The organism is Nocardioides deserti, assembly GCF_014266025.1.
GTDB lineage: Bacteria > Actinomycetota > Actinomycetes > Propionibacteriales > Nocardioidaceae > Nocardioides > Nocardioides deserti.
This window is the reverse complement of sequence record NZ_JACMYC010000002.1, coordinates 230,322-286,486: the sequence shown is the minus strand read 5'-3', so window position 1 is coordinate 286,486 and position 56,165 is coordinate 230,322. Positions and strand designations below refer to the sequence as shown.

55 protein-coding genes (2 of these 55 cut by a window edge) are annotated in these 56,165 nt (G+C 73.5%); 26 read left to right on the top strand and 29 right to left on the bottom strand.

Annotation, left to right across the window (positions count from 1 at the left end):
- From H7344_RS04740 to H7344_RS04725, 4 genes are all read right to left on the bottom strand, one after another.
- Nucleotides 1–297 carry the 5' end (the start) of a glutathionylspermidine synthase family protein gene (locus H7344_RS04740; RefSeq protein ID WP_186344851.1) on the bottom strand. Its footprint begins 972 nt before the window's first position, so 297 of the gene's 1,269 nt are visible here — the first part of the coding sequence; it begins with the start codon at nt 295–297; the stop codon falls past the left edge of the window.
- Nucleotides 297–755, bottom strand: a complete 459-nt coding sequence (locus H7344_RS04735) for a DUF350 domain-containing protein (protein WP_222130255.1) — start codon at nt 753–755, stop codon at nt 297–299. The genes H7344_RS04740 and H7344_RS04735 overlap by 1 nt, the downstream gene beginning before the upstream one ends.
- 64 nt (nt 756–819) lie before the next feature.
- Nucleotides 820–1,209, bottom strand: a complete 390-nt coding sequence (locus tag H7344_RS04730; RefSeq protein ID WP_186344850.1) for a hypothetical protein — start codon at nt 1,207–1,209, stop codon at nt 820–822.
- A gap of 91 nt (nt 1,210–1,300) precedes the next feature.
- Nucleotides 1,301–2,320, bottom strand: coding sequence for a DUF2332 domain-containing protein (locus tag H7344_RS04725; protein WP_186344849.1), 1,020 nt, complete (start codon nt 2,318–2,320; stop codon nt 1,301–1,303).
- Nucleotides 2,321–2,426: 106 nt separating this feature from the next.
- Here H7344_RS04725 and H7344_RS04720 point away from each other — a divergent pair, with 106 nt between their 5' ends.
- Nucleotides 2,427–2,765: a hypothetical protein gene (locus tag H7344_RS04720; protein ID WP_186344848.1), complete on the top strand. Its 339-nt coding sequence runs from the start codon at nt 2,427–2,429 to the stop codon at nt 2,763–2,765.
- Nucleotides 2,766–2,772: 7 nt separating this feature from the next.
- Here H7344_RS04720 and H7344_RS04715 read toward each other — a convergent pair whose 3' ends face one another.
- From H7344_RS04715 to H7344_RS04705, 3 genes are all read right to left on the bottom strand, one after another.
- Nucleotides 2,773–4,239 (bottom strand): NAD-dependent succinate-semialdehyde dehydrogenase, encoded by a 1,467-nt coding sequence (locus H7344_RS04715; protein ID WP_186344847.1) that lies wholly within the window; start codon nt 4,237–4,239, stop codon nt 2,773–2,775.
- Nucleotides 4,240–4,501: 262 nt separating this feature from the next.
- Nucleotides 4,502–6,427 carry a penicillin-binding transpeptidase domain-containing protein gene (locus H7344_RS04710; protein ID WP_186344846.1) on the bottom strand — a complete coding sequence of 642 codons (1,926 nt, stop codon included), beginning with the start codon at nt 6,425–6,427 and terminating at the stop codon, nt 4,502–4,504.
- A 36-nt stretch (nt 6,428–6,463) separates the two neighbouring features.
- Complete coding sequence (locus H7344_RS04705; protein WP_229707018.1) at nt 6,464–6,898, bottom strand: MerR family transcriptional regulator; 435 nt, start codon at nt 6,896–6,898, stop codon at nt 6,464–6,466.
- A 46-nt stretch (nt 6,899–6,944) separates the two neighbouring features.
- Here H7344_RS04705 and H7344_RS04700 point away from each other — a divergent pair, with 46 nt between their 5' ends.
- On the top strand, nt 6,945–7,853 hold the full coding sequence (locus tag H7344_RS04700; protein WP_186344844.1) for an NAD(P)/FAD-dependent oxidoreductase: 909 nt from the start codon (nt 6,945–6,947) through the stop codon (nt 7,851–7,853).
- Between the two features lie 82 nt (nt 7,854–7,935).
- On the opposite strand, the gene H7344_RS04695 is transcribed toward H7344_RS04700, so the two are convergent.
- Nucleotides 7,936–9,645, bottom strand: coding sequence for a DEAD/DEAH box helicase (locus tag H7344_RS04695; protein WP_186344843.1), 1,710 nt, complete (start codon nt 9,643–9,645; stop codon nt 7,936–7,938).
- Between the two features lie 252 nt (nt 9,646–9,897).
- Here H7344_RS04695 and H7344_RS04690 point away from each other — a divergent pair, with 252 nt between their 5' ends.
- From H7344_RS04690 to H7344_RS04675, 4 genes are all read left to right on the top strand, one after another.
- Entirely contained in the window at nt 9,898–10,053 is a 156-nt protein-coding gene (locus H7344_RS04690; RefSeq protein WP_186344842.1) for a hypothetical protein, read from the top strand.
- A gap of 254 nt (nt 10,054–10,307) precedes the next feature.
- On the top strand, nt 10,308–10,916 hold the full coding sequence (locus H7344_RS04685; RefSeq protein WP_186344841.1) for a YceI family protein: 609 nt from the start codon (nt 10,308–10,310) through the stop codon (nt 10,914–10,916).
- 97 nt (nt 10,917–11,013) lie between these two features.
- Entirely contained in the window at nt 11,014–11,940 is a 927-nt protein-coding gene (locus H7344_RS04680; RefSeq protein ID WP_186344840.1) for a GNAT family N-acetyltransferase, read from the top strand.
- Nucleotides 11,941–11,943: 3 nt separating this feature from the next.
- Entirely contained in the window at nt 11,944–12,900 is a 957-nt protein-coding gene (locus H7344_RS04675; RefSeq protein WP_186344839.1) for an LLM class flavin-dependent oxidoreductase, read from the top strand.
- Between the two features lie 134 nt (nt 12,901–13,034).
- Here H7344_RS04675 and H7344_RS04670 read toward each other — a convergent pair whose 3' ends face one another.
- Nucleotides 13,035–13,631 carry a hypothetical protein gene (locus tag H7344_RS04670; RefSeq protein WP_186344838.1) on the bottom strand — a complete coding sequence of 199 codons (597 nt, stop codon included), beginning with the start codon at nt 13,629–13,631 and terminating at the stop codon, nt 13,035–13,037.
- Nucleotides 13,628–14,620: an ECF transporter S component gene (locus H7344_RS04665; protein WP_186344837.1), complete on the bottom strand. Its 993-nt coding sequence runs from the start codon at nt 14,618–14,620 to the stop codon at nt 13,628–13,630. Before H7344_RS04665 ends, H7344_RS04670 begins: the two co-directional genes overlap by 4 nt.
- Nucleotides 14,621–14,869: 249 nt before the next feature.
- On the opposite strand from H7344_RS04665, the gene H7344_RS04660 reads away from it, so the two are divergent.
- From H7344_RS04660 to H7344_RS04650, 3 genes are all read left to right on the top strand, one after another.
- Nucleotides 14,870–15,109, top strand: a complete 240-nt coding sequence (locus H7344_RS04660; RefSeq protein WP_186344836.1) for a hypothetical protein — start codon at nt 14,870–14,872, stop codon at nt 15,107–15,109.
- Between the two features lie 88 nt (nt 15,110–15,197).
- The gene (locus H7344_RS04655; RefSeq protein WP_186344835.1) at nt 15,198–15,983 is read left to right on the top strand and encodes a hypothetical protein; all 786 of its coding nucleotides are present in this window, start codon (nt 15,198–15,200) and stop codon (nt 15,981–15,983) included.
- A complete protein-coding gene (locus H7344_RS04650; protein ID WP_186344834.1) occupies nt 15,983–16,747 on the top strand; it encodes an Ig-like domain-containing protein in 765 nt (254 codons plus the stop codon). The genes H7344_RS04655 and H7344_RS04650 overlap by 1 nt, the downstream gene beginning before the upstream one ends.
- Before the next feature lie 7 nt (nt 16,748–16,754).
- On the opposite strand, the gene H7344_RS04645 is transcribed toward H7344_RS04650, so the two are convergent.
- Nucleotides 16,755–17,969 (bottom strand): acyl-CoA dehydrogenase family protein, encoded by a 1,215-nt coding sequence (locus H7344_RS04645; RefSeq protein WP_186344833.1) that lies wholly within the window; start codon nt 17,967–17,969, stop codon nt 16,755–16,757.
- A 137-nt stretch (nt 17,970–18,106) separates the two neighbouring features.
- Between H7344_RS04645 and H7344_RS04640 the strand changes: the two genes are divergently transcribed.
- Genes H7344_RS04640 through H7344_RS04625 form a run of 4 tightly spaced genes read left to right on the top strand, consistent with a single transcriptional unit; the run spans nt 18,107 to nt 21,692 of the window.
- Nucleotides 18,107–19,075, top strand: a complete 969-nt coding sequence (locus H7344_RS04640; RefSeq protein ID WP_186344832.1) for an ABC transporter ATP-binding protein — start codon at nt 18,107–18,109, stop codon at nt 19,073–19,075.
- Nucleotides 19,072–19,848 (top strand): ABC transporter permease, encoded by a 777-nt coding sequence (locus H7344_RS04635; protein WP_186344831.1) that lies wholly within the window; start codon nt 19,072–19,074, stop codon nt 19,846–19,848. The genes H7344_RS04640 and H7344_RS04635 overlap by 4 nt, the downstream gene beginning before the upstream one ends.
- Nucleotides 19,849–19,902: 54 nt before the next feature.
- Nucleotides 19,903–21,054 carry a histidine kinase gene (locus tag H7344_RS21060; RefSeq protein ID WP_186344830.1) on the top strand — a complete coding sequence of 384 codons (1,152 nt, stop codon included), beginning with the start codon at nt 19,903–19,905 and terminating at the stop codon, nt 21,052–21,054.
- Complete coding sequence (locus H7344_RS04625; RefSeq protein WP_268238544.1) at nt 21,051–21,692, top strand: response regulator transcription factor; 642 nt, start codon at nt 21,051–21,053, stop codon at nt 21,690–21,692. The genes H7344_RS21060 and H7344_RS04625 overlap by 4 nt, the downstream gene beginning before the upstream one ends.
- 118 nt (nt 21,693–21,810) lie before the next feature.
- On the opposite strand, the gene H7344_RS04620 is transcribed toward H7344_RS04625, so the two are convergent.
- Nucleotides 21,811–22,404 carry a hypothetical protein gene (locus H7344_RS04620; RefSeq protein WP_186344829.1) on the bottom strand — a complete coding sequence of 198 codons (594 nt, stop codon included), beginning with the start codon at nt 22,402–22,404 and terminating at the stop codon, nt 21,811–21,813.
- Between the two features lie 162 nt (nt 22,405–22,566).
- Nucleotides 22,567–24,519 carry a M3 family metallopeptidase gene (locus tag H7344_RS04615; RefSeq protein WP_229707016.1) on the bottom strand — a complete coding sequence of 651 codons (1,953 nt, stop codon included), beginning with the start codon at nt 24,517–24,519 and terminating at the stop codon, nt 22,567–22,569.
- Between the two features lie 79 nt (nt 24,520–24,598).
- Between H7344_RS04615 and H7344_RS04610 the strand changes: the two genes are divergently transcribed.
- Together H7344_RS04610 and H7344_RS04605 are read left to right on the top strand one after the other, a co-directional pair.
- Nucleotides 24,599–25,654 (top strand): glycoside hydrolase family 6 protein, encoded by a 1,056-nt coding sequence (locus H7344_RS04610; RefSeq protein WP_229707015.1) that lies wholly within the window; start codon nt 24,599–24,601, stop codon nt 25,652–25,654.
- Between the two features lie 122 nt (nt 25,655–25,776).
- A complete protein-coding gene (locus H7344_RS04605; protein WP_229707014.1) occupies nt 25,777–27,072 on the top strand; it encodes an MFS transporter in 1,296 nt (431 codons plus the stop codon).
- Here the strand turns inward: H7344_RS04605 and H7344_RS04600 are convergent.
- Complete coding sequence (locus H7344_RS04600; RefSeq protein ID WP_186344826.1) at nt 27,050–27,553, bottom strand: mycothiol transferase; 504 nt, start codon at nt 27,551–27,553, stop codon at nt 27,050–27,052. The genes H7344_RS04605 and H7344_RS04600 overlap by 23 nt on opposite strands.
- A gap of 41 nt (nt 27,554–27,594) precedes the next feature.
- On the opposite strand from H7344_RS04600, the gene H7344_RS04595 reads away from it, so the two are divergent.
- The gene (locus tag H7344_RS04595) at nt 27,595–28,350 is read left to right on the top strand and encodes a hypothetical protein (protein ID WP_186344825.1); all 756 of its coding nucleotides are present in this window, start codon (nt 27,595–27,597) and stop codon (nt 28,348–28,350) included.
- A 27-nt stretch (nt 28,351–28,377) separates the two neighbouring features.
- Entirely contained in the window at nt 28,378–29,373 is a 996-nt protein-coding gene (locus H7344_RS04590; protein ID WP_186344824.1) for an LLM class F420-dependent oxidoreductase, read from the top strand.
- 142 nt (nt 29,374–29,515) lie between these two features.
- On the opposite strand, the gene H7344_RS04585 is transcribed toward H7344_RS04590, so the two are convergent.
- Genes H7344_RS04585 through H7344_RS04570 form a run of 4 tightly spaced genes read right to left on the bottom strand, consistent with a single transcriptional unit; the run spans nt 29,516 to nt 34,483 of the window.
- Nucleotides 29,516–31,225, bottom strand: coding sequence for a DUF429 domain-containing protein (locus H7344_RS04585; protein WP_186344823.1), 1,710 nt, complete (start codon nt 31,223–31,225; stop codon nt 29,516–29,518).
- Between the two features lie 43 nt (nt 31,226–31,268).
- A complete protein-coding gene (locus H7344_RS04580; RefSeq protein WP_186344822.1) occupies nt 31,269–31,910 on the bottom strand; it encodes a haloacid dehalogenase type II in 642 nt (213 codons plus the stop codon).
- 22 nt (nt 31,911–31,932) lie between these two features.
- A complete protein-coding gene (locus tag H7344_RS04575; RefSeq protein WP_186344821.1) occupies nt 31,933–33,135 on the bottom strand; it encodes a YibE/F family protein in 1,203 nt (400 codons plus the stop codon).
- Nucleotides 33,136–33,148: 13 nt separating this feature from the next.
- Nucleotides 33,149–34,483 carry a lactate 2-monooxygenase gene (locus H7344_RS04570; RefSeq protein WP_229707013.1) on the bottom strand — a complete coding sequence of 445 codons (1,335 nt, stop codon included), beginning with the start codon at nt 34,481–34,483 and terminating at the stop codon, nt 33,149–33,151.
- Nucleotides 34,484–34,532: 49 nt separating this feature from the next.
- Here H7344_RS04570 and H7344_RS04565 point away from each other — a divergent pair, with 49 nt between their 5' ends.
- Nucleotides 34,533–36,815: a DUF6351 family protein gene (locus H7344_RS04565; protein ID WP_186344820.1), complete on the top strand. Its 2,283-nt coding sequence runs from the start codon at nt 34,533–34,535 to the stop codon at nt 36,813–36,815.
- Nucleotides 36,816–36,857: 42 nt separating this feature from the next.
- Nucleotides 36,858–37,262 carry a DoxX family protein gene (locus H7344_RS04560; RefSeq protein ID WP_186344819.1) on the top strand — a complete coding sequence of 135 codons (405 nt, stop codon included), beginning with the start codon at nt 36,858–36,860 and terminating at the stop codon, nt 37,260–37,262.
- 52 nt (nt 37,263–37,314) lie between these two features.
- On the opposite strand, the gene H7344_RS04555 is transcribed toward H7344_RS04560, so the two are convergent.
- The 5 genes from H7344_RS04555 to dnaB all read right to left on the bottom strand — a co-directional run bounded on the left by H7344_RS04555 (nt 37,315) and on the right by dnaB (nt 43,014).
- Nucleotides 37,315–38,448 carry an alpha/beta hydrolase gene (locus H7344_RS04555; RefSeq protein ID WP_186344818.1) on the bottom strand — a complete coding sequence of 378 codons (1,134 nt, stop codon included), beginning with the start codon at nt 38,446–38,448 and terminating at the stop codon, nt 37,315–37,317.
- A gap of 83 nt (nt 38,449–38,531) precedes the next feature.
- Nucleotides 38,532–38,975, bottom strand: a complete 444-nt coding sequence (locus H7344_RS04550) for a hypothetical protein (RefSeq protein WP_186344817.1) — start codon at nt 38,973–38,975, stop codon at nt 38,532–38,534.
- A 40-nt stretch (nt 38,976–39,015) separates the two neighbouring features.
- The gene (locus H7344_RS04545) at nt 39,016–39,375 is read right to left on the bottom strand and encodes a TetR-like C-terminal domain-containing protein (RefSeq protein ID WP_186344816.1); all 360 of its coding nucleotides are present in this window, start codon (nt 39,373–39,375) and stop codon (nt 39,016–39,018) included.
- 432 nt (nt 39,376–39,807) lie between these two features.
- Nucleotides 39,808–39,984 carry a hypothetical protein gene (locus H7344_RS04540; RefSeq protein ID WP_186344815.1) on the bottom strand — a complete coding sequence of 59 codons (177 nt, stop codon included), beginning with the start codon at nt 39,982–39,984 and terminating at the stop codon, nt 39,808–39,810.
- 1,611 nt (nt 39,985–41,595) lie between these two features.
- Entirely contained in the window at nt 41,596–43,014 is a 1,419-nt protein-coding gene (dnaB, locus tag H7344_RS04535; RefSeq protein WP_166189615.1) for a replicative DNA helicase, read from the bottom strand.
- Between the two features lie 482 nt (nt 43,015–43,496).
- On the opposite strand from dnaB, the gene H7344_RS04530 reads away from it, so the two are divergent.
- The 3 genes from H7344_RS04530 to H7344_RS04520 are packed head-to-tail and all read left to right on the top strand — an operon-like array spanning nt 43,497 to nt 46,704.
- Complete coding sequence (locus tag H7344_RS04530) at nt 43,497–44,855, top strand: MATE family efflux transporter (RefSeq protein WP_186344814.1); 1,359 nt, start codon at nt 43,497–43,499, stop codon at nt 44,853–44,855.
- Nucleotides 44,852–45,424, top strand: a complete 573-nt coding sequence (locus H7344_RS04525) for a hypothetical protein (RefSeq protein WP_186344813.1) — start codon at nt 44,852–44,854, stop codon at nt 45,422–45,424. The genes H7344_RS04530 and H7344_RS04525 overlap by 4 nt, the downstream gene beginning before the upstream one ends.
- Nucleotides 45,425–45,471: 47 nt before the next feature.
- On the top strand, nt 45,472–46,704 hold the full coding sequence (locus tag H7344_RS04520; protein ID WP_186344812.1) for a hypothetical protein: 1,233 nt from the start codon (nt 45,472–45,474) through the stop codon (nt 46,702–46,704).
- Between the two features lie 124 nt (nt 46,705–46,828).
- On the opposite strand, the gene rplI is transcribed toward H7344_RS04520, so the two are convergent.
- From rplI to rpsF, 4 genes are all read right to left on the bottom strand, one after another.
- Nucleotides 46,829–47,275: a 50S ribosomal protein L9 gene (rplI, locus tag H7344_RS04515; protein ID WP_186344811.1), complete on the bottom strand. Its 447-nt coding sequence runs from the start codon at nt 47,273–47,275 to the stop codon at nt 46,829–46,831.
- Nucleotides 47,276–47,289: 14 nt separating this feature from the next.
- Complete coding sequence (gene rpsR, locus H7344_RS04510; RefSeq protein WP_154612378.1) at nt 47,290–47,526, bottom strand: 30S ribosomal protein S18; 237 nt, start codon at nt 47,524–47,526, stop codon at nt 47,290–47,292.
- A 131-nt stretch (nt 47,527–47,657) separates the two neighbouring features.
- Nucleotides 47,658–48,272, bottom strand: a complete 615-nt coding sequence (locus H7344_RS04505) for a single-stranded DNA-binding protein (RefSeq protein ID WP_186344810.1) — start codon at nt 48,270–48,272, stop codon at nt 47,658–47,660.
- Nucleotides 48,273–48,406: 134 nt separating this feature from the next.
- The gene (gene rpsF / locus H7344_RS04500; RefSeq protein WP_166189603.1) at nt 48,407–48,697 is read right to left on the bottom strand and encodes a 30S ribosomal protein S6; all 291 of its coding nucleotides are present in this window, start codon (nt 48,695–48,697) and stop codon (nt 48,407–48,409) included.
- A gap of 204 nt (nt 48,698–48,901) precedes the next feature.
- Between rpsF and H7344_RS04495 the strand changes: the two genes are divergently transcribed.
- The 3 genes from H7344_RS04495 to H7344_RS04485 are packed head-to-tail and all read left to right on the top strand — an operon-like array spanning nt 48,902 to nt 51,943.
- The gene (locus H7344_RS04495; protein WP_186344809.1) at nt 48,902–49,714 is read left to right on the top strand and encodes a deoxyribonuclease IV; all 813 of its coding nucleotides are present in this window, start codon (nt 48,902–48,904) and stop codon (nt 49,712–49,714) included.
- A gap of 35 nt (nt 49,715–49,749) precedes the next feature.
- Entirely contained in the window at nt 49,750–50,874 is a 1,125-nt protein-coding gene (locus H7344_RS04490; protein WP_186345046.1) for a lipid II:glycine glycyltransferase FemX, read from the top strand.
- Nucleotides 50,875–50,887: 13 nt separating this feature from the next.
- Entirely contained in the window at nt 50,888–51,943 is a 1,056-nt protein-coding gene (locus tag H7344_RS04485) for an alanine racemase (RefSeq protein ID WP_186344808.1), read from the top strand.
- A 13-nt stretch (nt 51,944–51,956) separates the two neighbouring features.
- Here the strand turns inward: H7344_RS04485 and H7344_RS04480 are convergent, their stop codons facing one another.
- Nucleotides 51,957–53,369 carry a glycosyltransferase family 87 protein gene (locus tag H7344_RS04480; protein WP_229707012.1) on the bottom strand — a complete coding sequence of 471 codons (1,413 nt, stop codon included), beginning with the start codon at nt 53,367–53,369 and terminating at the stop codon, nt 51,957–51,959.
- A gap of 7 nt (nt 53,370–53,376) precedes the next feature.
- A complete protein-coding gene (locus H7344_RS04475) occupies nt 53,377–55,662 on the bottom strand; it encodes a transglycosylase domain-containing protein (RefSeq protein ID WP_229707011.1) in 2,286 nt (761 codons plus the stop codon).
- A gap of 182 nt (nt 55,663–55,844) precedes the next feature.
- Here H7344_RS04475 and H7344_RS04470 point away from each other — a divergent pair, with 182 nt between their 5' ends.
- A protein-coding gene (locus H7344_RS04470; RefSeq protein WP_186344807.1) for a PadR family transcriptional regulator crosses the window boundary here: on the top strand, nt 55,845–56,165 show its 5' portion. It continues 273 nt past the right edge of the window; only the first 321 of its 594 coding nucleotides appear in the window; its start codon is at nt 55,845–55,847; its stop codon lies beyond the right edge, outside the window.

Sequence of the window (56,165 nt, the reverse complement as noted above, 5' to 3'; positions counted from 1 at the left end):
CGGGTCGTTGCGTGCGATCGACTCCCGCACCAGCCCGAGCGTGCCCGGCGGCAGGCCGAGCCGCTCGTCGGTCATCGTCGCGGCCATGTGCCCGGCCGCGTCGACGCACATCGCCCAGAGCTCCTCGGTCGCGGCCTCGAGCATCTCGACCTCGTCCATCGTGAGCTCGTACCACGCGGACTCGTTCCAGTACGGCACCGTCGTGCCGTCCGACGTGGCCGTCGTCGGGTAGACCAGCCCCTGCTCGGTGACGATGCGCTCCCAGTCGGGGCGCGGGCGCGCCCGGTGGCGCCACATCAGGCGATGCTCGCGCAGACGATGAGGCCGACGCTCAGGGCGCTGGACGCGGCGACGTACGCCAGCGGGCGCACCGGGCCGGGTGAGGTGACGATCTTGCGGAGGTCGCCGGGGGTGATCGCCTCGATCACGAAGAACATCACCGCGTTGAGCACGATGCCGAGCGCGCCGAAGGCCAGCGTCCAACCGAGCGCCTCGCCGAGGTCGCGCGCACCGTTCGTCCAGATCGCGGTGAAGAGCACGGCGGCGTTCGAGACCAGCCAGGCCGAGGTGACGACGGCCGCGGACTTGCTCGCCGCGTGCACCGACTCGTCGCCGCGCTCGTCGACGCCGCGCAGGTGGCTGCCGAGGTGGCCCGGCGTGACCAGGTCGAGCACGTAGTAGGCCAGCACGAGCAGCGCGCCCGCGAGGACGGCGTAGACGACGGCGTGGCCGAGGGAGCTGAGCAGGTCCGACATGGGGTTCCTTGTCTGGTGGCGCGGGTGGTGGTGCGGCTGGCGTGGGGATGTGGGTCGGGCGGGGTCAGCCGGAGAAGCCGCGGTTGCTGCCGCCGAAGCCGCCGGTCTTGGTGGTCGACTTGACCGTCGAGCCGCCCGTGGAGGGGAGACCGCCGCGCTGGACCTTCCCGGAGAGCGCCGAGCCGTTCCAGGTGCCGCCGGAGACGGGCGCGCCGAGGGCCGGGACGCGCGAGCTGGCGCCGAGGTAGTACCAGAAGAAGCCGGTCCCGACGCCGGTGTAGTCGCGGTCGTCGTCGCACTGGTCGTCGTCGACGCGCTGCTCGGTCTCGGGGTCGACGCACACGGCCGCGTAGTCGGCCGAGGAGGAGGCGCAGCCGGTGAGGCCCGCGGCGACCACCGCGGTCACGCCGATCGCGACGCTCGTCGAGCGCATGCGGCGTCGGGTCTGGGTCATGCGGTCCTCCGAGAGTGTGGTGGAGCGGGTGCTGGCGGGGGTGCCGGTTCGTCGCGGTCGCGGGGTGCGGGTACCCAGTCTCCCAGCCGCCTCACAGCCAGGTCATCGACCGGCCGTGCCCGTGGGTGCAGGCGACCGCCCGCCCGTCGACGCCGAGCACGAACGTCGGTGTCGCCGGCGGCTCCGGCCCGGTCTCGGTGACCCGGGGCAGCACGTTCGGGCCCTCGTTGCTGATCCACCGGCAGGCGCCGGCCGCGACGAGGTCGGTCATCAGGTCGTGGAACCGAGCCCGGTCCTCCTCGACCAGGTAGGCCACCACCGCGCTGTGGAACACCACCACCGGGCCGTGCGCGGCCACCTCCTCCACCAGCGCCGGCAGGTCGGTCAGCAGGTCGCCCTCGCGCAAGTCGGGCGGATCGGCGCGGGCCACCTCGACCGCGCGCCGGAGCAGCTCCCGGCGGTCGTCGTGCTCGGGCCAGACGAGCGTCTCCAGCCAGCCGGTCGTGTCGGGGTCGCGCACGTCGAGCGGGTGCAGGTCCAGGCCGCCGCGCCAGGCGACGGCGAGCGGCGCGGAGGGGTACGCCGGCGGGCCGGCCGCACCCGGGTGCAGGTCGACGGTGCAGGTCAGCTCGCCGACGCCGGGCCCGACCCCGGCCGGCGGCGCCTCCGCCAGCGTGCGGCCCGTGGGGTCGGTCCACCGGTAGCCCCACCGGTCGGGGTAGAGGCACAGCCCGGCGCTCGCGCCGACCTCGACGAGCGCCACCGGCTCGTCGACAGCCAGGGCGGCGAAGGCCGGGACGAGGGTCGCCAGGCGGCGTACCTCGTTGGTCTGGGTGCGCCGCTCCAGGACCGTCGCCCGGATCGCCTCGGACGAGGGCCCGAGCAGCGCCTCGCGAAGCGCGGCGTACGGACCGGGAGCGGGTACGCCGTGCCACCGGGCCGCGGCCAGCACCAGGTTGGGCTGGGCCTTGCCCGCGGGGAGGGCGGCCAGCCAGGCCAGCACCTCGGGGTCCTCGGCGATCGCGAGCGACCAGTCGCGGAAGCAGGGCGAGTCGTCGGCCTCGCGGGCGAAGCGGAGGTACTGCGCGCGCGGCTCGGCGTACGGCTCCATCCCCGCATCCTGGCACCGCGCGCCCCTCGGCCGCCGGCCGCCCGAACCTCAAGGAACACCCCTGCTTCTCGACGAAGGCGGGACGCCCGGCCCGCGACACCCCACGATGGCGCCATGGCGACCTGGGGGGGGACGGCCGGCGGCGTGCGCTGCCCTGCTGGCGAACGACGACGACGTCCTGCTCGACGTCACCGTCGACCTGCCGGGCGGCCCGGTCCTACCGACCGACCTCGTGCCCGACCGGTACGCCCGGCTGCTCCGGCCGCTGGCGCTCGCGGCCCGCGCCGCCGTCGCGCCGGCGCTGGACCTGCCGGTGACGGTCCGGTTGCGCCAGGCGGGGCCGGTCGCCGACGTCTTCGCCTGGTGGACCACCGACCATCCACCGGTCCCAGGCCGCGACCCCCTCGCCCGCGGCTGGGACCGCTGGCTCGCCGCGCTCCCCTGAGGGTCCCTCAGCCGGCGGGCAGGGCGACGTACGTCGTCTCGAGGTACTCCTCGATGCCCTCGAAGCCGCCCTCGCGCCCGAAGCCACTGGCCTTGACCCCGCCGAACGGCGCGGCGGGGTTGGAGATCAGGCCGGTGTTGACGCCGACCATGCCGAACTCCAGCGACTCCGCCAGCCGGATCGTGCGGGCCAGGTCGCGGGTGTAGACGTAGGAGGCCAGGCCGTACTCGGTGTCGTTGGCCTTCGCCACCGCCTCCTCCTCGGTCTCGAACGTCGTGATCGGTGCGACCGGACCGAAGATCTCCTCGGCGTTGATGGCGGACCCCTGGGGCACGTCGAGCAGCACGGTCGGCGGGTAGAAGTAGCCCGGTCCCTCGTGCGGCTCGCCGCCGACGACCACGCGGGCGCCGTCCTGCACCGCGCCGCCGACCAGCTCGGTCACCGACGCCACGGCCTTCTCGTCGATGAGCGGGCCGACGTCGATGCCTTCGTCCTGGCCGCGGCCCAGGCGCAGCGCGCCCATCCGCTCGCCGAGCCTGCGGCCGAACTCCTCGGCGACGTCCGTGTGGACGAGGAACCGGTTGGCGGCGGTGCACGCCTCGCCCATGTTGCGCATCTTGGCGACCATCGCACCGTCGACCGCGGCATCGAGGTCCGCGTCGGCGAAGACGAGGAACGGCGCGTTGCCGCCGAGCTCCATGCTGACCCGCTGGAGCCGCTCGGCGGACTGGCGCACCATCACCCGGCCGACGGCGGTGGAGCCTGTGAACGACACCTTCCGCAGCCGGTCGTCGGCCTGGAGCGCCTCGCTGATCTCGGCGGCGTGCGTGGATGGCACGACGTTGAGCACGCCGTCGGGCAGCCCGGCCTCGGCGAGCACGGCCGCCAGGGCGAGCATCGTCAGCGGGGTCTGCGCGGCCGGCTTGACCACCATCGTGCAGCCGGCGGCGATGGCCGGGCCGATCTTGCGCGTGCCCATGGCGAGCGGGAAGTTCCACGGCGTCACGAACAGGCACGGCCCGACCGGCTTCTTCAAGGTGAGCAGCCGGCTGCCGCCGGCGGGGTTCGGCATGTAGCGGCCGTGGATGCGCACCGCCTCCTCGGAGAACCAGCGGAAGAACTCGTTGCCGTAGGTCACCTCCCCCTTCGCCTCCGCCACCGGCTTGCCCATCTCCAGGCTCATCAGCAGCGCGAAGTCGTCGGCGCGCCGGGCGACCAGCTCGAAGGCGCGCCGCAGGACCTCGCCGCGCTCGCGGGGCGCCGTCCGGGCCCAGTCGGCCTGCGCGGCGACGGCTGCGTCGAGGGCGGTCCGCGCGTCGGCGACCGAGCCGTCGGCCACGTCGGTGAGCACCGAGCCGTCGGCGGGGTCGAGCACCTCGAACCGGGCGCCGGCCTCCGCCGGTCGCCACCGGCCACCCACGAACAGGTCGCGCTGGGAGTCGTCGAGCAGGGGAAGGCGGTCTGGTCCGGTCATGGCGTGAAGCCTGTCACCTCGGCGTTCTCGACGAAATCGCTGACACCCCTGGGCCTGCGTGGAATGCTGTGCATGTCGACTTCGGAGGGAGCACCTAGAAGGCGGCACTGAACCCCTTGCCGACCCCATGCGGCGAGGGGTTCTCCCTTGTCCGCGCCGCGTTGTCCCCCACGTCGCGGCCGGCCGCACGGCCCGCCGACCCGGTCCTCAACCCCCGGGCCGGCGGGCCGTTCTCACGTCTCGCACGCTTCCGGGAAGCACCTCAGCGCGCCGCCCGCAGGAACGCCTCGAGCAGCGGCCCCGCGGTCCGGGAGCCCGACGCGCCGCGCTCGACGAAGACCGCCACCGCGAGGTCGCCCTGGGCCGCGGCCATCCAGGCGTGGGTGTCGATCCGGCCGTCGTCCTCGAACTCCGCGGTCCCGGTCTTCGCGATCACCGGCGGGCCCGGCACGTCGGCGAGCGCCGACCCGCTGCCCTCGGTCACCACCGCGCGCAGCATGGTCCGCAGCGCGGCAACCTCGGGCTCCCGCAGCGGCTCGACGCCCTCGGGCACGGCCACCTCGACCTGCTCGAGCAGCCGCGGCACGACCGTCCCCCCGGCCTGCACGCTCGCCATGACGGTCGCCACCGCCATCGGCGAGGCCAGCACGGCGCCCTGCCCGATGAGGTCCGCGGCGGCCCGGGTCTCGGAGACGGGCGGCTCGACGCTGCCGAAGTACGCCGGGAAGCCGAGGTCGTGGTCGACCCCGAGGCCGAGGGACGCGGCCGCCGCGGCCAGGTCGTCGGCACCACCCTCGCCCTCGCCCTGCCCGCGCTCCAGCCGGTCGCGCTGCGAGATGAAGGCGGTGTTGCAGCTGTTCGCCACCGCGGTCCGCAGCGGGATCCGGCCGAGCGCGGCGGCGGGGTAGTCGGAGTAGTTGGTGAACGCCCGGCCGTCGACGGTCAGCGTCGGCGTGCAGGGCACGGTGCTCGTCGGGTCGAGGCCGGCACGCAGCAGGGCCAGGCTGGTGACGGTCTTGAACGTCGAGCCCGGCGCGAGCTGGCCGTAGGTCGCGATGTTGTAGCCGCCGGCTCCCGGTCCGTTCGCCGCAGCCAGCAGGGCGCCGTCGCTGGGCCGCACCGCCACCAGGGCGCTGCCCGGCCCGACGTCGGCGAGCACGCGCTCGGCGGCCTGCTGCAGGTCGGCGTCGAGGGTGAGCGCGAGCTCCTCGCCGGGGGTCGCGTCGACGCGGAACACCTCGCGCTCCTCCCCGCCGGGGCCCAGCGCGTCCACCACGACACCCGGCGTGCCGCGCAGCTGGTCCTCGTAGCGGGCCTGCAGCCCCGAGAGGCCCGCCCGATCGCCCGGTTGCAGGGACGGGTCCTCGTCGACCATCTCCGCGGTCACCTCGCCGACCGTGCCGAGGATCGGCGCCGCGAACTCCCGGGTCGGCGCGAGCGGCCGCTCGCCCGGGATGCTGATGACGCTGTCGAGCGCACCGATGCCCCGCGCCACCGCCGGCGGGATCTCGCCACGGCGGTAGGTGATCGCCTCGACGAACGCCTTCTCCCCCGCCTGCCGCACCCGCGCGGCGTACCCCTGCACGTCGAGGCCGGCCAGCCGCGCCAGCCCGCGCGCGTCGGCCACGGCCTCGGCCCGGCTCGCCCGGGCGCGGTCCACGCCCATCGCCACGACCGGGCGCGCGGTCACCAGCGGGGTGCCGCCGGCGCCGGTGACGTCACCGCGGGCGGCCGCGATCGTCGTGCGGTCGAGGACCTCGTCCTCGGCCAGGCTCGGCTCGACCAGGGAACGTTCCCAGGTGACGCGCCAGTCCTCCTCCGCCTCCACCAGGGAGGCCTCGGACTCGTAGGTCCACGCCTCCTCGCCGTCGAGGAGCGGCCAGGTCCAGCCCAGCGTCGCCGTCGCCGAGCCGTCCTCGCCCTCGCGCACCTCGTCGACCTCGACGGTGGGCCGGAGGTCGTCGCCGACGCCGAGGCCCGCGACGACCTCGTCGTACGCCGCCTGCGGCTCCTCCGGCGCGTCGGCGGCGAACGCCACCTCCGTTAGGTCGCCGGCCGCCAGCGCGCCGGCGAGCGCCTCCGCGGCCTCGTCCGGGCCCGGACCGTCGTCGCCGTCCGCGCTGCAGCCGGTCGCGGCCGCACCGAGCACGAGGACGGCCGTCGTGGCGAGGCTCCCGAGACGTCGCATGCGGACCCTTCTACCAGGCCGCGGGGACCACCGGCCTCAACCGAGCATCGCGTGGATCTGCTGGCCGGTGGGGAACGCCTCGAGCCGGCCCTCGAGCAGGTCGGTGACGGCCGCCTTGAACCGCGGGCAGGTCGCGATGTCGTGCGCTCCGCACCGCAGCGCGTGCTCGGTCATCTCCCGCGAGCGCTCCATCTCCCGCATCCGCCGGTCGAGGTCGTCGAGGTGGGCCTGCAGCACCTGGTGGCGGTCGGCCGCCTCGGCGTCGAGCATCACCGCGATCTGCTCCAGGCTCATCCCGGCGGCCTTGCTGCGGAGGATCACCGCGACCCGCACGACCTCGTCCTGGCCGTACCGACGGCGCCCGGACGAGTCCCGCGCCGGGGTCAGCAGTCCCACGTCCTCCCAGTGCCGCAGGACGTGGGTCGCCAGCCCGAACCGGCCCGCCAGGTCACCCACGGAGAACGGCTGCACGCGATCACTTGACTTCATGTCGACATGAACTCACAGACTCGTGGCCGTGGACAAGTCACTCGAGAACCTCTACGACGCGGTCGTCGTCGGCGGCGGACCCGCCGGCCTCCAGGCCGCCCTCACCCTCGGCCGCGTGCACCGGTCGGTGCTGCTGCTCGACAGCGGCAGCTACCGCAACGCGACGGTCGACGCGATGCACAACTTCCTCAGCCACGACGGCACCCCGCCCGCCGACCTGCGGGCGGCCGTCCACGCCGAGCTCGCGGCGTACGACACCGTCACCGTGCGCGACGTCGCCGCCGAGCGGGTCCACGCCGACGGCCCCGACGGTGCGGGTCACGTGGTCCACCTCGCCGACGGCAGCGTCGTCCGGAGCCGCGGGCTGGTGCTCGCCACCGGGCTGCGCGACACGCTGCCCGACAAGCCCGGGCTGGCCGACCTGTGGGGGCGGGAGGCGGCGCACTGCCCGTTCTGCCACGGCCACGAGTACGCCGGCCGCCCGGTCGCCGTGCTCGGCGGCGGGCCGGCCGCGGGTCACCTCACCCGGATCATGGCCCCCGTCGCGTCGCGGCTGACCGTCCTCGCCGACGGCGCGCCCGTCGAGGCGGACCTGCCCGCGGGCGTCGAGGTGCGACCCGAGCCGGTCGTCGGGTTCTGCCGCAGCGCCGGCGGGGCGACCGTGACCTTCGCGGACGGCTCGACCGAGGAGCACGCCGGCGTCTTCGTCGTCCCGACCAGCACCCAGGCCGCACCGTTCGCCGAGCAGCTCGGCCTCGCGGTGCTCCCGTCCGGCTGCGTCGAGGTCGACGTCATGGGCCGCACCAGCCGCCCGCTCGTCCACGCCGCCGGCGACATGGCGCACACCGCGGCGCTGCCCATGCCGCTGGCGTCGGTGCTCATCGCCGCCGCCTCCGGCCAGGTCGCCGCCTCCGCGATGGTCGCGGCGCTGCTCTGAGCGGTCGCGGTCTGCCCGCCGCCCCGCTCGGGCCTGTGGACGACCAGCCCCACAGGACCCGGGCGGGGAGGCTGCGGTTCGGTCAGCCCTTGTGGCGCGGCTTGCGGTCGGCGGTGCGGCCGGGGCCCCGGTCGGGCTGGAGCTCGATGAGCTTGCCGGAGATCCGGGTGTCCTCGAGCTTCTTCAGCACCGTGGGCGACAGGTCGGCCGGCAGCTCGACGAGCGAGAAGTCCGGACGGATCTGGATGTGGCCGAAGTCGGCACGCTGCAGGCCGCCCTCGTTGGCGATCGCGCCGACGATCTGGCGGGGCTCGACCTTGTGCCGCTTGCCGACGTTGATGCGGTAGGTCGCCATCGGCACGTCGGTGCGACCGCGCGGGCGGCGCTCGCCGCGGTCGGGGCGGTCGCCCCGGTCCGGGCGGTCGTCGAGGCGCTGCGGGCGCTTCTCGGCGGCGGGGTCGAGCAGCAACGGGGTGTCGCCCTGGGCCACGACGGCGAGCGCGGCGGCCACGTCGACCTCGGGCACGTCGTACTCCTTGACGTAGTGCCCGATGATGTCGCGGAACTTCTCGATCCGGTCGGCCTGCCCGAGCGCCGCGGTGATCGCGTCGTCGAAGCGGGAGAGCCGCGTGGCGTTGACGTCGTCGACGTTCGGCAGCGGCATCTGGGTGAGCGGCTGCTTGGTGGCCTTCTCGATGTGCTTGAGCAGGTAGCGCTCGCGCGGGGTGACGAACGAGATCGCGTCGCCGGTCCGGCCCGCGCGGCCGGTGCGGCCGATGCGGTGGACGTAGGACTCGGTGTCGGTCGGGATGTCGTAGTTGACGACGTGGCTGATCCGCTCGACGTCGAGGCCGCGGGCGGCGACGTCGGTGGCGACGAGGATGTCGAGCTTGCCCGACTTCAGCTGGTTGACCGTGCGCTCACGCACGGCCTGGGCGACGTCGCCGTTGATCGCGGCGGCGGAGAACCCACGGGCGCGCAGCTTCTCGGCGAGCGTCTCGGTCTCGTGCTTGGTGCGGACGAAGACGATCATCCCCTCGAAGTTCTCGACCTCGAGGATGCGCGTGAGCGCGTCGACCTTTTGCGGGTAGCTCACGAGCAGGTAGCGCTGGGTGATGTTGGCTGCCGTCGTGGTGCTCGCCTTGACGGTGATCTCCTGCGGGTCGCGCAGGTAGGACTTCGAGAGCCGGCGGATCTGCGCGGGCATCGTCGCGGAGAACAGCGCGACGTTCTTGTCCTCGGGCGTGCTGGCGAGGATCGTCTCGACGTCCTCGGCGAAGCCCATGTTGAGCATCTCGTCGGCCTCGTCGAGCACGAGGAACCGCAGCTCGGAGAGGTCGAGGGTGCCCTTGTCGAGGTGGTCCATGATCCGGCCCGGCGTGCCGACGACGACGTGGACGCCGCGGCGCAGGGCGGAGAGCTGTACGCCGTACGCCTGGCCGCCGTAGACCGGCAGGACGTGGACGCCCTTGCGGTGCGCGGCGTACCGCTCGAACGCCTCGCACACCTGGAGCGCGAGCTCACGGGTGGGGGCGAGCACGAGCGCCTGGGGCGTCTTCTGCTTGAGGTCGAGCTTGCTGAGGATCGGCAGCGCGAACGCGGCGGTCTTGCCGGTGCCGGTCTGCGCCAGGCCGACCACGTCGCGGCCCTCGAGGAGCGGCGGGATGGTGGCGGCCTGGATGGGCGAGGGCGTCTCGTAGCCGACGTCCTTCAGCGCGCGCAGCACGGCGTCGTCGAGGCCCAGGTCCGCGAAGGTGGTCGTGGGGGCAGAGGCGTCGTCGGTGGTGCTCACCCTCCCCACCGTAGAGGTTCGGCGTGTCGGGCCGCTCTTCCGCGTCGCGGTGCGCTGGGTCACCGCCGTGGGCGCGCCCACGCCGCAGCGGGGCCGGCGGCGGCCCGGTCGAGCGTGCGCGGGAGCGCGATTCGCACTCAGCGGGCCGCTCGGCCGTCCAGGTGGAGCGTCATGCCGTCCTCAGCGGTTCCCTGGCTCTTTCGGTGGGGACCGGCTACTCTTGGTGAACAGAAGGTGAACAGAAGGTGTCCCATGCAGGAATCCACGGTGACCATGAGGCCGCACGCGCGCCCCGCCATGCACTGGGTGCCCGTCGTCGACAGCCGCGGCCGCACCCGGATGGAGGCGCGCTGGTTCGACCCCGGCGTCGCGTCGGCCGGGACGACGGCCGCCCGCTCCGCCGCTTGAGGCGGCAGACCGACCACTGCACCGCAGCCGCGCACCCCCTCTAGGGGTGCGCGGCTGCTGCGTTTCCCGGCCGTCGCCCCACTGGGGTGCCCCGTCCGCTGTTTGCACCGCTCCGTTTGCCCTGCTCCGCAGCTGTGGTCCAGACCACGTGCCGTCGGCGGAATCAAACCGGACCGCGGTCCGTTCTGGTGGTTGAACTTTGAACGAACCTCGGATCGCACCCGAGGACCCGACCACCACCTCAGGAGCCTCGCATGAGCATCTTCAGCCGCAAGTCCGACACCGCCACCGCCGAGCCGGTCTTCGACGCCGCCACCACCGCCGTCGAAGACATCACCGGCGACTACACCATCGACGCCTCGCACAGCCGGATCGGCTTCAGCGCCCGCCACGCGATGGTCACCACCGTCCGCGGCGCGTTCAAGGAGTTCGAGGGCACCGCCCGCATCGACGCCGCGAACCCCGCCGCCTCCTCCGTCTCGCTGACCATCCGGACCGCGAGCATCGACACCGGCTCCGCGGACCGCGACGGCCACCTGGTCTCGGCCGACTTCTTCGACGCAGAGAAGAACCCCGAGATCACCTTCCGCTCCACCCAGGTCGAGAAGGTCGACGCCGACACCTGGGCGATCACCGGCGACCTCACCATCGCCGGCACCACCAAGGCCGTCACTGTCGCCTTCGACGAGACCGGATCCGCGCAGGACCCGTTCGGCAACCTCCGCGTCGGCTTCGAGGGCAGCACCGCCATCAACCGCAAGGACTGGGGCCTGACCTGGAACGCCGCGCTCGAGACCGGCGGCGTCCTCGTCTCCGAGAAGATCAAGCTCGAGTTCGACGTCTCGGCGATCAAGAACGCCTGACACACCGCGTCCTGGACGCGACCCGCAGCACCCCGGACGGGGCCGCCCTTGAAAATGGGGCGGCCCCGTCCGCCGTTCCCGTGGTCTCATGCCCCGCATGAACGCTGCTGACGTGCCCGGGCACCCCGGCCTGCCCGGCCTCCCCGCCGGCCTCACCAGCCGGCCGCTGACGATGGCCGACGCCGAGGCCGTGCACGCGGTCATCGCCGCCGAGGAGGTCGCCGACCTCGGCGAGGCCGAGCTGACGCTGGAGGACGTGGTCGCGGACTGGCAGCGGCCGTCGTACGACGTCGCCGCCAGCACCATCGGCGTCCTGGACGGCGACCGGCTCGTGGCGTACGCCGACCTCTCCGCGCCCGACGTCGCCTACACCGCCGTTCACCCCGACCACCACGGCCGCGGCATCGGCACGGCGCTCGCGCGGTGGGTCCAGGACCGGGCTCGCGCGGCCGGGTCCACCCGCGTCGGGACGCAGGTGCCGGAGGGGAGCGCGGCCGACCGGCTGATGGCCGACCTCGGCTACGAGGTGCGCTGGACCGCGTGGGACCTCGAGCTGCCCGAGGGCGCGGAGGTCCAGGCCCGGCCGCTCCCGGACGGGTACGCGCTGCGCGACGCGACCGACGCCGACCACGAGGCGGCGTGGACGCTGGTCGAGGACGCGTTCCTCGAGTGGTCGGACCGCGAGCGGATGCCGCTGGCCGACTTCGGCGCCCGGGTGTGGGGGCGGCCCGGCTTCGAGCCGTGGAACCTGCGGCTGCTGCTGCACGGCGAGGACCTCGTCGGCGTGACGCACGTCTTCCTCGCCGGGGACGCGGCGTACGTCGCCCGCATCGCGGTCCGCCCCGACCACCGCGGCCGCGGGCTGGCGCCGGCGATGCTCGTCGACGCGTTCGGGCGGGCACGCGAGCACGGCGCGGCCCGGTGCTACCTCTCGACCGACACCCGCGCCGGCGCGCGCGGCCTCTACGAGAAGGTCGGGATGGTCGTGTCCTCGACGTGGGTCAACCGGAGCGTCACCCTGTAGCCCATGGCCTCGTTCGTGACCCGCTACGACTTCCGCGTCCCGGGCGGCGACGCCGCCATCCGGCAGGAGGTCTACGCGCGGTCGCTGGAGCAGGCGGCGTACGTCGACGCGCACGGCCACGACGCGATCATGCTGTCCGAGCACCACGCGGCCGAGGACGGCTACCTCCCCTCGCCGCTGCTCGTCGCCTCCGCGATGGCCGCGGTCACGCAGCGGGTGCCGATCACGGTCGCCGCGCTCCTGCCGAACCTGCACGACCCGCTGCGGCTGGCCGAGGACATCGCGGTGCTCGACCACCTCAGCGGCGGGCGGGTCAGCTTCACGCTCGGGCTGGGCTACCGCGAGGTGGAGTACGCGCTGTTCGACAAGCCGTGGCGCACCCGCGGCCGTGACCTCGAGGCCGCGATCACCACGATGCTGGACGCGTGGGCGACCGGCCGGGTCACGCCGCGGCCGTTCAGCGACCCGCACCCCTTCCTCCTCTACGGCGGCGGCACGCCGGCCGCCGCCCGCCGCGCGGCCCGGCTCGGGTTGTCCTTCCAGCCGCAGCACTCCGACCCCGCGCTGAAGGAGGAGTACGTCGCCGCGTGCCGTGAGCTCGGCCGCGAGCCCGGGATCGTGCTGACCGCGCCGGCCGGCCCGGCGAACGTGTTCTGCGCCGAACGGCCCGAGGAGTTCTGGGAGCGCTGGGGCCACCACCTGCTCGCCGACGCCACGGCTTACCAGGAGTGGCACGGCGACGCCGCCTCGCACGTCCTCGACCCCTCCACCACCGTCGAGGAGATGATGCGCGCCGGGGTCTACCTCGTCTGCACCCCCGACGACCTGGTCGAGCGGATCCGCTCCCGCGAGGTCCGCCTCGTGACCAACCACCCCGCCTGCGGCGGCCTCCCCGCCGACCCCTCCTGGACGTCGCTGCGCCTCGTCACCGAGACAGTCATGCCGGCGGTGCGGGCGTAGGGCGGGCGATCAGTACCCCCGGCGGGTATCAGGATCCCAAGTGAACTTGGGATGCCCGAGGTTCCCTGCCATCGCAACAGCCGAGAAGTGCGCACGATGGCCGTGAAGTGACGCCCCGGACGGCCGAGCCGACCTCAGACCTGGACGGTCGTGACGACGCTGGTGACCGAGGGACGGGCCGGGGTCGAGGAGAACCCGAAGCGCGGGGGCGGCTCGACGCGGGTGAGGTCGCCGAGGGGTACGCCGTCGAACGCGCCGCCGGCGGCGGTGACGGCGTGGTGGTCGGTCGCGCCGTACCACTCCCGCCGCGAACCGGCGGCCGAGCCGCGCGTGCGCACGCCGTCCAGGACGACCCGGGCGACCGGGTCGGTCAGCGTGCAGAACGCCGGAGAGGTGGCGAGCCGGTCCGGCACCAGGCGCAGCAGCCGGCCGAGCGCGGTCCGGCGGCCGACGGCCAGGTCGAGGGTCAGCGAGTCGGAGCGGACCCCCCACCGCCCGCCCTGCTCCGTGACGGCGAACGGCTCGATCCGCACCTCGTCGAAGGTGTACGTCGCCGCGATGAACTCCGCCGCGTCCTCGTGCGGCGCGAGCAGCACCCGGTGGCCCGCGGGGGTCTCGACCATCGCGTCGGCGAACGCCCCGAGCGGGGTGTCGTGCCAGTGCCCGACCACGACCCGCACGCCGCTCGTCGTGCCGATCCCTGCGATCCGACCGTGGAAGCGCTGCCTCACCCGGCCGGGCCCGCCCGGTCCGGAGCAGGCTCGACGACGAGCGGCAGCGCCGCGTCCCGCCGCAGCGAGGCGGGCAGGCCGGACACCGCGACGAGGGCGACGAAGCCGCTGATCAGCTTGTCGCCCAGCGAGACCAGGAGGTTCGACGCGCCGACCGCGACGACGAGCTGCGCGCCGTACGCCTCGACCGTCTGCCGGATCGACTCCTGGCCGTGGCCGACGGAGCCGTCGAGGACCAGCAGCAGGATCGGCACCGCGACCAGGCTGCACGCGACGGCCACCAGCACGTTGAGGCCGAGGAACCGCGGCAACGTGCGGCCCATCCCCCACCGTCGGACGCCCCAGCCCCACAGCAGCGCGCCGAGCACGTTGACCAGCGCGAACGGCAGCGAGATCAGGCCGCTCGGCACGGAGCCGGCGACGTTGGTGGTGAGCCCGACGGCCGCGCCGTGCCACGGCCCGAGCGCGAACGCCGCCAGCGCGGTCCCCACCATGTCGAGGTGGGCCGGGAGCTTCAGCAGCACCACCAGCTCGCGCCCGACGAGGTTGACCGCCACGCACGCGAGGAGCAGCAGGAGGACCTGGCGACGCCGGGGCCGCTCGGCGACCGGTCCGGCCTCCGCACGCGGCGGCTCGGCCGGGGCCGGAGAGGGAGCCGGGGCAGGCCGGGGGTCGCGCAACCACGCGTCCACGAGCGCCGGGTCACCGTCGAGGGCGCGGACGATCTCGCGCACCAGCGGGACGTTCACCCGGGCGCGGCCGGTGCGGAAGGCGTCGTACACCGTCGTCCGTGCGACCCGCGCAGCGTGCTCGTCCAGGCCGTCGGCGACGCGCTGCTCGGCCACGCGGCGGGCGATCTCGGCGAAGGACGGCTCGCCCGCTGTCCGCCGCAGCACCTGCAGCTCCTCGGCGAACCGGTCCCACCGGCTGGCCCCGGGGTGCGCCGTCGGGTCGTGACTGGGTTCGCGACGGGTGTCGTCGACGTGCACGGGCGCCCCCTCCCGGATGAGTGCGTCGCTGCCTGCTGCGTGCCTGCGGTGACCAGCCTAGGAGCCGTACGCCGCCTGCGCTGCGTGTTCGGGAACGTCCGGGGTCGGCGCCCGGCGGCCCGAACGGCTCGTCGGGGCCCGGAGCGACCCGACACTTGACCGGCGGACCTCCCGAGCCGGGGGGTGCTCGGGGGTCCGCACCCCGTCGCGACCGCCGCACCGCCAGTGCCCGCACGAGGAGACGCCCGCATGACCGACCCCTTTGCCTGGTTGCCCGACGCCGACCGACGCCTGCTGGAGTCGTACCGCCGGATCGGCTGCGCCGAGGGCGAGGCCCTGCTCGCCGTCGGCGGCGACCTGCTCCAGCGCTCGTCCGGTCCCGGCGGCGACGTCGACCCGGCGCACCTGCAGCGCTTCCTCGCCGCCGCCGGGCTCACCTGCGACGACGTCCGCGACGCCCTCGGCCTGCGCTTCGGCGCTGCCGGCTGAGCCTCCGCCGGGGGCTGGTCCGGCGGGGGCTGGGTCCGGCGCCGGGGTACGGTCCACTCCCCGCTGTCCCGCTCTCCCCGAGGTCGCCATGTCCTACCTGTCCAGCCGCTCCTCCGCCGTGACCCGCCCCCGTCTCGCCGCGCTCGCCGCGGGCGTCGTGCTCACTGCCGCGCTCACCGGCTGCGGCTCCGACGACGAGTCGAGCGGAGGCTCCGGTGGCTCCAGCGACGAGGTCGTCGTGCTGGACCAGGAGCAGGTCGACCAGGCCGTCCTGTCGATCGACAACCTCGGTCCCGGCTTCGTCGTCGACGAGGACGACGACAGCGAGAACGGCGACGACGCGGACGAGGAGGCGGACACCGACCTCGGCTGCCTCGACGCGGTCGACGACGACCTGGAGGAGTCGGAGGCGAAGGCGGAGGTGTCGTACGCCGCCGTCAACGACCTCGAGTCGCCGACCGTGGACAGCGGGGTGTCGTCGTACGGATCCGTCGACGACGTGACGGAGCGGTTCGAGCGGCTCCGGACGGCGCTGGCCGACTGCACCAGCATCGAGGTGTCCGAGGACGAGGTGTCCTTCTCGCTCACGGTGGAGAGCAACGAGGAGACGTCCTCCGACGAGGTCGAGGAGCAGCTCAACATCACCGCGACCGGCACCGCCTCGACCCAGGGCGTCGAGCTCCCGGTGGCCATGCGCCTGTCCGCGGCGCGGGTCGACAACCACGTCGTCTTCCTCAGCCGCTTCGACCTCGGCGCCGACGGTGCGCTCGAGCCCTACACCGAGGCAGCCGTCGGGCGCCTGCTCGCCGTGCTCGACGGCGAGACGCCCGACGACGAGACGGTGGTCGTCGACGGTTCCGGGAGCGCCGCCTGATGCTGCGCCGGCTGCTCCTCCTCGTGAGCAGCTCGCTGCTCGCCCTCGCTCTCGCGGCGCCGGTCACGACGGCCGCCGCCGACGCCCCCGCCCCGACGCCGCAGACGCCGACACCGACGACGCCGACGACGCAGCCCGACGTCCTGCTCACGCTGCTCGTGCCGCACGCGGAGGTCGGGCGGCCGACTCCGGCGACCCTGACCGCGACCCGGGACGGCGAGCCCGTCGCCGGCTTGGTCGTCGAGGTCACCCGCACCGGGCCGACCGTGGCCGAGCCGGCAACCACGACCGCTGTGACCGACGATGCCGGCGTGGCGACGTTCGAGGTCCTCGTGACGGCCGAAGGGGAGTTCTCGGTGGTCGCGACGGTGACCGACGCGACCGGTGCGCTCGTCGGCACCGCCGGGCCGGTCGTCGCCCAGGGCTACTGGCTCGACAGCTGCGGGGGCGGCTACCCCGGGATCACCGCGCCCGCCTCGGGGCGCTGCTCGCCGCCGGAGCCGATAATCACCCGGTCGAAGAACGCCCGCAACGGGGACGACCGGATCCGTGTCGACAACGTCGCCGCGGGGGGCACCGTCCGCGTCCGCCTCTTCCGCCACGAGGGCACGGGCCGGCAGCGCATCCGGACCGCGGAGGTAGCGGAGGGCGGCCACCGGTGGTTCCGGGTCACCGACCACAACAGCCGGAGGACGACCCGCTACTCCGTGGCGATCGTGCCGGCCGACGGCCCCCGACGCACCCGGACGTTCCAGGTGCGCTGAGCGTCGGTCAGCGGATCTGAGCGCCCGAGATCGCGCGCGCGATGACGAGCCGCTGGATCTCGGAGGTGCCCTCGAAGATCGTGTAGATCTTGGCGTCGCGAGCCATCCGCTCGACCGGGTACTCCCGGGTGAAGCCGTTGCCGCCGAGGATCTGCATGGCCTGGCCGGTCACCTTCACCGCGGTCTCGCCGGCAACGAGCTTGGACATCGAGCCCTCGGCCGCCTCGAACGTCTTGCCCTGGCTGGCCATCCACGCCGCGCGCCACACCAGCAGCCGGGCAGAGTCGATCGCGGTCTTCATGTCGGCCAGCGCGAAGGCGATCGCCTGGTTCTCGATGATCGGGCGGCCGAACTGCTCGCGCGTCCTGGCGTAGTCCAGGGCGACCTCGTACGCCGCCCGCGCGATGCCGACGGCCTGCGCGCCGACCGCGGGACGGGTGCGCTCGAACGTCGCCATGCTGGCGTTGCCACCGGCGCGCGTGCCCTCGCGGGCGCGGGCGAGGCGGGCGTCGAGCTTCTCCTTGCCGCCGAGCAGGCAGCGGCCGGGCACGCGGACCCGGTCGAGGACGACCTCGGCGGTGTGCGAGGCGCGGATGCCGTGCTTGTGGAACTTCTGGCCCTGGCTGAGCCCCTTCGTGCCGGGCGGCACGACGAACGACGCCTGCCCGCGGGCGCGCAGGTCGGGGTCGACGACGGCGGTCACGACGTGCACGTCGGCCAGCCCGCCGTTGGTGGCCCAGGTCTTGGTGCCGTTGATGACCCACTCGTCGGTAGCCTCGTCGTACGTCGCCCGGGTGCGCATTGCGCCCACGTCGCTGCCGGCGTCGGGCTCGGAGGAGCAGAACGCGCCGAGCCGCAGGTCGCCGGGCTCGCCGAACATCTGCGGCACCCACTCGCCGACCTGCTCGGGCGTGCCGTTCGCGCTGACGCCCGCCGCGGCCAGGGCGGTCCCGACGATCGCGAGACCGATGCCGGCGTCGCCCCAGAACAGCTCCTCCATCGTCACCGGGATGCCGAGCCCGGTCTCGTCGAAGCTCTGCGTGGCGAAGAAGTCGAGGGAGTAGAGGCCGATCTTCGCGGCCTCCTCCAGCACCGGCCAGGGGAACTCCTCGCGCTCGTCCCACTCGGCCGCGGCCGGGCGGATGACGTCGGCGGCGAAGGAGTGGACCCAGCTCCGGAGCTCGAGGTGGTCGGGACCGAGGTCGAACGAGGGTGTCGTCACGTACCGGAGGGTAACCACGCCCGCCGCCGGTGTCTGCCGGTGCTGCGGACCACGGAGGCGGCGACCTGACAAACGTCATGCGGAACCGGTGAGCAGGCGCACTGGCCCGAGGCGCGGTCCACCGGGAGGGTGGAGCCATGACCACCTCCGCACCTCCCGGCCCGCACATCGAGGTCCGCGGCCTGCGCCGCAGCTACGGCACCGGCACGACGGCGTTCGAGGCGGTGCGCGGCATCGACCTCGTCGTCGAGCCCGGCACCGTCGTCGCCCTGCTGGGCACCAACGGCGCCGGCAAGACCTCCGCGCTCGAGGTGGTCGAGGGGCTGGCGCCGCCCACCGACGGCGAGGTCCGGGTGCTGGGCCTGGACCCGGTCGCGGACCGGGCGGAGGTACGCCGCCGCACCGGCGTGCTGCTGCAGACCAGCGGGTTCCCCGCGGACCTGACCGTCGGGGAGACCCTGCGGATGTGGTCCGCGACGATGACCGCGCCCCGGCCGGTCGAGGACGCGCTGGCCGAGCTCGACCTGACCGACCGCGTGGACGTGCGCGTCCGCAGCCTGTCCGGCGGCGAGCTGCGCCGGCTCGACCTGGCCTGCACGCTGCTCGGCGAGCCGGAGGCCGTGCTGCTCGACGAGCCGACCACGGGCCTCGACCCGGAGAGCCGGCGGCGCGTGTGGGACCTCGTCGCGGGCCTGCGCGACCGGGGCTGCTCGGTGCTGCTGACCACCCACCACCTCGAGGAGGCCGAGACGCTGGCCGACCGGGTGGCGATCATGCACGCCGGCCGGATCGTCCGCGAGGGCACGCCGGCCCAGCTCGGCGCCGACCACCCCTCGACGATCCGGTTCGAGGGGGCCGCCCCGGCCGGGCTGCCTGACCTCGCCCGCCTGCCCGCCGCCAGGCGGGTCGCCACCGACCACGGCCGGACCACGATCGAGTCCCACGACCTCCAGGCGACGCTGACCGCGCTGCTCGCGGACGCGGCCGACGGCGGCGTACGCCTGGCCGGTCTGGAGGCGCGCAGCGCGACGCTCGAGTCGGTCTTCCTGGCCGTCGCCTCGGGTGCCCACAACGACGACCGCGCTCTGGAAGGAGCCGACCGATGACCACGCTCTCCCCCGCCCGCACCCTGGGGCTGGCCCGCGCCAACGCGACGCTGGTGGTGCGCAACAAGCTCACGCTGACGTACGCCGTCGTGATCCCGCTGGCGCCGCTCCTGCTGCTGCTCGTGGGCGACACCGGGGACGGCTCGAACGGCGCCGGCGCGGCCGCGATCGTGACCGCCCTGATGATGGCCGCGCTGTTCCCGGTCTTCTACAACCTGCTGTCCCAGCTGGTCACGCGCCGTGACGAGCTGGTGCTCAAGCGGCTGCGCACCGGGGAGAGCACCGACGCGGAGATCATCACCTCGCTCGCGCTCCCCGGCTTCGTGATCGCGCTGGCGACGGCGCTCGTCGCGGTGCCGGTCGCGATGCTGCTCGGGCAGCCCGCACCGCTCAACCCGCTGCTCTACGCCGTCACCGTCGTCGTCACGCTGCTGCTCTTCGCGGCGTTCGCCCTGTGGACGGCGGCCTGGACGAAGAACGCCGAGGCCGCGCAGATCACCAGCATGCCGGTGATCCTGCTGGCCGTGCTGGGACAGGTCGCGATCGGCTTCCCCGACGAGGTGCGCCGGTTCACCGACCTGACCCCGGGCGCGGCGATGACCGACCTGGTGCGGGTGAGCTGGTTCGGCTTCGGCACCGACGACGTCGAGCGGACCCTCGACCTCGCCGGCACCTGGTCGGCCGCCGGCCAGCCGCTGCTCGTCCTGGTCGCCTGGGCGGCCGTCGCGGTCTACCTCGCCCGGCGCTCGATGCGCTGGGAGCCCCGGTCGTGACCGACCGTGGCGAGCGCGGAGGTGACGGGGCCGGAGGTCGCTAGGGTCGGGTCCGTGGCGTCGGGACGGTGGTGGCGCGGCTCCTGGGCCGAGCGCGACCAGGTGGAGCGGGTGGACCTCTACACGCGCCAGTCGCTCTACGTCATCGCGGCGCTGATGAACGGCGTGCTGGTCCTCGGTGCGCAGCCGGCCATCGATGGCCACCCGGCGGCGTACGCCGCGTTCGCGGCCGGCGCCGTCGTGCTGAGCGTGGCCGGCGGGTGGGCGATGCGCGACGCGATCCGGCTCTACCCGCAGGCCGGGCCGGTCCCCGTCCGCAGCACCGCGGTCCTCGTCGGGCTGGCCGCCGTCGCGGTCCCGGCCGCGAGCGCCCTGCCCACCGACCTGCCCCAGGCGGCCGGTCTCGTCGTCGCGTTCTCCCTCGCGTGGGGGCTGGGCGGCTACCGCGACCAGCGGGTCGCCTGGGCGACGATCGTGGCCGTCGGGCTCGCCGCGTGGCTGCCGGGCGACGACCTCCCGACGGCGGCGTACGGGCTGCTCGCCGGCGGCTTCTTCATGCTCACCGTCCGCCTGTCGCTGTGGCTGCTCGACATCGTCGTGGAGCTCGACCGCGGCCGGGACGCCGAGGCGGCGCTGGCGGTGGCCGAGGAACGGCTGCGGTTCTCCCGCGACGTGCACGACGTGCTGGGCCGGCGGCTCGCGACGATCGCCGTCCAGGCCGAGCTCGCCGCCACGCTGGCCGGACGAGGGGACGACCGGGCGGCCGACCGGATGCTCGAGGTCCGCTCGCTGGCCCACGACGGGCTGAAGGAGGCGCGCGAGCTGGCCCGCGGCTACCGCGCGGTCGACCTCGCCCAGGAGCTCGACGGCGCCGTGTCGCTGCTGCGCTCGGCCGGGATCGACGCGACCGTCGCCGTCGACGGGCTGCCCGAGGAGTGGCACGAGCCGGCGGCCTGGGTCGTGCGCGAGGCGGTCACCAACGTGCTGCGGCACTCCCGCGCCACGTGCGTGGAGGTGTCGTACGCCGACCACGTGCTCGCCGTGCGCAGCGACGGCGCCCTGCCGGCCGGTGGGTCGGCCGGGGCCGGTGGGTCCGGGGGCGGCACCGGTCTGGCCGGCGTGCGAGCCCGGCTCGCGGCCCTGGGTGCCGGCCTCGAGGCCACCCGCGACGGCCACCTCTTCACCGTCCGGATGGTGCTGCCGTGACCACGTCCCCGGGCCCGCCCCCGACCTCGACCGCCATCCGGGTGCTGCTCGCCGACGACGAGAACCTCATCCGCGAGGCCCTCGCCCAGATGCTCGACCTCGAGGACGACCTCGAGGTGGTCGCCCAGGCGGCGTCCGGCCCCGAGGCGGTGGCCGCCGCCGTCCACACCGGCGTCGACGTCGCCGTCCTCGACCTGCAGATGCCCGGCCTCGACGGCATCGCGGTCGCCGAGCGGCTCGCCCGCGACCTGCCCGCCTGCGGCACGGTCATCGTCACCAGCCACGGCCGCCCCGGCCACCTCAAGCGCGCGCTCGCGGCCGGCGTCCGCGGCTTCCTCCCCAAGACCACCTCCGCCGCGACGCTCGCCCGGGTGGTGCGGACGGTCCACGAGGGCGGCCGGTACGTCGACCCCGACCTCGCCACCGAGGCCATCGCCGCCGGCGACAGCCCACTCACCCCCCGCGAGGCCGACGTCCTCGAGCTCGCCGCCGACGGCGCACCCGTCGACGAGATCGCCGCCCGCGCCTCCCTCTCCCCCGGCACCGTCCGCAACTACCTCTCGAGCGCCGTCACCAAGCTCGGCGCCGCCAACCGCCACGACGCCTGCGCCGTCGCCCGCCGGATGGGCTGGATCTGACCGCTCGTCGGTCTCCGGGTGGGTGCCGGGTGTCGATGCGGGTGTCGATGCGGGGGTCGTGTGCCTCGGGACGCGGCCCGGCGCGTCCTCGGGCACACGACCCGGACAGGGCCCAGGCTCAGGGCTCCGCGTGGACCAGGTTCACCGTGGTCACCTGACCGACGTCGTTGACGACCAGCTGGACCGCGAACCAGTCCACGCACGTCAGCGACACGTCCGGCTGCAGGGTCACCGACCGCCCGGGCCCGGCTCCCGGCAGCGGGACGGGGTGCGCGCACGGGTGCCGCGGCTCCTCGGAGGAGACGGCCACCCGCGGAGTTCCCGCGAGCCGGTCGACCGCGGAGAACGGGCAGGTCCGCCCGGCGTACGACCCACCCTCCGGGCACACCGCCCACGCCGCCCGGTCACTCGCCTCCGCGTTCGGCAGCGTGCGGACGAACCGGCCGCCGAGGTACAGCTCCACCGGCGTGTCCACCGGCGGACCCACCCGGCCGCGGGCGAACCGGAGGAACGCCCGCGCGACCCGTTCGAGCTCCGCCGGCGCGGGAGGCAGGTCGAGCCCCGGCTCGGGCGGCGGTTCCGACGGTGACGCGGACGAGGATGGCGTGGGCGCCGACGCCACCGCGGACGGATCCTCCCGGCCGCAGCCGGCGAGCACGAGGAGCAACGAGAGGCCGGCCAGGAGCGTGCGCATGCTGGTGGGACGCGGCACCGGCGGAGCGGGTTGCTCACGGACCGGTCGCCCGCGACCCGGGCGCCCCCGGACCGCAGGCGGCAGCCGGAGGCGCCTCCGCGCGCCACCCGACCCGACCACGCGCGACGGCCGAGCCGCAGAGCGACGCGGGAGCCGACAACCAGCGGCGGCCCTCGCTGCTCAACCAGCCGAGCTGAGCCAGGCGGCGTACGCGTCGAAGGTGTAGGGGCGGCCGAGGAAGTCCTCGACCAGGTCGGCGGCGTCCTTGGCGCCGCCGGGAGCGAGGACGCGGTCGCGGTAGCGCCCGGCGACCTCGGGGTCGAACAGGTCGGCGGGGTCGAAGGCGCTGAAGAGGTCCTTCGCGATGACCAGCGACCACATGTAGGTGTAGTACGCCGAGGAGTAGCCGCCGAGGTGGCCGAAGCTGGCGAACATGTGGGTGCCGTCGATCCAGCGCAGGGGCGAGTACTTCTGCTGCAGCTCGACCATCCGCGCGGTGAGGTCGTCGGGCCGCTCCGCGTGGAAGTAGTAGGACATCGCCGCGTAGAACATCTGCACCCGCGCGGCGGTGCCCTTGCCGAAGTCGTCGGCCTCGCGCATCCGAGCGACGAGGTCGGCCGGGATCGGCTCGCCCGCGGCGTTCGTGGCGAAGGAGCGCAGGATCTCCGCGTCCCAGGCCCACTCCTCGAGCATCTGGCTGGGTGCCTCGACGAAGTCCCACTCGGTGGCGACGCCGGCGAACCGCGCCCACCGGCCGTGCCCGCCCAGGACGTGGTGCACGAGGTGGCCGAACTCGTGGAACAGCGTGACGACGTGGTCGTGCTCCATCAACCCGCGGGAGAAGTTGCAGACCAGCACCCCCTCGGGCAGCTGCTTCCCGGCGACGCCGTCGACGAGGGTGAACTGCGCGGCGTGGCCGTACTTGCCCTCGCGCGGGTGGAGGTCGAGGTAGATCCGGCCGACCGGCGACCCGTCGGCGGTCGAGGTGACGTCATAGGCCGTGACGTCGGGCGCCCAGACGGGTGCGTCGGGGACGGGCTCGTAGTGCAGGCCGAAGAGCCGGCCGGTCACCTCGAGCAGGCCCTGGCGGACCTTCGGGAACTCGAAGTAGGTCCGCACCAGCTGCGCGTCGACGTCGAGCTGCTCCTTGCGGACCAGCTCCTCGTAGTAGGCGGCGTCCGCGCTGGTGAGCGCGTCGGCGTCGGGTCGGTCCTGCCGGAGCCGGGCGAGCACGGTGGCCACGTCGCGCTCGGCTGGCTCGCGGGCGGCGTCGGCGATCCGGTCGATGAAGGCGGGGATGGCCGGGCCGGAGCCGATCATCTTGACCTCGGCGTCGTACGACGGCCAGTCGGCGTGGCCGACCAGCTCGGCGCGCTCGTGGCGGAGAGCGAACAGCTCGCGCAGCACCGCGTCGTTCTGCGGCCAGCCGCGCTCGAGGAACTGCACGGTGATGTCGTGGCGGACCTCGGCGTCGCGGCAGAACGTCCGCACGGGGACCACGTCGGGGTAGTCGGTCGTGATCGTGACCAGCCCGTCGTCGCCGGCGGGGTGGGCGTCGAGCCAGTCCTGCGGCATGCCCGCGAGCCGCTCGGGCGCGACCCGGATCGACCGGACGTCGTCGCGGATGGTGCGGGAGAAGGTCTGGTCGAGCTCGGTGAGCCGGTCGTTGAGCTCGGCGATCCGCGCCCGAGTGGCGTCGTCGCGGTCGACGCCGGCGCGGCGGAAGTCGCGCAGGGTCCGCTCGAGCAGGCGGGTCGCCTCGGCGTCGAGCCCCGACGGGTCGAGCGCGGCGAACGTGTCGTGGAGCGCGCGGTCCTGGGAGAGCTCGGTGGCGAGCTTGTCGACCTCCTGCTCGGCGCGGTCGCCCTCGTCGCGCACCGCCTCGTCGGGGTGCACGTTGCCGAGGAGCGAGCCGGCCGCGGCGACGTTGGACAACGCGCGGGTGACGGCGTCCCACTGCTCGAGCGCGGCCAGCGCGTCGGCCGGCGGCTCGGCCCGGAGCCGCTCGACGATGGCGCGGGCCTCGGCCAACCCGTCGTCGGTGCGGGCGCGCAGCCACGCCTCGGTCGCGTCGGGTTCCGGCAGGGCTAGCGGCGGCAGCGCCGTCAGCGGCTCGGGGCGGGGTGAGGTCACGCGCCCGATCGTAGGCGCGGGGTCCGACGGTCCCGTCCGTTCCGGTCCACGGCGGCGCACCCGCCCGTAGCCTGGGCGGGTGCTTCCTCGGTCCCCGCGCGCCCGCGTCGCGTCGTACGTAGCCGCGGCCGTCCTCGCGAGCGGCGCGCTCACCGCCGGCGCGACCAGCGCCGTCGCCGAGACGTCCGCGCCGCCCTCCGTGAGCAGCACGACCGGCACGACCGGCACGACCGCCGAAGCCACCGCCAAGGCCAAGGCGAAGGACCCCCGCAGGACCCGCGGCCTGTTCGTCGACCAGCGGATGCCGGTCTTCACCGCGGGCGAGACGCGCCACGCCCCGATCGCCAAGAAGGCGCAGGCGCTGTGGCTCGGCATCGACTACTACGCCACCGACCGCGTCCGCGACGTCGTCGGCGAGTACGTCGGCCTCGCGGCCGCCGCGCGCAAGACCCCGGTGCTGGTCGTCTACTCCATCCCGGACCGCGACTGCGACCAGCACTCGGCCGGCGGTGCGGCCGACGGCGCGGCGTACAAGGCCTGGGTGAAGCAGGTGGCTGCCGGCATCGGCTCGAGCAAGCCGCTGGTGGTCGTCGAGCCGGACGCGATCCCGTTCATCGGCGACCCCGGCTGCGAGGACGTGAGCGACCGCGTGGCGCTGCTGCGGTTCGCGGTCAAGCGGCTCGCGGCGGCCGGCGCGTGGGCCTACCTCGACGCGGGCCACAGCGACTGGCGGCCCTACGACGGACGCGCGGCGCTGCTGAAGCGGGCCGGCGTCGGCTTCGGCCGGGGCATCGCGACGAACGTGTCGAACTTCCGCAGCCTGGCCGACGAGAAGGCCTACGGCGCGCTGCTGCGGCGCGAGCTGAAGAAGCTCGGCGTCACCGGCGTCAAGCAGGTCGTCGACACCTCCCGCAACGGTGCGCGGAACCCGGTCGCCGGCGACGTCATCAACCCCACCTGGGCGCGGGTCGGCAAGGCCCCGCGACTGGTCTTCGACGGCCCGCTCGACGGCACGCTGTGGGTCAAGCACCCCGGCGAGTCCGACGGGTCCGTCAACGGCGGGCCCGGCTCCGGCGTGTGGTGCGACCTGCTCGCCGACCGGCTGCTCGGCCTGCCGGAGCTCTCCACCTGCTGAGCCGGGGTCGTCGCGGGGTAGTAACGGGCGGAAACGTCCGTGACCATCACCGCGACGGACGTTCCTGACCGTTACTACCCCGGCAGGAGCCCCGACTGGAGCCGAGCGTAGGTTGCCGCCCCGTGGGAGGAGCAGCACCAGGACGGTTCCGGGGGCTGCTGGCGGACACCCGGCCGCTGCGCAACGACCACTTCCGGCGGCTGTGGGTCGCCAACATCATCACGGTCATCGGCGCGCAGCTGACGGTCGTGGCGGTGCCGGCGCAGATCTACGCAGAGACCGGCTCGTCGGCGTACGTCGGGCTCACCGGCCTCTTCGGGCTCGTGCCGCTCGTCGTCTTCGGGCTGTACGGCGGCGCACTGGCCGACGTCTTCGACCGCCGCACGATCCTCATCTGCAGCACGGTCGGGCTGATCGTGACCAGCGGGCTGTTCTGGGCGCAGGCCGCCGTCGGGGGCATCGGCGTGTGGCCGCTGCTGTGCCTGTTCGCGGTGCAGCAGGCGTTCTTCGCGGTCAACCAGCCCACGCGCAGCGCGCTGCTGCCGCGGCTTCTCGAGCCCGAGCTGCTGCCGGCGGCCAACTCGCTGAACATGACCGTCTTCCAGGCCGGCGCCATCGCCGGCCCGCTGGTGGCCGGCGCGCTGATCCCGGTGCTCGGCTTCGAGTGGCTCTACCTGATCGACACGTTCACGCTGCTGGCGACGCTCAGCGCGGTGGTCCGGCTGCCCCCGCTGCCGGTGCTCGGCGCGATGGCCGGCGCACCGGGGCTGCGCTCGGTGGTCGAGGGACTGGCGTACCTCCGCGGCCATCCGGTGCTGCTGATGTCGTTCGTCGTCGACATCATCGCGATGGTCTTCGGCATGCCGCGGGCGCTGTTCCCGGAGATCGCGCACCTCGACTTCGGCGGGCCGGACGAGGGCGGGCTGGTGTTCGCGGCGCTCTTCGCGGCGATCCCGGCCGGCGCGGTGCTCGGCGGCGTCCTCAGCGGCTGGGTCTCGCGGATCGAGCGGCAGGGTCTGGCCGTCATCTGGTGCATCATCGTGTGGGGCGTCGCGATGACCGGGTTCGGCCTCGCCGTGGGCCTGGCCGACCAGTGGCGCGGGCCGATGCTCGTGGTCGCGCTGCTGATGCTGGTCGTGGGCGGCGCGGCGGACATGGCGTCGGCGGCGTTCCGCACCTCGATGCTCCAGGCCGCGGCGACCGACTCCGTCCGCGGCCGGCTCCAGGGCGTCTTCGTCGTGGTCGTGGCCGGCGGCCCGCGCGTCGCGGACGTGGCGCACGGCGCCGCCGCGGCCGCGGTCGGCACTGCTGCCGCGGCCGCCGGCGGTGGCGTGCTCGTCGTGATCGGGACGGTCGTCGCCGCGCTCGCTGTGCCGTCGTTCGTGCGCTACCGCGTCACGAGGGCAGCAACCCCCTGACGTACGCCGCCTGACCGACGTGCTGGGTGTCGTCGTTGACGACGCTGACCAGCCGGACGCCGAGCGTCACGGGCGGGTCCCACTGCTCGTCGACGACGCGGTCCAGGTCGTCGGCGGTGGTTGTGTCGAGGTAGGCGACGGTCTGCTCGTGCACCGCCCGGAGGTACGCCGCCAGCAGGTCCGCCGACGCGCGCACCTGACCGACCTCCTCGTCGGACTGGCCGTAGCCGGTCGCGTCGCGCTCGAACGGCAGCCCGAACCGGTCGGCGAACCCCTGCGCCGTCCACACCTGCTCGCGACCGGCCACCTCGGCGACGTGGTCGTCCTGCACCCGGGCGAGGTGCCAGACCAGCCACGCGATCGGGTTGGTCCCCGGTGCCGGCCGGTGGACCAGCTGGTCCTCGGACAGGCCGTCCACCACCGCCGTACCGCTCTCGACGACGCGACCGAACGATTCCTTCAGCAGCTCTGCGGGAGTCATGCCTACCGACGGTACGTCGCACCTGGGGGTACCGGCGTCCCATGAGGCTCCCGTCCGTCCCCGGCCCCAGCGACCTCCGGCAGCTGGTCGAGCAGGCGATCGCCGTCGCGCCCCGCGCCACGAACCTGCTCACCGGCGCCGAGGCGCTGCTGGCCTCGGCCGGCGGGATCGTCGGGCAAGTGCAGGCGCTGCTCGTGCGCGTCGAGGGGCTGCTGGAGGAGGTCGAGGGCGTCCGCGTCCGAGCCGACGAGGTGATCGACGGGGTGGACGGCGTCCGCCAGCGGGCCGACGACACGATCGCCGGCGTCCAGGACGTCCGCGCGAAGGCAGACCGGGCGATCGGCGGTGTCGACGACGTGCGCGAGCGGGCCTCGAACATGGTCGACCAGGCGCAGCGGATCGCCGACAAGGGCGAGCGAGCGATGGGCGGCCTGGACGACGTACGCGAACGCGCCGACGTCCTGCTGCGCCGCGTCGAGGAGGGCGCCGTCGGGCGGATGCTCGACCTCGCCGAGCGGCTCGAGCCGACGCTGCAGGCGCTCGAGCCGGTGCTGGTGCGGCTCGGCGAGACCACGAGCCCCGACGAGGTCGCCGCCGCTGTCGGCATGATCGACAAGCTCCCCGCGCTCGAGACGGCGCTGCGCGAGGACGTCATGCCCCTGATGCAGCGTCTCGACAGCGTCGCCCCCGACATGCACGACATGCTCGAGGTGACCCGCGAGCTCAGCGAGCTGGTGATGAACCTGCCCGGCATGGGCCGGATCAAGAAGAAGGTCGACGAGCAGCAGGACGACTGACCCCGCTCACGTGGGTACCGCTGGGCCATGACGCGCTTCGGCTACACCCTCATGACCGAGCAGAGCGGCCCGCGGGAGCTGGTGAAGTACGCCGTCGCCGCGGAGACCGCCGGCTTCGACTTCGAGGTCTCCAGCGACCACTACTCACCCTGGCTCACCGAGCAGGGCCACGCGCCGTACGCCTGGACCACACTCGGCGCCGTCGCCCACGCCACCGAGCGGGTCGACCTGATGACGTACGTGACCTGCCCGACGCTGCGCTACCACCCCGCCGTCGTCGCCCAGAAGGCCGCGACGCTGCAGATCCTCGCCGAGGGGCGGTTCACGCTCGGGCTGGGCAGCGGGGAGAACCTGAACGAGCACGTCGTCGGCGCCGGGTGGCCCGCCATCGGACAGCGCCAGGAGATGCTCGTCGAGGCGGTCGAGATCATCCGCGCGCTGCACACCGGCGAGCTGGTCGACTACCGGGGGTCGCACTTCGACGTCGAGTCCGCCCGGATCTGGGACCTGCCCGAGGAGGGAGTCGACATCGGCGTCGCCGTCGCCGGTGAGCGCGGCATGGAGGCGCTCGCCCCGCTCGCCGACCACCTCATCGCGACCGAGCCTCGCGCCGACCTCATCGAGGGCTGGAACGCCGTCGACGGCGCGCCGACGATCGGCTCCGGTGGCACCCGCGCCGTCGGCCAGATCCCGATCTGCTGGGGTCCCGACGAGGAGGCCGCCACGAAGCTCGCGCACGAGCAGTTCCGCTGGTTCGCCGGCGGTTGGAAGGTCAACTCCGACCTCCCCACCCCCGCCGGCTTCTCCGGCGCCACCCAGTTCGTCCGGCCCGAGGACGTCGCCGACTCCATCCCCTGCGGCCCCGACCTCGACAGGATCGTCGAGTCCGTCTCGGCCTTCTGGGAGGCCGGCTTCACCGACATCGCCCTCGTCCAGGTCGGCGACGCCCTCCAGGAGCAGTTCCTCACCGACGCCGCCGTCCCGCTCCTCGACAAGCTCCGCGCCGCCGCCCCCTCCTCCTGAGGCCGATCCGGCGCTGGTCGAGCAGACGAGCGCCAGCGAGCCGTCTTCGAAACCAGCCGAGCTGCTCCTACCGCTACCCCCCACGGGCCCGCAGGCCATAGGTCGGCCGCCAGAGGTGGGGGCGCGCGGGGTGAGTCGGGGGTCAGGTGCGGAGCTTGTCGAGACGCTGGCGCAGCAGACCCGCACGGTGGGCGTTGCCGTGGAGGTCGACGTACCGCTCGCCGAAGACGGCGAGGAGGGCGTCGTCGAGGCGACGGACGGCGCCGGGCGGGTAGCGGTAGTCCATCCGCTCGTTGATCGGCATCGCGGCGGTGGGGCGCAGGGCGTCGCCGAGCTCGTCGAGGGAGGTGATGCCGAGCTCGAGCAGGAGGCCGGAGATCCAGGCGTAGTGGTCGGTGCGCGACCAGCCGGCGTCGGCGTACTGCCCGGCGAGGAACGCCGCGAGCTCCCGCGGCTCCAGGCGTGGGTCGTCGTCGGCGACCGGAGCGGCGGGCGCGGCGGGCTCGGCGCGGAGCCGCTCGCGGATCGTGGAGAACTCCCGGTCGGCCAGCTCGAGCAGCCCCGCGGCCAGGGTGAAGCGGCGGTCGAACTCCGGCGCGTGCTCCTCGGGCACCGACCCCTTGTAGCGGATGTCGTGCTCGAACTCAGCCCACGCGTGCTGCAGCACCGTGCGGACCTGCACCTGCGCGACCCGCCCGCGCAGACCGGCGTACGCCGCCTGGGACTCGCGCGCGGCGTCGAGGGCGACCAGCAGGTGCCGCGAGGCGTATCCCCACCGCCCCTCTCGGGCGGTCTGCTGGCCCATGTCGCGGTCGTCGTGGACGACGACCTGGTCGGCGAGCAGCCCGGCGACCGCCTCGACGTCGTCCTGGACGTAGGTGATCACCCGGACGCCGAGCTGGTCGGTGATGTCGGTGAGCGGGGCGGGGTACATCGGTTGGCCGTCGCGCACCCGCCCGGCCTTCTCCGCGAACGACGCGACCGACTTCGTGCGTCCGGTGACGGTCAGGTAGTTGATGCCGGCCTCGTCGAGGATCGAGGTCACCAGCGCGACCGCCCGCTCGCCGGCGGCCGACAGCTCGGCGTGCTGCGCGGCGTACGCCTGGATCGCCGAGCGGATCGCGGCGCTCTCGTCGGGCAGCGACGGCGTGACGATGTAGCCCTCGGCGAGGTCGCCGTAGACCGTCGTCCGGTCGGGGTGGAGGTCGGCGAAGCGGCCGACGTAGGCGCACACGACCGCGTCGACCTGGTCCTCCACGACACGCAGCTGGCTCTTGCGGGTCGCGGTCTCCACAGCCGACCGCAGCGCGGCCCACGCCCCGCCGTCGCGACCGGTGTCGGTGGGCACGACCGACTCGACGTAGGTCATCAGCCGCAGCAGCTCGCTGCGGAGCAGCTCCACCTCGCGGCCGCGCTTGTCCTTGTACTTCAGGGTCCGCTCGAGCCCGAAGAGCACGATCGTCGCCGGGTGGGGGTAGACCTCGATCGCGCGCCGCGCCCGGCCGGACCGGGGGTCCATGTCGAGGCCCAGCCGCTTGCACACCCGCGCGCCGCGCGGCCCGTCGCGGAACTCCGGCTTGGCGAGGTTCGAGGGGTGGCAGCCGGCCTCGAAGCGACGGAAGTCCCGGGTCAGCGCCTTCTCCGCCGGCCGCGAGCCGGTCTCGTTGCGCACGACCAGCGGGGCGTCGACTGCGACCAGGCACGGCCCCTCGACGTACGCCACGAGCCGCTCGACGATCTCGTCGTCGGTCCGCACCGCGGAGACGTGCACCAGCGCCCCGTCCTCGTCGAGCACGGCGAGCCCGGTGGGCTGGCGCTCGCCCCAGGCGAGGTCGATGCCGATGTGGTGCACGCGTGCAGCCTGTCAGACCCGGCGGCCGGTCAGCCCGGTCCGGTCAGCCGAGCGCTTCCGCGAGCTCGTCGAACGAGGTGACGGTCCGGCCGGGGGCACGGAGGTACGGCGGGTAGGGCTCGCCCGTGCGGTCGACCCAGACCGACCCGAGCCCCGCCCGGGCCGCGCCGTCGGTGTCCCAGGGGTGAACCGCCACGAGGGCCGCCTCGGCGGCATCCACGCCGAGCCGCTCGACGGCCCACCGGTAGCTGCGCGGGTGCGGCTTCCAGACGCCGGCGTCCTCGACGGACAGGCACGCCTCGACGTGCTCGCGGACCCCGGCCCGCTCCAGCAGGTCCTCTGCGACCGACGCAGACCCGTTGCTCAGGGTGGCCACCCTGACGCCGGCCTCCGCCAGCCGCGGCAGGCCGGTTCGCACGTCCGGGTGCACGTCGAGCGCGAGGAACGCCTCGAGCAGCTGCTCGGCCCGCTCCGGGCCGGCGAGCCGGCCGAGGTGGTGGCGGGCCAGGTCCACGAAGGGCGCGCCGGCGCCGGCAGCGGCCAGCGCGAACCCGTCGCGCAGCACCGAGGCGAACCACGTGCCGGCGAGCTCCGGCGCCGCTCCTGCCCGGGCGAAGGCGCCGGCCATCGCAGCCGTGTCCGACAGGGTCTCGTTGACGTCGAGCAGGAGCAGGCGGGGGCGCATGGGCGGCCGGTACCCGCCGGGCTCAGGTCCTGTCGACCGAGCCCGGCACCGTCCACACCGCGATCGCGGTCGTGATCGGCACCGCCAGCACCAGGCCGATGCTGCTCACGAGCGTGCGGACCGCCTCCTGCCCGATCTCCTCGGTGGCCAGCAGGTCCCCGAGCGGCAGCCCGTAGAGCGAGAGCACCATGAGCAGCACGAGCGCGGTGCCGGCGTAGGCGAAGACGATCGTGTAGATCGTCGAGGCGATGTGGTCGCGGCCGATCCGCATGCCGCTGAGGAAGAGCCGGCGCCGGCCCATCGCGGGCGCCGCGCCGCGCAGCTCCCACACCGCCGAGGACTGGGTGATGGTGACGTCGTTGAGGACGCCGAGGCCGGCGACGACGAGCGCGCAGGTGAAGACGTCCTGCAGGTCCAGCGCGGGGACGTACGTCGTCAGCAACCCGGCCGCCTCGTCGCCGAACCCGGTGAGGCGCGCCGCCCGGGTGGCCACCAGTCCGAGGAGCGCGGTCACCGCGAGCCCGGCGAGGGTGCCGGCCAGCGCGGCGCTGGTGCGCACCGAGAAGCCGTGGGTCGTGTAGAGCACCACCACCATGATCAGCGTGGAGCCGACCAGGCCGACCGCGAGGCCGGGCTCGCCGGTCAGCAGCGCCGGCAGCACGAAGCCGAGCAGCACCAGGCCGGCGAACCCCAGCCCGAGCAGCGCCAGCAGGCCACGCCACCGGGCCACCAGCAGCACGACCAGCACGAAGACGCCCGCCAGCAGCCACAGCGGGCCGCTGCGGTCGGTGCCGAAGTAGACGTAGGTGCGGTCCGCGCCGTCGACCGGTGGCGGCGACTGGAGCCGGAGGGTGTCCCCGGGCTCGAGGCCGGATGTCGCCACCTCCGGCGGGAGGTCGAGGGTGCGCCGGGCGCCCGTGTCCGGCCCCTCGGCGATCGTGACCGAGACCCGTCCGCCGTCGAGCTCGCGGATCGTGCCGTCGACGAGGAGCACGCCCGGCGCCTGGAACGACACCTGCTCGCGCAGGTCGTCCGCCGCCGACCGGTCCGGCCACAGCACGGCCAGCCCGACGAGGGCCGCGATGCCCGCCAGCGCCAGCGCGCCGAGCAGCGTCGTCCGCGCGCCCCGGCGTACGTCGACCTCGTCCCCGCCGCCGTGCCCGTGACTGTGCCCGTGACTGTGCCCGGCCCCGTGTCCCGCACCGGCCGCGTGTCGTCCGCCCACGTCCCGTGCCCGCTCAGGCGAGCAGGTCGCGGGTGATGCCGGCGAGGTCGGTGACCCCGCTGAGCGCCATGGTCAGGTCGAGCTCGGCCATCAGGTGCTCCATGACCGCGCGGACGCCGTCCTCGCCGCCGAGCGCGAGGCCGTAGACCCAGGGCCGGCCGACCAGCACCGCCTGCGCGCCGAGGGCGAGCGCCTTGAACGCGTCCGCGCCGCTGCGCACGCCGCTGTCGAAGAGCACCGGCACCCGCCCGCCGACGGTGTCGACCACCGCGGGCAGCGCGTCGAGGGAGGCGATCGCGCCGTCGACCTGCCGGCCGCCGTGGTTGGAGACGACGATCCCGTCGACCCCGTGCTCGAGCGCGAGCTGGGCGTCGCGCGGGTCCTGGATGCCCTTGAGCACGATCGGCAGCGAGGTCCGGTCGCGCAGGTAGGCCAGGTCGTCCCAGGTCAGCGACGAGCGGGAGAAGACGTCGAGGAACGTCTCCACCGCCGCGCGCGGCAGCGGCGAGCGCAGGTTGTCGAGGAAGCGGCCCGGGTAGTGCCGGGTCATCGAGAGCAGCGCCCTGACCGCGGCCGGGGTGGGCCGGGGCTGCGGGCCGGCGACGGCCGGCGGGTTCGCGGCGCGGTGCTCGGCGAGCGAGCGGAAGTGCGGGTCGCTGACGTACTGCGCGATCCCCTCGGCCCGCGCGAACGGCAGGTAGGCGAGGTCGAGGTCGCGGGTGCGCCAGCCGAGCACGTGGGTGTCGAGGGTGACGACGAGCGCGTCGCTGCCGATCGCCTCGGCGCGACGGACGAACGAGTCGACGACGCCGTCGTCCTTGGACCAGTAGAGCTGGTACCACCGCGGCGAGTCCCCGAGGTCGCGCGCCACCTCCTCCATCGGCACCGACGCCTGCGTGGACAGCACCATCGGCACGCCGAGCGCGCGGGCCGCCCGCGCGACCGCGTGCTCGGCCTCGCGGTGGGCCATCTCGAGCACGCCGATCGGGGCGAGGAGGTACGGCGAGGGCAGCTGCCGGCCGAACAGCTCGACGGACTGGCTGCGCTCCTCGACGTCGACCAGCATGCGCGGCACGATCCGGTGGCGGTCGAACGCCTCGGTGTTGGCGCGCACGGTCCGCTGCTGGCCGGCGCCGCCGGCGACGTACGACCACGCCTGGGGGCTCATCCGCCGCTGCGCGGCCGCCTCGATCGCGGCCGGCTCGACCGGGACGACGGGCCGCCGGCCGAAGACGCCCTCCCGGTAGATCCGCGCCTGCACCTCGCGGCCGACGCTCGTCGCGGCCTCGACCGCACGCTCGGCCATCCGTCCCACCTGCTGCACCGTCGCGGTTCCCGTGTCGCTCACGGGGGTCAGTCTGCCGTGACGTCGCTCACCGGACCTCGTTGGACGTCGCATGCGGTCCCGCCTGCTCGTGCTCGCCCTGGTCTCCCTGGTCCTGCCCCTGCTCGCGCTCGTGCCGCGGCCGGCCGCCGACGCCGTCCCGAAGCCCGCGCCGGCCGAGCAGCTGGTGGTGGAGGTGCTGTCGAACCGCGCAGACCTGGTCTCCGGCGGCGACGTGCTCGTCGAGGTCCGGCTGCCGAAGGGGGTGCGCGCCCGGGACGTCCGCGTCCGCGCCGGGGAGCGGGACGTGACGCGCCGCTTCGCCGTCCGCCGCGACGGGCGGTACGTCGGCCTCGTGACCGGCCTGCGCACCGGCCGGACGACCATCCGCGCCACCGCCGCGGGGGGGACCGGCTCGACGGTCGTCACCAACCACCCGGCCGGCGGACCGGTCTTCACCGGTCCGCGGCAGAAGCACTACCAGTGCCAGGAGACCGCGCGGAACCGCCGCTGCGAGGAGCCGGTCCGCCACACCTACCTCTACCGCTCGGCCAACCCGCTGCTGCCCGGCCTGCGGCCCTACGACCGGGCCGACCCGCCGGCCGACGTCGCGACCACCACGACCGACCAGGGCGTCGAGGTGCCGTTCGTCGTGCGCCGCGAGGACGGCTACCAGGACCGCGACCGCTACACGATCCTCACGCTCTTCCGGCCCGGCAAGGCGTGGAAGGCGTGGGCGCCGCAGCGCCAGTGGAACCGCAAGGTGCTCGTCACCGGCGGCGGCGGGTGCGGCGCGTCGTACACGCCCGACGACCCGCCGCTCGAGGACTACGCCGGCACCATCCCGGCGCTGCCCGGCATCGAGCAGTCCTACGTCACGGCGCTCGGCCGCGGCTTCGCGGTGATGTCCACCGCGCTGGCGAACACCGGGCACAACTGCAACGTCGCGATGAACGCCGAGTCGCTGATGATGGCCAAGGAGCGGCTCGTCGAGCGGTACGGCGAGATCCGCTACACGATCGGCACCGGTTGCTCGGGCGGCTCGATCTCCCAGCACACCGTCGCCAACGCCTACCCCGGCATCTACCAGGGCCTGGTCACCACCTGCTCCTACCCCGACGTGCTGACCGCGGGCGCGCAGTTCGCCGACTACCACCTGATGCGGCAGTACTTCGAGGACCCGACCCGGTGGGCGCCCGGCGTCCTGTGGCTGCCGACGCAGATGGCCCAGGTCGAGGGGCACCTGTCCCACCTCAACGCGATCGTGGCCGACGAGGGGCTGTTCAAGTCCGCGCTGAACCCCAAGCACGACTGCCCCGGCACACGCACGCCCGTCGCCGGCGACCCGCGCACCCGCTACGACTCCGAGACCAACCCCGGCGGGGTCCGCTGCTCGGTGCTCGACCTCATGGTCAACCTCCTCGGCCGGCGACCGCGCGCGGCCTGGGGGCCGCAGGAGAAGGCGGTCGGTCGCGGCTTCGCCGGCATCCCGTTCGCCAACGCCGGCGTGCAGTACGGGCTGGCGGCGCTCCGCGCCGGCGCGATCACGCCGGCCCAGTTCGTCGACCTCAACGCCGCCGTCGGCGGGCTCGACGTCGACTCGGTCCGAACCGACGCCCGCACGGTCGGCGACCCCGCCTCGATCCGCCGCGCCTACCGCACCGGCCTGGTCAACGAGGCCAACCACCTCGACGAGGTCGCGATGATCAACCACGGCGGCCCGGACCCCGGCATCGCCCACGACTACAGCCACGCCTGGTGGACCGAGGAACGGCTGCTCGCCGATCAGGGCCACACCGACAACCGGGTGATGTGGTTCGGCGCCGTGCCGCTCATCGGCGACCTCACCTGGGCGACCGAGGCGCTGCTCGCCATGGACCGCTGGCTCGCCCGCGTCGAGCGCGACCGGTCCTCGCGGCCGCTGGCGGCCAAGGTCGTCGCCGGCCGGCCGGCCGACGTCACCGACCGCTGCCTGCTCACCGGGCTCGACCCGATCTGCACGACCCGCGAGCTCGACGTCCTGCAGACCCGACTCTCCACGCCGCGGCAGGAGGCCGGCGGCCCGAGCGCCAACGACAACCTGGCCTGCCGGCTGCGCCCGCTGCGTCGCTCCGACTACGACTTCCTCCGCCTGCCGTTCACCGACGGCCAGTGGGCCCGCCTGCAGCGCGCGTTTCCCAACGGCGTCTGCGACTGGACGGAGCCCGGCCGCGGGCAGGGACCGGCGCGCACCTGGTTGCGGTACGACGGCGCGCGCGGCGGCGCGGCGTACGGCGGTCGCGAGCTGCCGGCGCCCCCGCGGCACTCCGGCGGCGGCTGGGCAGCCCCGGTCTTCGCGCCGCTGCTGCGCCAGTAGCGGCCCACCAGCGGCCCGGCAGCTGCTCAGTAGGCTCGCCGCATGTCGCTCGCCCGCACCGCCGCCCGCGTCGCCCTCGGCTCGATCATGGTGGGCGCGGGGGTGATGCACCTGACCACGCAGCGCGAGGAGTTCCAGGCGCAGGTGCCGGGCTGGTTCCCGCTCGACGACGACCTGGTCGTGCTCGGCTCCGGTGTCGTGGAGATCGGGCTCGGCGCGGCGTTCGTCGCCCTGCCGCGGCGCAAGCGGCTCGTCGGCGCGCTGCTCGCGGCGTTCTATGTCGTCATCTTCCCGGGCAACATCGCGCAGTACGTGGAGGGCAGCGACGCCTTCGGGCTCGACACCGACGCCAAGCGGTTCGGCCGGCTGTTCTTCCAGCCGCTGCTGGTGCTCTGGGCGCTCTACGGCGGCGGGCTGCTCGGGCGTCGCCGGCGCGACCGGAGCTGACGCAGAGGCCGGCGCAGAGGCCGGCGCTGGGGCCGGCGCCGGCCCGACCGGCTCAGAGGGTCGGTCGCACGCCCGCGAGGAACCGCAGCACGGTCTCCCGCACGCCCGCCGCGCCGGCCTCGAGCGGCAGCGCGCTGCCGGCCTTGCCGAAGGTCCGCGTCGAGACCCGGGCGCTGCCGCCGAACATCGCCTCCGCGCCCGCCCGGCCCAGCCGCCGGACGCGCGCGTCGCGCCCGCCGGACAGCACCAGCACCGGCGCCTCGACGCGCCCCGACGTGAGGGTGGCCGACCCGACCGCGGCCAGCACGCTCGACACGTCGCCGCACGGGGTCGGGTTGCGCCGGGCGGTGGCCAGGCGGCGTACCTTCGCGGGCGCGCTGGCGAAGAGCAGCGAGCGGAACTCCGCGGGCGTCGCGCCGTACGCCGAGTAGCCGTCGCCGCCGACGCAGCGGCCGAGCTGGTCGGTGACGGCGCGGAGCGCCTGGCCGGTCGGCGTCGCCGTCGGCGCCGACATCAGCACCAGGGCGGCGACGTCGGCGAACTCCGCCGCCTCGAGCTGGGCGATGGTCGCGCCGGTCCCGTGGCCGTGGACGACGACGTGGGTCGCGTGCGGCGGCTGGTCGTCCTCGTTGGCCCGGTCGATGAAGCGGTAGTTGCCCGAGTAGAGGTGCTGCACGACCTGGTGGAGCATCGTGGCCTGGGCGCCGAGGCAGGTGGCGTGGCCGTTGGCGAGCGGACTGCGGTCGTAGCCGAGCCGGTCGAGCACCAGCGACGTCTCACCGCGGCGCGCCAGCTGCGTGGCGTAGTCGAAGGCCGGCGCCTGCCGGAGGTTCCAGAACCACGCGCCGGTGCCGGCGTCGTGCACCAGCACGTTGACCCGCAGCCGACCGGCCGAGCCGCTCACTTTCGAGCGCGGCCCGACGAGCCGGCCGCGCAGGACGTGCGGCCGGTTGTCGGCCAGGCACAGCGCGGAGGTCTCGTTGGTGTTGACGACCTCGAACGCGATCGGGCGGTTGGCGATCTTCTCCACCGTCGCGGCCTTCGCGGGGGCCGTCGCCGTCCGGACGGGCGCCGTCCGGGCGTCGGTCTCGGTGCGCTCAGCGGCGCCGGCGGGGCCGGCGGTCGTGGCGCCCGCGAGCGCGAGTCCGACGATCCCGACGAGGGTGGTGGCGAGGCGCTGGCGCATGCTGTTGAACGTAGTTCAACAGCAAGGTACGCAACAGACCGTCGGTATGTGACGTTGGGGACAGCCGGGTCGACCCGCCGGGGTCACTCGCCCTGGCAGAGCCCGACCGCCGTGGCGTACTCCGGGTCCTGCTGGGTGCCGCCGCCCCCGGAGTCCTCGACCGGCTCGCCGAGGTGGGCCCAGAAGCGTTCGCGGTACGCCGCCAGGCCGGCGCCGTCGACGCACTCGAGCACCGCTCCGAGGTCGATCCCGCCGCCGGGCAGCTTGCACCCGGCGTAGTCCGCGGGCAGCACCTGGTCGGCGACCCAGACCTCGGCGCACGGCGGCAGGCTCGCGACGAGCTCCTCGATGTCGGTGGGCCCTGCCGAGGGCGAGGACGGGCTGGAGGTGCCGCTCGAGGTGACGCTGGTGGCCGGTTCCGAGGGACCGCCTCCGGCGCCGGGCTCCGCGTCGCCGGAGCACGCCGTCAGGGTGAGGGCGAGCAGCCCGGCGGACAGCAGGGGCAGGACCGTGGCGGCGCGTCGCATGGCCCGCAGGGTAGTGCGCAGGGACCATCCGCGCCGGTCGTCAGGCGCGTTCCGGGTCGAGGACCGGCCAGAGCAGGTCCAGGCTGCGGTCCAGCCACTCATCGTCGACCCGGCCGCGGCGCACGAGCTCGCCGAGCCAGGCGCCGAGCAGGAGGCTGACCACGCCCTCCGCGTCGACGTCGGCCCGGACCAGGCCGGCCCGGGCGTCCTCGCGGAGCCTCGCGGCCAGCGCCTCGTCGTACGGGCGCAGCGCGTCGCGGAACAGACCCGTGAACTGCGCGTCGGCGACGATCGCGGCGAAGCCGCCGGGGCCGAGGATGTCGGCCATCTGGTGCCACGCCTGCTCCAGCGAGAACCGGAGCCACTCGCGCGCCGACCCCTCGGGCGGCAGGTCCGGCACGCCGATCGCACGACGACCGCGATCCTGGACCGGACACTTTCGCGCAATTGCGTGGCTTCAGCGCCTGGCGGGGTCCGCGGGCCGACATTTCGGCGCAATTGAACGATCGTCGACACCAGCCCGGAACACCGCACTCCGGCCCGAGTGGCCGGATCTGCCGCGACCAGCACCCACCGGCTGGCGTGGCCCTCGGCCGCGCGACTCCCGAGCCTGCGAGGCGTAGCGGATGGGATCGTCCGATGGCAGATCCGACGATCGGCGGCCGATCGGGTCAGTGCCGACAGCCGATGAACCTGCAACGCCGCCGGGCGTGGGGCACGCGGATCTGCAACGCCTTGCCGCACCAATTTGCAACGCAGCGATCCGCTCGTCCCGGGCCCAAAGGGTGCACGCCCACCCCAGCGTGTGCCTCGAACTCGACCCTGGCTTCGGTCAGAGCCGGAACTGGCGGGTGGGTGCGTTGCCCTCGCTGCGGTAGTTCTCGACCTCGCCCTCCACCCGGTGGCGGAGCGGTCCGGACCCGTCACTGGACGGACGCGCCCGTCCGCTCGTCCACCACGCGACGGCGAATCCGACGACCAGCACTACGGCGACGATGATCCAGAACATCGGGTGCCTCCTGGGGTCCGCGCGGACGACTCGCCCACGTCGCGATGCTACCCACGTAAGGGAGGCAGAAACGCGCCTCAGGGGGTCGTACCGGCGGTTTCCCGTCGGCCGTCCAGTCCAAGAAGCGGCGGCGCCCGATGGCTCGTGCCGCCGAATCGCGTCGTACCGCCGAAGCCAACTGCTGCTTCGACCCGTGAGGTGCAGGCGACTCCGCAACGCGTGCGGCCGCAAACGGCAGCGCGGCGGCTCGAACCGGCCAGGATGACCGGATTGACCCCGGCGGGTCACCGGATCCGCAAAGCGTTGCAGATCGAATCGTTCCGTTGCAGATTCGACGATCGTCGACCGACCAAGTCAGTGCCGACAACCGACGAACCTGCAACGACGCCGGACGTGAGTCACTCGAATCTGCAACGCGTTGACGCGCCAATCTGAAAGGCGACGATCAGCGCGTTTCGGGCCGAGTGAGCGGAACTGCGACATCAGCGCGCTCTGGGCGAAGTGAGTGGATCTGCGGCCCTGGCACTCGTCAAGCGGCATCACGTGGGGAGACGCCTGTTCCGGGCGTGAGTTCGGGACGACGCTTGATACCCGATGTCCGGGTTCGCTGACGTCGGGTTATGGCCCACCGACCAGCGAATACGACCAGAACCTGCCCTCATCGTCACGCAAATAGATAACGACAGGCACGGCCATCCTCGCGCGGTTCGGAGCGAGGATGGCCGTGCCGCTGCCGGTCTTGCCGCGCGTGTCGACACTGGTGGGCACTGACGTCGCGGGCTGCAACTCGTTTCGGTCGTAGTCTCGCCCGGAGGCCGCGATGCGGTTCGGCGTCTCCGTACTCGTAAGTTGCCATACGCCGTATGTGTCGTGAACGTGCACCAGTCGAGCGCCGACCACGATGGCAGTTACAGCCGCAACAAGCAGTGCGACAAGGAGCCTCTTCACGTACCTTTGACGCCTTTCGGTCGGCAAGGGTTGCTTGGCTCGATCCTTGACCGCAACGACCGTGAGGGCCAAGCCCAGAACCACACCCGGATCGGCTGCGATCAGCACTGTACGGCCAGAGTGCGCGAATCCGCCTGTGTGCGTCCCTTGTGGCGGCGGACGGCGGGATCCCGGACCATGAGGATATGAGGACCGTTGCCGACGTTCGTCTCGGACGTTCGTCCTACGCGGCTGTTGTAGCGGCTGCTTCGACGTTCGTGCCGATCACTATTGTCGCGTGGGCTTCGTGGCAGGCCATTGAGGGCGACAGCAACACGCTACTCGGGTCTCAGTTCTCGCAGTGGGCGTGGGGGACGTTCGGCGCTGCCGTTCTCACTTGCGTGGTCGCGGCGGTCTTCTGGCGCTCCCGCAAGGCGCACATTGCCGGTGCCCTTGGCGCTTTGTTGGCGGGGCTGGCGGTGGCGGGCGGCTTGCTGGTTGACCTTGTCGGCTCAGGTGGCTTGGCCTAACCGCCTAGCCCTGGCCGCTCTCCACGCAACTCCAGCCTTCAGCGCACTCCGGCCGAAGTGACCGGATCGACCCTGCGGGTCGCCTGATCTGCAAACCGTTGCAGATCGAATCGTTCCGTTGCAGATTCGACGATCGTCGGCAGTCAACCCAGTGTCAGTGCGCCATGTCCACGAAGCGCGAGTAGTGGCCCTGGAACGCGACGGTGATGTCGCGGGTGGGGCCGTTGCGGTGCTTGGCGACGATCAGGTCGGCTTCGCCGGGGCGGGTCGACTCCTTCTCGTAGACGTCGTCGCGGTGGAGCAGCACCACCATGTCGGCGTCCTGCTCGATCGAGCCGGACTCACGGAGGTCGCTCATCATCGGGCGCTTGTCGCCGCGCTGCTCGGGACCGCGGTTGAGCTGGGAGAGCGCGATGATCGGGATCTCCAGCTCCTTGGCGAGCAGCTTGATCTGGCGGGAGAACTCCGAGACCTCGAGCTGGCGCGACTCGACCTTGCGGCCGGACGTCATCAGCTGGAGGTAGTCGATGACCATCAGCTTCAGGTCGTGGCGCTGCTTGAGCCGGCGCGCCTTCGCCCGGATCTCCATCATCGTCATGTTCGGGCTGTCGTCGATGAAGATCGGGGCCGAGGAGACCTCACCCATCTTGCGGGCGAGCTTGGACCAGTCCTCGTCGTTCATCTGCCCGTTGCGGATGTGGTTGAGCGGGACCTTCGCCTCGGCGGACAGCAGGCGCATCGTAATCTCGGAGCGCGTCATCTCCAGGCTGAAGAACACGCTGGTGAGGTTGTTGTGGATCGACGCCGCTCGGCAGAAGTCGAGCGCGAGGGTCGACTTGCCCATCGCAGGACGCGCCGCGACGATGATCATCTGGCCCGAGTGCAGACCGTTGGTGAGGTCGTCGAGGTCCGCGAAGCCGGTGGGCACGCCGTAGAGGCCCGCCTCGCGGTTGCCGATCGCCTCGATCTCGTCGAGGACGCCGTCCATGATGTCCGACAGCGGCGCGTAGTCCTCGCTCGAGCGGCGGTCGGTGATCTGGTAGATCTCCGCCTGCGCCCGGTCGACCACGTCGTCGACGTGACCCTCGCCGGCGTAGCCGATCTGCACGATCTTGGTGCCCGCGTCGACCAGCCGGCGCAGGATCGCCTTCTCCCGGACGATCTCGGCGTAGTACGCCGCGTTGGCCGCGATTGGCACGTTCGCCGAGAGCGTGTGGAGGTACGGCGCCCCGCCGATGCGTTGGAGCTCGCCCCGGCGCTGCAGCTCCGCCGCGACCGTGACCATGTCCACCGGCTCGCCGCGACCGAAGAGGTCGATGATCGCCTCGTGGATGGTCTCGTGCGAGGGCCGGTAGAAGTCGGCCCCGCGCAGGACCTCGGAGACGTCGGCGATCGCATCCTTGGAGATGAGCATCGCGCCGAGCACCGACTGCTCGGCCGCCATGTCCTGGGGCGGCGTGCGGTCGCCGGGCGTCGAGGGTCGCTCGCCGGGCGCGTACGGCGCCGGGCCGTCGCCCCACTCCTCGAACGGCGGCTCGGGGACGCCCCGCGTGTCCGACTCGGCGATGCTCACTCGTGCCCCTCCTGTGCGCTCGTGACCGGTCCTGCGGTGCCGGCGCCCCGTCGGGCCGGCCGGCTCCTCGAACGCTAGGGAGGCCCACCGACATCGGTCCGCGACTCCCGGACGGTACGTGCCGCGACGACCCCAGGGACAGCGGCCTGTCCACAGGACCTGGGGATAACCGGGGACAACCCGTGGACGACACGCGACGCGCTGTGCACAGCATGGGGACCGCCCTGTGGAGGACCGACCCGATCGACCTCGCGGCACCGCGCTGACCTGCACAAACGCAGCAGACGGCATGTGGAACGAAATCAGTTCCGCACCGGTTCGGTTCCCCTCGTGGTCACCCGGGCGATTCCGGTTGGTTTGTCGACAAAGCACCGACCGCCCGTGGTATCCACAGACGACAGGTAGTTATCCACCGCCCGGGCCGGGCTAGTCGCGTAGGGGTCAGAAGCGGGTCTGCCTCTTACCCGGACTACTCTCTCCGGGTGCGCCGACCCGAGGACGTGGCCCAGGACCGCGAGATCCTCCGCCTGGCGCTGCCCGCGTTCCTCGCCCTCGTCGCCGAGCCGCTGTTCCTGCTCTCCGACGCCGCCGTCGTCGGCCACCTCGGCACCCCCGAGCTCGCCGGGCTCGGCGTGGCCGGCGTGGTGCTGCAGACCGCTGTCGGCTTGTGCGTCTTCCTCGCCTACGGCACGACCGCCGCGGTCGCCCGCCACGTCGGCGCCGGCGACACTCGCGGCGCGCTGACCCAGGGGATCGACGGGGTCTGGCTGGCCGTGGTCATCGGCGCGATCGTCACGGTCCTCGGCGTGCTGCTGACCGAGCCGCTCGTCGCGGTCTTCGACCCCAGCCCGGCGGTGACCGAGCACGCGACGACGTACCTGCGCATCGCGTTCCTCGGGACCACACCGCTGCTGGTCATGCTCGCCACGACCGGCGTGCTGCGCGGCCTGCAGGACACCCGGACCCCGCTGGTGGTCGCCGTCGCGGGCAACGCGCTCAACATCGTCCTCAACGTCGTCCTGGTCTTCGGGGTCGGCGCCTGGGACGGCCTGGGGCTCGCCGGGTCCGCGGTCGGGTCGGTGCTCGCGCAGGTCGCGAGCGCCGCCGCGCTTCTCGCCGTCGTGGTCCGGGGCGCGCGGGCCAACGGTGCCGACCTGCGCCCGGACTGGACCGGCATCCGCGCCGCCGGCCGGGCCGGCGTCTCCCTCGTCGTGCGCACCCTCACCCTGCGCGCCGCGCTGCTCGTGACGACGTACGCCGTCACCGTCGGCGCGAGCGGCCGCGACCAGGAGGTCGACCTGGCCACACACCAGCTCGCGATGACGCTGTGGACCTTCCTCGCCTTCGTGCTCGACGCGATCGCCATCGCCGCGCAGGCGATCACCGGGCGCTACCTGGGCGCGGGCGACGTGGCCGGCACGCGCGCCGTCACCGACCGGATGATCCGTTGGGGGGTCGTCAGCGGCGTGGTCACCGGCCTCCTCCTCGCCGCCGCCAGCCCGGTGCTGGGCCACCTCTTCACCGGTGACGCCGCCGTGCAGGACCTGCTCGTCCCCGTCCTCGTCGTCGCCGCGCTCGGCCAGCCGATCGCCGGTGTGGTCTTCGTGCTCGACGGCGTGCTCATCGGCGCCGGCGACGGGCCCTACCTCGCCCGCGCCGGCGTCGTCGTGCTCGTCCTGCACGCCCCCGCCGTGCTCGCGGCGGCCTACCTCGGTGGCGGCCTGGTCGTCGTCTGGGCCGTCTTCGCGGCGGTCTTCATGGGCGCGCGCCTGGCGGTCCTGCTGCGTCGCGCGCGGGGCGACGCCTGGCTGGTCACCGGCGTCCGTAGCCTGACCCCGTGAAGCCGCTCCAGTCCGTCGCGATGGGGCTGGTCGTCATCGGCCTCACCGCTACCTTCGGGGAGTACGACGCGTTGCCGGACCCGCTGGGCTGGGTGCTCGTGCTGGTGGGGGTCCTCCGGCTCCCGCCGGACACCGAGCGGCGACCCGTGCTGGTGGCGCTCGCCGCCCTGGCCGGCGTGGTCGCGGTGCCGCTGTGGGTGCCCGCGACCGCCGAGGCGCTCGAGGACGTCGACGCGTCCCTGGCCTGGGCGCTCACGCTGCCACAGCTGGGGTTCGTCGGGCTGCTGTGCCACGTGCTCGCCGCCCGAGCGACCGCCGCCGAGGACCTGCCGGCCGCGCGCCGGCTCCGGTTCGCCGTGACCCTCGTCGTCGTCGTGACCGCGCTGCCGGTGCTGGTGCTGGGTGCCGGCGCGGACGTCCTCGCGACGCCGGCCGCCGTGCTCGCGGTGGCCACGCTCGTGCTCGTCGTCTGGCAGCTCTTCACGATGTCCGGCCGACCCTGGGCCGGGGCGCCGCCGCCGGCCGCCCGATCCGGCCAAAGCCCTGCGCCGGGCCGGTCTGGACCATAGCCTCGGGTCCCCCCGAGCGTTGTCCTCCACGACAGAGAGGGAGCCCCATGCCCAGAACCGGACGCCTGCGAGGACTCGTCGCCCTGCCCGCGGCCACGCTGCTCGCGTCGCTCGTGACCATCACCGGACCCGCTGCCGCGCCCGCGGCCGCCGACCCCGGCTGCCTGACCGAGGCGTTCCAGTCGCCCCTGCCGTTGCCGCTCCCGGTCGGCACGCGCTGCGACGACGAGGTGCCGCCGGTGATGGACCCCAACGTCACGGTGACCCCGACTCCCAGGACCGCGCAGAACTGGGTCGGCAGCAAGCAGCTGACCTTCGCCTTCACCGGCCGGTTCACCGACGGTGACACCGACCCGCTCGGCTTCGAGTGCCAGTTCTACGCCACCACCAGCGCGCCGACGAGCTGGACGGCCTGCGGGACCTACGACGAGGCGGCGAAGGTCTGGAAGCAGACCTACACCGACCTCGACGAGACCGACGCCGTGCCGTACACCTTCCGCGTCCGCGCGGTCGACACCGCCGACGCGGCGATCGACGCGACGAGCCGACTCTGCCTGTGCATCCCGGCCAGCACCGACGTCGAGGACGTCTCCGCGCCGGTCACCGTCCAGGCGCGGGTCGACACGATCGTCCCCGCGGGCTCGGCCCGGATCAACGGGCTGGTCGACGAGGAGAACCCCGAGTGGCCGATGGTCACCGACCGCACCGTCCAGGTCGTGCTCGGCGCGGGCGGCAGCCAGGACCGCAGCCCGGTCGACTTCGCGTGCACCCTCAACAGCCGCTCCGTGCCGTGCGCGACCGGCACCACCGACCTGCGCAACCTGCCGCCGGGCGACCAGCGGTTCGAGGCGGTCGCCCGTGACGCCGCCGGCAACGTCGACCCCACGCCGGCGGTCCTGAAGTTCTCGGTGCCGCGCAACCTGAAGGCGACCGGGAAGGCCGGGAAGAAGTCCCCGTGGAAGGTCGTCCGCCAGGGCGGCTACTTCGCCGGCGACTTCCTCCAGACCAGCACGGTCGGCGCCGTCGTGACCGCCCCGGGCAAGAACGTCCGCGAGCTGCGCCTGATCGCGCCGCGCGGGCCGAAGCTCGGCAAGGTCGAGGTCAAGATCGGCCAGAGCATCTGGCGCACGGTCAACCTCAAGGGCCCTCGCTACGAGCGGTTCCACGTCTACCAGGTCCGCGACCAGTTCGACCCGCTCGTCAGCGGCCGCATCCAGGTGCGCGCGAAGAAGATCGGTCGCGGCGAGACCGTCCGCATCGACGCCGTCCTCGCCCACTGACCCACCGGCTGGCGCTCGCTGCTCGACCAGCGGAGACGACGACAGGGCCGCCCCTCCCGGAGGAGGGGCGGCCCTGTTCGTTGCTGCGGTGCTGCGGTGCTGCCGCGAGCGGCAGCGAGGAGGATCAGGCCGGGATGACGTTGAGGGCCACCGTGGCGGACACCTCGTCGTGCAGCCGGACCGAGACCTCGTGGTTGCCGAGCGCGCGGATCGGGTTCTTGATCGCGATCGTGCGCTTGTCGACCTGCTCGCCGGAGGTGGCCGTGAGGGCCTCGGCGATCTCGGAGGTGGTGACGGCGCCGAAGAGGCGGCCGCCGGCACCGGCGCGGACCTTGACGGCCACGCTGTTCGCCTCGAGCTTGGTCTTGATCTCCTCGGCGTGGCCGAGGTCGCGGACCGCGCGGGTGGCGCGGGCGGCCTTGATCGACTCGACGGTCTTCTCGGCGCCGCGCGTCCAACGGATCGCGACACCGCGGGGGACGAGGTAGTTGCGGCCGTAGCCGTCCTTCACCTCGACGACGTCACCGGGGCCACCGAGACCGGTGACCTCCTGGGTCAGGATGAGCTTCATCGTTCCCGCTCCTCTCAGCGACCGGTCGAGGTGTAGGGCAGCAGGGCGACCTCACGGGCGTTCTTGACGGCCGTGGCCACGTCGCGCTGGTGCTGGACGCAGTTGCCGGTCACCCGACGGGCGCGGATCTTGCCGCGGTCCGAGATGAACTTGCGGAGGAGCGTGGTGTCCTTGTAGTCGACACCGGTCGCCTTCTCCTTGCAGAACTGGCAAACCTTCTTCTTGGGCTTGCGCATCACTGCCTTGGCCATTGTGGTGCTTCCTTCCTAGAAGCCCGACCCGGCGCCGCCACGAGGGCGGGCAGGGGCGGAATGGTTGAGGGATGTGCGTGGATGGTGGTGCTGGACCAGCCGGTGGGCCGAGGAGACCCAGGTGGGGTGCGTCAGAACGGGGGCTCGTCGGAGCCCACGCCCGGAGCGCCCCAGGGGTCGTTCGCGGGAGCGCCGCCACCCGAGGGTGCGCCGCCTCCGTAACCGCCGCCCTGGCCGCCACCCGAGGGTGCGCCACCGCCGTACCCGCCCTGGCCGCCGCCGCCCTGCTGGGGCGCCGGGGTGGCCCACGGGTCGTCCCCGCCGGAGGGGGCGGCACCGCCGCCACCGCCGCCGGAGAACCCGCCGCCACCGCCGCCGGAGCGCTGGGCGCGGGTGACCTTGGCCGTGGCGTACTTGAGCGACGGACCGACCTCTTCGACCTCGATCTCGAAGACGGTCCGCTTCTCGCCCTCACGGGTCTCGTACTGGCGGGACTTCAGGCGGCCCTGCACGACGACACGCATGCCGCGCTGCAGGGACTCGGCGACGTTCTCCGCGGCCTGCCGCCAGACCGAGCAGGAGAGGAACAGCGCGTCGCCGTCCTTCCACTCGTTGGTCTGCCGGTCGAAGGTGCGCGGCGTCGACGCGATCCGGAAGTTGGCCACAGCCGCACCCGAGGGGGTGAAGCGCAGCTCCGGGTCGTCGACGAGGTTGCCGACCACCGTGATGACGGTCTCGCCTGCCATGAGGGTCTCCTTGGCTTCGTGCTGGTCAGAGTCGTGTGTGCGTCCCGCTCATCGTGGCGGCTGCCGCCGACAGCGGGAAGTGGTCGTCCACAGGGACGACGCGGGCTGGCTCCCCGGAACAGGTCCGGGAGGGCTCAGCGAGCGTCGGGGCGGATGACCTTGGTGCGCAGGATGGACTCGTTGAGCGTGAGCTGACGGTCGAACTCCTTGACCGTCGCCGGCTCGGCGTTGATCGAGATCACCGCGTAGATGCCCTCGGCGTTCTTCTTCACCTCGTAGGCGAGGCGACGACGTCCCCACACGTCGACGGACTCGACCGAGCCGCCGTCGTTGCGGATGACGTTGAGGTAGCGGTCGAGCGAGGGCTGCACAGTGCGCTCGTCGAGGCTGGGGTCGAGGATGACCATGACTTCATAGGCACGCAAAGCGGTCTCCACCTCCTGTGGACTTCGGCGGCCACGGTCTCTCCGTGGCAGGAGGGCTTGCGTCCCGCCGGCAGCCGGAGCCGGTCGGCGGGTGTCCACCGCTCCCGGCCCGTCGGTGGGCGGTCACGAATGGACAGGACAAGGTAGCAGCGCGCGGCGACCGCCCCGAAATCCCTGTCGGTGGCCACTCGTAGGGTGGTGGGCATGGCCCAGGACACCCCCGCGAACCTCCCGATCGGCGCCCACGTCGACCAGACCGACCCCGTCGCGGAGGCGCAGGCCCGGCAGGCGCCGCTCGTGCAGTTCTTCCTCGGGGACCCGCAGGACTACAAGGGCCCCCAGGTCCGGTATGCCGGCGGCGCGGCCGCACTGAGGGAGGCCGCCGAGGCCGCCGGCGTCGACCTCTACGTGCACGCGCCCTACGTCATCAACGTCGCCACCACGAACAACCGCATCCGGATCCCCAGCCGCAAGCTGCTCCAGCAGCACATGGACGCCGCGGCCGAGGTCGGCGCCAAGGGGCTCATCGTGCACGGCGGCCACGTCAACAAGGCCGACGACCCCGAGAAGGGCTTCGACAACTGGCGCAAGGCGATCGAGGCGACCGACATCAAGGTGCCGCTGCTGATCGAGAACACCGCCGGCGGGGACAACGCGATGGCCCGCTACCTCGACCGGATCGGCCGGGTGTGGGAAGCGATCTCCACCGCGGAGGGCTTCGACCAGGTCGGGTTCTGCCTCGACACGTGCCACGCCCACGCCGGCGGCAACGCGTTGGAGACGGTCGTGGACGACGTACGCCGGATCACCGGCCGGATCGACCTGGTCCACTGCAACGACAGCCGCGACGCCTTCGACTCCGGCGCCGACCGGCACACCAACTTCGGCGCCGGCCAGATCGACCCCGACCTGCTGGCAGGCGTGGTCCGCGACGCCGGCGCGCCGGTGGTCTGCGAGACGCCGGGCGACGCCGAGCAGCACCTGGCCGACTTCGCCTGGCTCCGCGACCGGGTCTGAGCCCCGGTCCCGTGCGAAGTAGCCTCGGCCCCGTGCTGACCGTCCGCGAGATCTCCGAGACCGAGCACCTCGCCTTCGTGCGGGCGCAGCGCTCCGCGTCGTTCCTCCAGACCCCCGCCTGGGGCCGGGTGAAGTCCGAGTGGCGCCGCCAGTCGATCGGGTGGGAGCGCGACGGCGAGCTCGTCGGCGCGGCGCTGGTGCTCTACCGCCAGCTGCCGAAGGTTCGCCGCTACCTCGCCTACCTCCCCGAGGGACCGGTCATCGACTGGGCCGACGAGGACCTCGGCCCCTGGCTCCGTCCGCTGGCCGCGCACGTCAAGGCCCGCGGCGCCTTCGGCATCCGGATCGGTCCGCCCGTCGTGACCCGCCGCTGGGACGCGGCGACGATCAAGGAGGGCATCGCGAGCGACGACGTACGCCGCCTGGGCGAGCTCGCGCCGACCGAGCGCGACGGCACCGGCGCCCGCGTGGTCACCCAGCTGCGCGAGCTGGGCTGGCGCTCGCAGGCGGCCGCCGGCGGGTTCGCGGCCGGGCAGCCGCAGCACGTCTTCCAGGTGCCGCTCGCCGGCCGGTCGGAGGACGACGTCCTGGCCGGCATGAACCAGCAGTGGCGCCGCAACATCAAGAAGGCCGCCAAGGCCGGTGTCGAGGTGACCTCGACCAGCACCGCCGACGGGATCCTCGCCGACCTCAAGGCCTTCCACGACCTCTACGTCCACACCGCCGAGCGCGACCGGTTCACGCCGCGCCCGCTGTCGTACTTCCGCACCATGGTGGAGGCGCTCGCCGCCGAGGAGCCCGACCGGATCACGCTCCACCTCGCCCGTCACGAGGGCGACCTGGTCGCGGCGACCATCGCGATCCGCGTCGGCGCGCACGCGTGGTACTCCTACGGCGCCTCCTCCACCGACAAGCGCGAGGTCCGCGGCTCCAACGCGGTGCAGTGGGCGATGATGCGCGCCGCGATCGCCGCCGGGGCCGACGTCTACGACCTGCGCGGCATCACCGAGACCCTCGACCCCGATGACCCGCACGTGGGGCTCATCCAGTTCAAGGTCGGCACCGGCGGCGAGGCCGTCGAGCTCGTCGGCGAGTGGGACCTCCCGCTCAGCAAGCCGCTCTACCGGGCCTTCGACCTCTACATGAAGCGGCGCGGCTGATGGGCGCCCGGGCATGAGCCTCGTCCTCCACGTCGACGGCGAGCGGTGGCGCGCCCACCTGCGCTCGGTCGCCGACGCCCATCCCGGCCTGGTCCCGGTGTGCAAGGGCAACGGGTACGGCTTCACCCTCGGCCGGCTCGCCCGCAAGAGCCAGTGGCTCGGCGTCGACACCCTCGCCGTCGGGACGTACGACGAGCTGCCGGACGTCGCGAGCCGCTTCGACGGCAGCCTGCTCGTGCTGACCCCGTGGCGGCCGTTCGGCGCCGCGCTCGAGCTCGACCCGACGCTCGCCGACCGCGTCGTCCACACGGTCAGCCGGCCGCAGGACGTCGACGACCTGCTCGGCCGGCAGCCGGACGCCCGGTTCGTGCTCGAGCGGATGACCAGCATGCAGCGCCACGGCCACACCGCCCGCGAGCTGTGGGCGGCCGCCCGAAGCGTCGCCGCGCACCCGAGCGCGCGGCTCGAGGGCGTCGCGCTGCACCTGCCGCTCGCCCAGGGCTCCCACCTCGGCGAGGTCGACCGGCTGCTCAACGACGTCGTCGCCGCCGAGCTCGAGACCCGCACGATCTGGGTCAGCCACCTCACCGACGCCGAGCTCGCCACGCTCCGCGGGTCGTACGCCGACTACGACATCCGCCCGCGCACCGGCACCGCCCTGTGGCTCGGCGACCGCGGCGCGCTCCGCGTGACCGCGACCGTCCTCGACGTGCACGCGGTGGAGCGCGGCGACTCCTTCGGCTACCGCGGCCGCACCGCGCCGAAGTCCGGCCACCTGCTCGTCGTCAGCGGCGGCACCGCCCACGGCATCGGGCTCGAGGCGCCCACCGGCGACTCGGGCCTGAAGGCCCGGGCGGCCACCCTGGCCCGCGGTGGCCTCGACGCGGTCGGCTTCGTCCGCTCGCCGTTCTCGATCGACGGCAAGCAGCGGCTCTTCGCCGAGCCGCCGCACATGCAGGCCTCGATGCTGTTCCTGCCCTCCGGTTCACGCGTGCCCGAGGTCGGCGACGAGGTCGACGTGCGGGTGCGGTTCACCGCCACCGCCTTCGACCGCGTCCTGGTCGACTAGCCGCTCAGCCTGCTCAGCCCGCGCGGGCCAGGCGCGGCGGCGGGGCGACCCACCCGCCCTCGCGGACGGGGTCGTGGGCGGGTCGCAGGACGTCGCGGACGACGACGCCGACGAGGTAGAGCTCGCAAGCCATCCGCAGCAGGATCGCCACCCAGTAGAACCCGGCGTCGCCGCCGCCGGCGGGCGCGAGGTACTCACCGAGGTACCACCACACGGCCGCGAAGTAGAGGACCTCGCCGGCCTGCCAGACCAGCTGGTCGCGCCAGCGGGGCCGGGCGAGCACGGCGAGCGGCAGCAGCCACAGGACGTACTGCGGCGAGTAGACCTTGTTGACCAGCAGGAAGCCGGCGACCACGAGGAACGCCAGCTGCGCCAGCCGCGGCGTCTCCGGCGCGCGCAGGCCGAGCACCAGCACGCCGAGGCACCAGGTGCCGAAGAACAGCCACGAGACCACGTTGATCGTGTGCGCGCTGATCGCGGTGTCGCTCGCCTGCTGGACCACCAGCCAGATCGAGCCGAGGTCGGCGCCGCGCTCGGAGTTGAACGACCAGAAGACCCGCCACTGCTCCGGCCCCGAGAGGTACGCCGGCAGGTCGGCCACCACCCAGGCGACGGCCGCGGCCGCGGTCGCGACCACGAAGTCGCGCACCCGCTTGTCGCGCAGGCAGACGACGAGCACTCCCCCGAGCAGGAACAACGGGTAGAGCTTCGTGGCGGTGCCGAGCCCGATGAGCACGCCGGTGAGGAGCGGCCTGTCGCGTGACCACGCCCAGGTCGCGGCGGCGACGAGCACGACGGCGAGCAGGTCCCAGTTCACCAGCGCGGTCAGCGCGAGCGCCGGCGACGCGGCGTACGTCATCGCGTCCCAGGGGCGCCGCCGGTGCGTGCGGCTGAGGAACCACGCGGTCAGCAGCGCGACGGCGCCGAGGCCGAGCGCGTTGACGACGACGTACCACCGGATCTCCGACTGCACCTCGGGCCGGCCGAAGAGCGCGTCCGCGGGCTGGGCGGCGCGTTCGGCGAGGTCCGGGACGCCGAGGTGGTCGGCGACCTGGGCGACCCAGGCGGTGCCCCAGGCCCAGTAGGAGATCCCGACGGGGTACTCCATGACCTCGTAGCGGTCGCGGACCTCCTCGTCGTCGGTGTAGGGCCAGGCCCGCTCGGCCATCCCGCGGCCGGTGTAGAGGTAGGGCAGGTCGGAGTAGCACATGTGGGAGTAGCGCTGCTGCCCGTCGCCCCACGTGTCCTCGAAGCAGCTCTGCTTCTGCACCATCCCGATCGCGAAGCAGACCGCCGTCACCAGCAGCACGACCCGCACCGGCGTCCACCACCGGTGGCCGGCGCCCCGGCGGCCCATCGGACCGCCGACGCCCTCGCTCAGGGCTCGGGCGACAGGGTCCTCGTGGGTCGGGTGGACGTGCGACACCGGCCGGTCAGCCCTGGCCCCGCGGGCTCGCCGAGCGGGTGGTCCCGGCCCCGGGGGTCGCCGACGACGTCGGCTGGGACGGCGGCGGCGAGCTCGGCGGCGGCTCGGACGGGGTCGGCTCGCCGCAGCCGAGGATGTCGCAGGTCGGCGAGGGCTCCTCGGTGGGCGTCGGCTCCTGGGTCGGCGTCGGCTCCTGGGTGGGCGTCGGCTCCTCGGACTCGATGTCGCTGCTGGGCTGCGGGCTCGGCGGCGGCTTGCGGGTCGGGGACGGCGGCGGGACGTACGGCGCGTGGCCGTCGGTGGGCGCGTCGCCGTCGACGTACGCCGGCTCGGGGAACTCCTCGACCGGCAGCCCCTCCATCATCGTCTGCATGGCGTTGGTCCAGGTGCGCGCCGGGTAGGAGCCGCCGAAGTACTCCGGCAGCCACCCCATCAGCTGCTCGTTGCCCTTGCCGCGGACGTACATGACGGCGGTCGCCATCTGCGGGGTGTAGCCCGCGAACCAGGCCGACGACACCTCGTCGCGCCCGTTGGTCGCGGTGCCGGTCTTGCCGGCGGCCGGCCGGCCGAGCGCGAGCGCCGCGGTGCCCGAGCCGCCGGTGACGTTCTGCTGCAGCGCGTAGGAGACGTCCGCGGCGATGTCGGCGTCGAGCACCCGCTTCGGCTCCGGGCCCTCCTCGGCGTGGGAGTAGCGGGTCTCGCCGCCGCGGTCGACGACCTTCTCGATGATGAACGGCTCGGCGTACACGCCCTCGTTGGCGATCGTCGCGTAGCCGCTCGCCATGTTGATCGGGCTGACCGTCGCGCTGCCGAGCGCGACCGTCGCGACCGGCTCGAGGCCCGGGGAGGTGCTCGGGAAGCCGGCACCGTTCCGGCTGTCGTCGGCCGGGACGCCCATGGCGTCCATCATCTTGACGACCTTCTCCGGGCCGTCGTCCATGGCCATGGTCATGTCGACGAAGGCGGAGTTCGCTGACTTCTGGGTGGCGTAGACCATGTTGATCGCCGAGCCGTAGCTGGCGTCGCCCTGGTTGGTGACCGGGGTGCCGTCGGGCAGCTCATACGGCGAGTTGCCGTCGAAGGTGTCGCGCAGCGAGAAGCCGTCCTTGATCGCCGCCGCCAGGGCGAACGCCTTCAGCGTCGAGCCGGCCTGGCCGCCGGAGACCGCCCAGTTGATCTGCGACTGGAGGTAGTCCTGGCCGCCGTAGAACCCGCGGACCGCGCCGGTGCCCGGCTCGACGCTGGCGACGCCGACGTGCAGCTCCTTGTCCTTGAAGCCCTCGGGCCGCTCCTCGACGACCGCCTGCTTGGCCGCGGCCATCGCCTCGGGGTCGAAGGTCGTGGTGACCCGGAGGCCGCCGCCTTCGATCTCCTCCTCGTCGAAGCCGAGCCGGGTGAGCTCCTTGCGAACCATCGTGAGCATGTGACCCTTCTGGTCGCCGTAGGTGCTGCCCGCCTCGATCTCGGGGAACTTCGGCAGCCGGCGCTTGGCCTTCTCGGCCTGCTCCTCGGTGATCATCTCGAGCTCGGCCATCTGGTTCAGCGTGTACTGGTAGCGCCCGAGCAGCGCCTCGCGGGCGTCCTTGCCGTTGGCGGGGTCGAACCGGCTGGGGTTGTTCAACACGCTGGCGAGCACCGCGCTCTGGCGCAGGTCGAGGTTCTTGGCCGGGCGCTCGAAGAACGCGCGGGCGGCCGCCTCCACGCCGTACGCGCCGCGACCGAAGTAGATGGTGTTGAGGTAGCCCTCAAGGATGCGCGACTTGCTCTGCTGGCGCTGGACCTTCAGCGACAGGATCGCTTCCTTGATCTTGCGCTGGTAGCTCTGCTCCTGGGAGAGGTAGAGGACCTTGACGTACTGCTGGGTGATCGTCGACGCGCCCTGGCGGGCGTTGCCCGAGGCGTTGTTGAACGCCGCACGGACGATGCCGACCGGGTCGATGCCGCTGTCGGTCCAGAACGAGTCGTTCTCGGCGGCCACCACCGCGTCCTTGAGCGACTGCGGCATCTGGTCGAGGTCGATGGAGACGCGGTTCTGCGTCGCGAAGCGCCCCAGCTCGGTCTTGCCGTCGTCGAAGTAGACGAACGTCGTCTGGGTCTCGAAGTCCTCGTTCGGGTCCGGGATGTCGACCGCCTGGTAGAGCACGACGAACGCCGCGCCGGCGAGCAGCGCTCCGACGAGCCCGACTGCGAGGAACCAGCGGGCGACCCGCCACACCTTCTGCTTGCGGGTGCGTTCCCGCTTCGGGGACTTCTTGACCGCGGGGCCGGCGGCCCGGCGCTTGCCTTCTCTCACGCTGGTGCTTCTCCTGTCGGCGTACGACGGCTCGGCGCTGGCCACGCACCGGGCCGGGCGGACCGTGCCGGACGGGGCCGCGCCGCAGGACAGGGTACGCATCCGGGCCATCAGGGGCCCCGCGCGCACGCCCGATAGGTCGGGTGTTCGCAACCCGCGGATATATCGCTACGATACGTCGCATGTCACGACGTGGGGAGACCATCGAGCTGGCGGTCCTCGGACTGCTGCACGAGGGACCCATGCACGGCTACGAGCTGCGCAAGCGGCTGAACCTCATGCTCGGATGGGGACGGGTGCTGTCGTACGGCTCGCTCTACCCGACGCTGAAGAAGATGCTGCGCGGCAACCTCATCGAGGAGTCCACCAGCAGCACGGTCACCACCAGCCGCCGGCCCCGGATCGTCTACCAGGTCACCGATGCCGGCACCCGCGAGTTCGAGCGCCTCATGTCCGAGGTGGGCCCGGCCGCGTGGGAGGACGACAACTTCGACATCCGGTTC

Excerpts from the sequence above, each read along its gene's own strand:
- H7344_RS04495 (WP_186344809.1), top strand. The coding sequence starts at position 48,902 with ATGGCCCAGGACACCCCCGCGAACCTCCCGATCGGCGCCCACGTCGAC.
- H7344_RS04485 (WP_186344808.1), top strand. The coding sequence starts at position 50,888 with ATGAGCCTCGTCCTCCACGTCGACGGCGAGCGGTGGCGCGCCCACCTG.
- H7344_RS04560 (WP_186344819.1), top strand. The coding sequence starts at position 36,858 with ATGTCGCTCGCCCGCACCGCCGCCCGCGTCGCCCTCGGCTCGATCATG.
- H7344_RS04730 (WP_186344850.1), bottom strand. The coding sequence starts at position 1,209 with ATGACCCAGACCCGACGCCGCATGCGCTCGACGAGCGTCGCGATCGGC.
- H7344_RS04660 (WP_186344836.1), top strand. The coding sequence starts at position 14,870 with ATGACCGACCCCTTTGCCTGGTTGCCCGACGCCGACCGACGCCTGCTG.
- H7344_RS04505 (WP_186344810.1), bottom strand. The coding sequence starts at position 48,272 with ATGGCAGGCGAGACCGTCATCACGGTGGTCGGCAACCTCGTCGACGAC.
- H7344_RS04725 (WP_186344849.1), bottom strand. The coding sequence starts at position 2,320 with ATGGAGCCGTACGCCGAGCCGCGCGCGCAGTACCTCCGCTTCGCCCGC.
- rpsR (WP_154612378.1), bottom strand. The coding sequence starts at position 47,526 with ATGGCCAAGGCAGTGATGCGCAAGCCCAAGAAGAAGGTTTGCCAGTTC.
- H7344_RS04520 (WP_186344812.1), top strand. The coding sequence starts at position 45,472 with ATGCCCAGAACCGGACGCCTGCGAGGACTCGTCGCCCTGCCCGCGGCC.
- H7344_RS04635 (WP_186344831.1), top strand. The coding sequence starts at position 19,072 with ATGACCACGCTCTCCCCCGCCCGCACCCTGGGGCTGGCCCGCGCCAAC.
- H7344_RS04550 (WP_186344817.1), bottom strand. The coding sequence starts at position 38,975 with ATGCGACGCGCCGCCACGGTCCTGCCCCTGCTGTCCGCCGGGCTGCTC.
- H7344_RS04600 (WP_186344826.1), bottom strand. The coding sequence starts at position 27,553 with ATGACTCCCGCAGAGCTGCTGAAGGAATCGTTCGGTCGCGTCGTCGAG.
- H7344_RS04675 (WP_186344839.1), top strand. The coding sequence starts at position 11,944 with ATGGCCTCGTTCGTGACCCGCTACGACTTCCGCGTCCCGGGCGGCGAC.
- H7344_RS04680 (WP_186344840.1), top strand. The coding sequence starts at position 11,014 with ATGAACGCTGCTGACGTGCCCGGGCACCCCGGCCTGCCCGGCCTCCCC.
- H7344_RS04640 (WP_186344832.1), top strand. The coding sequence starts at position 18,107 with ATGACCACCTCCGCACCTCCCGGCCCGCACATCGAGGTCCGCGGCCTG.
- H7344_RS04715 (WP_186344847.1), bottom strand. The coding sequence starts at position 4,239 with ATGACCGGACCAGACCGCCTTCCCCTGCTCGACGACTCCCAGCGCGAC.
- H7344_RS04555 (WP_186344818.1), bottom strand. The coding sequence starts at position 38,448 with ATGCGCCAGCGCCTCGCCACCACCCTCGTCGGGATCGTCGGACTCGCG.
- rplI (WP_186344811.1), bottom strand. The coding sequence starts at position 47,275 with ATGAAGCTCATCCTGACCCAGGAGGTCACCGGTCTCGGTGGCCCCGGT.
- H7344_RS04710 (WP_186344846.1), bottom strand. The coding sequence starts at position 6,427 with ATGCGACGTCTCGGGAGCCTCGCCACGACGGCCGTCCTCGTGCTCGGT.
- H7344_RS04590 (WP_186344824.1), top strand. The coding sequence starts at position 28,378 with ATGACGCGCTTCGGCTACACCCTCATGACCGAGCAGAGCGGCCCGCGG.
- H7344_RS04655 (WP_186344835.1), top strand. The coding sequence starts at position 15,198 with ATGTCCTACCTGTCCAGCCGCTCCTCCGCCGTGACCCGCCCCCGTCTC.
- H7344_RS04540 (WP_186344815.1), bottom strand. The coding sequence starts at position 39,984 with ATGTTCTGGATCATCGTCGCCGTAGTGCTGGTCGTCGGATTCGCCGTC.
- H7344_RS04735 (WP_222130255.1), bottom strand. The coding sequence starts at position 755 with ATGTCGGACCTGCTCAGCTCCCTCGGCCACGCCGTCGTCTACGCCGTC.
- H7344_RS04580 (WP_186344822.1), bottom strand. The coding sequence starts at position 31,910 with ATGCGCCCCCGCCTGCTCCTGCTCGACGTCAACGAGACCCTGTCGGAC.
- H7344_RS04690 (WP_186344842.1), top strand. The coding sequence starts at position 9,898 with ATGCAGGAATCCACGGTGACCATGAGGCCGCACGCGCGCCCCGCCATG.
- H7344_RS04650 (WP_186344834.1), top strand. The coding sequence starts at position 15,983 with ATGCTGCGCCGGCTGCTCCTCCTCGTGAGCAGCTCGCTGCTCGCCCTC.
- H7344_RS04595 (WP_186344825.1), top strand. The coding sequence starts at position 27,595 with ATGAGGCTCCCGTCCGTCCCCGGCCCCAGCGACCTCCGGCAGCTGGTC.
- H7344_RS04565 (WP_186344820.1), top strand. The coding sequence starts at position 34,533 with ATGCGGTCCCGCCTGCTCGTGCTCGCCCTGGTCTCCCTGGTCCTGCCC.
- H7344_RS04720 (WP_186344848.1), top strand. The coding sequence starts at position 2,427 with ATGGCGCCATGGCGACCTGGGGGGGGACGGCCGGCGGCGTGCGCTGCC.
- H7344_RS04685 (WP_186344841.1), top strand. The coding sequence starts at position 10,308 with ATGAGCATCTTCAGCCGCAAGTCCGACACCGCCACCGCCGAGCCGGTC.